This window comes from Planctomycetota bacterium, assembly GCA_018242585.1.
Taxonomy (GTDB): Bacteria; Planctomycetota; Planctomycetia; order Pirellulales; family PNKZ01; genus JAFEBQ01.
This window is the reverse complement of record JAFEBQ010000024.1, coordinates 57,672-115,342: the sequence shown is the minus strand read 5'-3', so window position 1 is coordinate 115,342 and position 57,671 is coordinate 57,672. Positions and strand designations below refer to the sequence as shown.

Here is a 57,671-nt window from a genome sequence, read left to right as displayed (position 1 = left end):
CCGTTCCCCTTGGCCAATACGATGGTCGCGCCGCCGGTGGTTAGTGCGCCGGCTGAGACTGGTCCAAAGCTGATCGCGCCGCAGTTGCCTGCCGAGCAAGAATCGACACCCGCACCTTCCCTTGCGCCAAGCGGCGAAACCGCGACGGCCGCGAAGCCAGCGACGGTGACGTCAAGCGCCGCGGCCACAAATGCGCCGACCAGCGTGGCCGCATTGCCCGCGACCAACGCGCACCATGAAAACGCGTACCTGCCGGGGAGCACGGGGCGGCGCATTCGCCCGACCGATGTCACCGGGGAGCCTGAGCCGGCGCGATTCGATCCGCAGGTCACGCCGGCCAGCGCCCAGATGCCAGCGCCGCCGCTGACGGCCGTTGCATCAGCCGCCGCCAGCAACCCGCCGGCCGTGGAACCGCCGTCACCGTCCGAGTTGAAGATTACCCACACGGCGGCCAAGGCGACGACCGACGAGCCGCGCCCGTGGCTGCCGCTGATGGTGGCTTTGATCGCGTTGTTCGCGTCGCTGGGAGCAAACATCTACCTGGGTTGGATCACCCGCGACCTGCACGCCCGCTACCGCCGCCTAACCGGCTCGCTGCCTTCGTGATTCACCCTTATGTGCCGCGCGCCGTCATTCCCGCGCAGGCGGGAATCTAGAGTGAAGTCTTTCCACTAGATTCCCGCCTGCGCGGGAATGACGGAAGATATGTTGAAAGTCTTCATATAGATCAGCCCGTAGGGTACGCACCCCGTGCGTACCATGCTGTGGCCAAACGAAACTTTAGGTACGCACAGATGCGTACCCTACCAGAGGAATCGCATCATGCCGCGCACGCTTTTGGTTCTTCTCGTTGCCGGCCTGGTTGGGCTTTGCTCGTTACAAAGCTACGCTGCCGACGCGCCGGCCGAGCGGCCGAATATAGTTGTCGTGCTGGTCGATGACATGGGCTGGTCGGACATCGGTTGCTACGGCAGCGAGGTCGCCACGCCGCGGCTCGATGCCCTGGCCGCGAACGGCTTGCGCTTTACTCAGTTCTACAACACGCCGCGCTGCAGCCCGACGCGGGCCGCGTTGCTGACCGGGCTCTACTCGCACCAGGCCGGCCTGGGCTGGCTCGATAACAAAGTTGAACCGGAGTCGAAGGGGTTTCACGGCCGGTTGTTGCCGCGCTGTGTGACCATGGCCGAGGTATTGCGCGAGGCGGGCTACCTGACCGCCATGACCGGCAAGTGGCACTTGGGGCAACAGAATGGCACGCCGCCGTGGCAGCGCGGATTTGACCGTTCGCTCAACGCGCGGTACGGCGAGGTTTATTTCCCCCGCGAGTCCGACCGGCCGGGGACCGAGAACCTGTACCTGAACGGTCGCGAGATTGCGAAAGATTCGCCCGAGCTGGGGCGCGACTGGTACTCGACCGATTTGTTCGTTGACTGGGGGCTGAAGTTCGTCGATGAAGCCCAGGCGGCGAACAAGCCCTTCTTTCTGTACATTGCTCAGGGAGCGGTGCATTTTCCGCTGCGCGCGCCGGCCGACATGATCGCCAAGCAGCGCGGCCGATATGTGCAAGGTTGGGACGCACTCCGCGCGTCGCGGCACGCCAAGCAGATCGAGCTGGGCCTGGTCGATTCAGCCTGGCCGCTCGCGCCGCGCCCGGCCGAGTCGCCGGCTTGGGACACGCGCAATGAAGAGCAGCAGGAACGGTTCCAGCGGATGATGGAGGTCTATGCCGCGATGATCGAGTGCATCGATCGGAGCATGGGGCGGCTGGTCGATGGCCTGACCGAGCGCAAGCTGCTGGACAATACGCTGATCCTGTTCCTCAGCGACAACGGCGGCAATGCCGAGGGTGGCCCGCCGGGCACGACGCGCGGCGAAGGACCGATCGGTGGGCCCGACTCGTACGTGCTGTTGGGCATGAACTGGGCCACGGCCGCCAACACGCCGTTCCGCCGCTACAAGCATTTCACGCACGAAGGGGGCATCAGCTCGCCGCTGGTCGTGCATTGGCCGCGCGGCATTCCCGCCGAGCGGCGCGGCAGCCTGGAGAAGCAGCCGGCGCATTTGATCGATGTGATGGCCACGGCGGTTGACCTGACGGGCGCGAACTATCCGACCGAGTTCAAGGGGGAGAAGATTCTGCCCATGGAAGGGGTGTCGCTGCGGCCGGCGTTCCATGGGCAGTCGCTCGCGCGCTCGCAGCCGATCTTCTGGGAGCATGAAGGGAACAAGGCGGTTCGCGACGGACGGTGGAAGCTGGTGCAAAAGTGGCGCGGCCCGTGGGAGCTGTACGACATCGACGCCGACCGGACCGAGCAGCGCGACCTGATCAAAGAACAGCCCGCGGTGGCCGCGCGGATGGAGCAAGCATGGCAGGCATGGGCGGCGCGATCGTTCGTCGACGACTGGCCCGGCCCGGATCACACCGACTGGGGCGCGGATATCAAAAAGCAGTAGGCGCGCGGCGGGAAGTGCTTCCGCAGAGTCGTGTAGCCCCGGTTGCTTGCCAACCGCGTAGCCGAGCACGGCTAGACAGTCTCAATCGTGAACGACCTGAATGAAAACCCTTCTCCCCCGGGGAGAAGGTGGCGGCGCTAGCCGACGGATGAGGGTCGCGCATCAGTCGCGCGCGGCTCCGAGCGCCGAGTGGACCCTCATCCGGCCTTCGGCCACCTTCTCCCGGCGGGAGAAGGGTTCGCGCGCTCGGTGGTGATTGAGGCCCTCGCGCTGGCGCTCGTGAAACCGAATTGGGTAGCACCGGTTGGCGAGCAACCGGTGCTACCCCGCTGTAGTTGTTTGAAAGGTCAGGTTCACCGTACCTTGGCTCTTTCGTAGTGGCGGACACTTAGCGCTACTTGCTTTTCAATAGCGTAATTGCTCGCACCGACTCGAAGGGGAGCGTGACATCGTGCCGGTCGGCGCGAGTCCATTCGTTCGAGACATGCACGTCGCCGATGATCGGAATCTTGTGAAGCGTCATGGCGCGCGTTCGCTCCACCGTGATCACGACGGTTTTTTTGTCGGCTGACTTGAGAACTCCTTCGTACGACATCGCTGAGTCGTTTTCCATGCGCGTCGAAACCTGACATCTGACGCCCGTGAGATCAAACGCTGGAGTCGGTTGCTCGTCCTCGGCTGTTGCGTTCAGCGTCAGACTGAACAACAGAAGAGTCGCGGACAACGGTAAGCAACGGCCGAGCATAATCGCCTCCAATAAATGAACCACGATATGAGTTGGCATCTTAGCGGCCCAAGTTTTTTGGCAGCTAGGCCAATATGCTCGTCGAGCCGTTGCTAGCAGGCGCAGCGCGCAAGATGACGTGGGGAAAGCTGCGAATTCGCGAACGAGGCGGCGCTTGTACCAATGCCTCTTGTGGCTGTCGCCACACCGGTTGACGAGCAACCGGTGCTACCCGAGGGTCCGATGTGACGCTATCTACCCGAAGTAGCTGACCGCGTTCTGGAAGATCTTTAAACCGTCGCCGGTTTGCGTGGTCTCGGGGCGAGTCCAGCGCGGGTGTTGAGTGCGCTCGATGTGGCGCTCGGGATGGGGCATCAAACCGAACACCCGCCCCGTCACATCGCACACGCCCGCTACGTTGTCCCACGCGCCGTTCGGGTTGTCCGGAAAACCCTTCGCCGGGCTGCCGTCGGCCGCCGTGTAGCGCAGGCAAAGCTGCCCTGCCCCACGCAAGTGCTCGCCGATCGCGGCGCTGCGCGGGACGAACCGGCCTTCGCCGTGGGCCACTGGCAGGTACATCCGCTCGATGCCGCGCAAAAACACGCAACGGTCGCTCGACACGCCCAGGTGGACCCAGCGGTCTTCGTAGCGGTGCGAATCGTTGTTCGTCAGCGTGGCGGCCGGCTCGGGCTCGCCATCGGCGGCCGGGTGTTCCGCCAGCAGCAAGTCGGACTGCATCAGAATTTGAAAGCCGTTGCAGATGCCGATAATCAGCTTCTCGGCCACCTTGAACTCGTGCAGCGCCTCGTTCAGGTGCAACCGGAGCTGGCTCCCCAGGATGCGGCCGGCCGAAATGTCGTCGCCGTAACTGAACCCGCCGGCGAAACAGAGAATCTGGTAATCGCTGAGGACGCGAGGGTTCTCGAGCAGCCGGTTGACGTGCAAGGCGTCGGCCTCGCCGCCGGCGCGCTCGAACGCATAGCACGACTCGAGGTCGCAGTTGGTGCCAGGGGCTCGCAGAACCAAAACGCGAGGACGTGCCATGGAGGTCGCTGTTGCGCTCGTGAGCGGGAAGATAGGAAAGGAGCCGACGCACGCGGCCGACCCTCGACGGCAAAGCCTCGTACGCTGGGTCGAACGTGCCGCCCTATTCTCCGGAAATCAGCCCGATTCCTCAAGGAGCCCGGCGGGGCTTTTTCGCCGCGGCAGTAACCGGCTTGTGCGGCATGACGAACGGGTTGCCCACGGCCGAGAATCGCCAATGCAAATGCTGGGCCTGGGAAATGCCGATCCTGGGGCTGGCTTCGACTTGCCAATCGACGTCGGCGGCCAGAACGCGAATCCGTCGGCCAATCAGCCGGTCGTTATCGCTCAGATCGATGTCGAGCGCCTGGCACAATCGCCCCGGGCCAGTGGTCAAGCGCTTGAGCGAGCTCACGCCACGGCGGGCCATCATCGTCGGAATGCCGCGCGTGGGCTCGATGGCCCGAATCAGAACCGCGCCGGGCCCCGTGGCATCGGCCGTGAAATTCAGGCAGTAGTACATGCCATAGATGAAATAGACGTACACGCGGCCGTAGGTGGTGGCCATGATGACGGCCTGGTTCCGGCGCGTGACGAAGTGGGATGCTGCGTCGTCGACATAGGCTTCGGTCTCGACGATCCGGCCGGCGCAACGTCCCACGGCCAGGGTGGTGCCGATCAGCTCGCGAGCCACGACCAACGTGTCGCGCGCGAAAAAATCGCGATCGAGCGGCGCTGGCAGTGGCATGTTGGGGACTCTTGGTGACAGATGAGCTTTGCTGTGAGAGCAAGAAGTCGGGTGGCCCGGCTGCTTGTCGGCCGGGTCGCGCAGCGACAAGAAAGATGTAAGACGTTCAGGCAGCCCCTTGCTTCAAAGCACCGAGTTCTTCTTGTTGCTTCGCAACCCAGCCGGCTAGCGGCTGGGCCACCCACTATTCACGATGTGCGAAGTGCAGGCTGAATGGATCGCGATGAGCCTGGCGACGCGACTACAGCTTCAGCGCCGCTTGCCAGGCTTGCTTCAACTCGGCCACGCTGGCGGTAACGACCGTCGGGGCCGCCATGTCATCGGGTTCGCTGGCTTCGATGTTGGCGGCCGCTTGTGGCAAGCCGACGATTTCCAGCCGGCCACCGCGGGTCACCTCGCCCACGGCCGCGTGCGGAAGGCCAGCCAGGGCCTGCTCGAACGCGGCGCTCTTGTCCTGGGGCACTTCGCACAGGAACCGGGTGTTCGACTCGCTGAACAACAGCACGGCCGTGCCGCGCGGCGTGTCGGCAATGCCCGCCGCCGCCGGCACGTCGGCCAGGAACAGTTGCGCCCCCAGTCCGCCGGCAAAGGCCATCTCGGCCGCGGCCGCGGCCAGGCCCCCTTCGCTCAAGTCGTGGCACGCGGCGACGAGCCCGCTCTTGATCGCGCCGTGCAGGGCCGCGAACGTGCGCCGCGCCACGTCGGCGTCAACAGTGGGAACTTGTCCGCCTGACAAGTTTTCGACCAGGGCGAAGTGCGAGCCCCCCATTTCGTCCTTGGTCAGGCCGACCTGGTAGAGCAGATTGCCCGACTGCTTCAGGTCCATCGTGACGGCCTGCGAAGCGTCGGCCAGTTGCCCCATCGCGCTGATCAACAGCGAGGGAGGAATGCTGAGCGATTGCTTCTGACCGTTCGCTTCGTAGCGGAACTCGTTGTTCAAGCTGTCCTTGCCGCTGATGAACGGCGTGCCCAGCGCGATCGCCATGTCGTAACAGGCGAGCGCTGATCGGACCAGCGAGCCCAACGTCTCGGCCCGCTCGCAATCGCCCCAGCAGAAGTTGTCGAGCACGGCAATGCGGCTGGGGTCGGCGCCGACCGCGACACAGTTGCGGATCGCTTCGTCGATGGCGCTGGTGGCCATGTGATAGGTGTCGAACTCGCCGAACCGCGGGTTCATGCCACACGAGACGGCGATGGCGCGCCGCGAGCCGAGCACCGGGCGGACCACGGCCGCGTCGCTGGGGCCGTCGTTGGCAATGCCGACCAGCGGCTTGACGACGCTGCCACCTTGGACTTCGTGATCGTACTGCCGGATGATCCACTCTTTGCTACAGACATTCGGCGAGCCGAGAATCTTGAGCAGCTCGCCCGTGTAGTTCCAGTCGTACTTGTTCGGCAGCGGTTGCGCCGTGGTCGGGGCGGGCTGGTAAACCGCCTCGCGCACCACCGGCGGTCGGCCCCCGTGCAGGAACTCCATCGTCAGGTCGGCGACGACTTCGTCGTGGTAGTGCAGCACCAATCGTCCCGTCGCCTTGTACTCGCCAATCACCGTGGCTTCGACGCTTTCGGCCGCGCACAGGTCCGAGAAGTCCTGCCAGTTCGCGGGCGGCACGGCCAGGATCATTCGTTCCTGGGCTTCCGAGATCCACATCTCGGTGTAGGACAAACCTTCGTACTTGAGCGGAATGCGATCGAGCCAGACCTCGGCGCCGATCTCTTCACCCATTTCGCCCACGGCGCTTGAGAAGCCACCAGCGCCGCAGTCGGTGATGGCGCTGAACAGGTTCCGGTCCCGGGCTTGCAGCACGACGTCGACGACCATCTTCTCGGTGATAGCGTTGCCGATCTGCACCGCGCCGCCGGAGAGCGATTCGCTCTCGCTCGTGAGTTCGGCCGAGCTGAACGTCGCGCCGTGGATGCCGTCGCGACCGGTTCGCCCGCCGACGGCGACGATGTAATCGCCCGGCTTGGCTTCCTTGAACGACTTGTCGCGCGGCAACAAGCCGACGTTGCCACAGTAAACCAGCGGGTTCCCCAGGTAGCGGCGGTCGAAGTAGACCGCGCCGTTTACCGTCGGAATGCCCATTCGGTTGCCGTAGTCGCGCACGCCCGAGACCACGCCGCGAATCACGCGCTTGGGGTGCAACACGCCGGCGGGAATCTCGGCGGCCGGCGTTTCGGGCGGTGCAAAGCAGAATATGTCGGTATTGCAGATCGGCTTGGCGCCCAACCCGGTCCCCAGCGGATCGCGGATCACGCCGCCAAGCCCCGTGTTCGCGCCGCCGTAGGGTTCGAGCGCCGACGGGTGATTGTGCGTCTCGACCTTGAACACGATGTTGTATTCATCGTCAAAGCGGACCACGCCGGCGTTGTCGCGAAACACGCTCACGCACCAGTCATCCGCGCCCCATTGCTTGCGCAATTCCTGCGTGGCGGCGAAGATCGTTTCCTTGAGCATGTTCTCGAACCGGCGTTCCCCTTCGGGACCGCGGTAGCGCACACGCCCGGCCAGGGTCTTGTGGCTGCAATGCTCGCTCCAGGTCTGAGCCAGCGTCTCGAGCTCGGCGTCGGTCGGATCGCGGCGCAGCGTGCGGAAGTGCGCCTGAATGGTCTGCATCTCGACCAGGCTCAGGTACAGCTGCCCCTGGCGGCTCAGGCGCACCAATTGATCGTCGTTCATCTCGCGTAAGGGAACGCGGATCAGCTTGAACTGATACGGCGAGCCGATCTCCATCCGCTCCCATTTCAGGGGGCCGACCACCACTTGTTCGATGGCGTCGTTGGCAAGCAGTTTGCTGCACAGCGTTTTCAGCGTGGCGTCGTCGACCGACGACAGCCAGTACTTCTTCAACGTGCGGACGGCTTCGACCGGCACGCCCAAGTCGTTGAGCGCCGACTGCGCGCTTTGAGCCACGGGGTCCATCACGCCCGGCTTGGGCAGCACGTGGACCAGGCAACCCAGCCCCGCCGGCCCCTGGCCCAGCGAGCTTTCCCCCGGGCGGCCGACGACGTAGCGTTCGACGACGGCATCGGCCAGCAACTTTCGCGCGCCGCGTGTGACGAGCGATTGGTCGAGCTGGCCTTGCAGCAGATAGCCGCGAGCGGTGGCGACTTTCAGATTTCCGGCGAGCCCCAAGTTGGTCGCTTCGGCGGCCAACTGGCGACCGAGCAGATCGGCCTGACCTTCGGCCGGGTGGATGTCAACTTCCCAGAGCATCGCGGGTTTGTTTCGCTTTCAACAGCAGTTGTTCGAGCCGGCGGAAATCGCCGCGTTTGAGCGCCTGACGACAGGCTGCCAGTACCTTTTCATAACGCGCCAAGGCCGTCAAGGCTTCGGCCCGATTGCTCTCGAAGATCTGCCGCCACATCGCCACGTCGCCCGACGCAACTCGTGTGGTGTCAAGCCAGCCGCGCGCCGCCAAGGGCAAATACTGCTTGGGGGTCGAGGCAGCCAGCGCAGCCGCCGCGAGATGGGGCAAATGGCTGATCGCGGCCACGGCCCGGTCGTGGGCCTGGGGAGTCATGGTGATGGTCGCCCCCCCCAAGCGACGCCAGAAGGTTTCGACCTCGGCGGTCGCTTCGAGCGGCGTCTTGCGCGTGGGCGTGATGATCACGGTGCGCCCGACCAGCAAGTCGGACATGGCGGCATGGTGGCCGCTCTTCTCGCTGCCGGCTAGCGGATGGCTGCCGACGAAGAGCGCCCCCTTGGGAAGTTTGCGTTCGACGGCCGTGACGATCTCGCGCTTGGTGCTCCCTGCGTCGGTCACCAGCGCGCTGTCGCCGAGCTGTTTGCAGGCGCGGAGCGCGAAGTCGGCAATCTGACCGACCGGAGTGCAAACCACGACCAGGCCTGCGCCGTCGATGCCCGCTTCGAAGTCGGTGGTGCCGCGCGAGATCACGCCGGCGTCGGCCGCGGCAGCCAGCGAGCCGGCGTTGCGACCGATGCCGACCACCTCGCGGGCCAGGCCGCGGCGCAGCAGCGCGACGCCGATCGAGCCGCCGATCATGCCGACGCCGACGACGGCCACACGGTTCCAGAGCGGCTTGGCGGGAGCAGGCATCGGGCATTCTCGGCTGGTAACGCGGGACGGGAACTCATGGCGGATTCTATTTTGCCCGCCGGCGAAAGTCGAATATCCAAGTAAAAAGCCTCAATGACCAAATCCCAATGACCAAAAGGGGGACACAGGCAGCACTGGCCCCCCGGATCACTTGGTCATTGGTACTTGGGCATTGCGGCTTCTCCATTACTACTTACGCAGCTTGGTACTAGAATGAAAACATGTTCTCCGCCCGGATCAGTCTCTTTGATCTTGAACAACTCTGTCGGCGCGTTTCGACGGCGCTGACCAGCGGGATCGAGCTGCGCAAGGCTTTTCAGCGCGAGGCCGAAGGACGCTCGCCGCGCGCCGTGCGCCGCCACATGGACCAGGTCTACCAGGCCGTCGCTCGCGGCGAATCGGTCACCGCGGCCGTGGCCGCCACGGGCAGCTACTTCCCCCGGCTGTTTCACGAGATGGTCTCGCTGGGCGACGCGACCGGGCACCTGGCCGAGACGCTGCGAGCGCTGGCCGAGCATTACGAGCTGCAATTGAAGCTGCGTCGGCAGTTCGTGCAAAGCATCACCTGGCCGCTGGTCCAGTTGTTCGCCGCTCTGGGGGTGGTGGGGCTGTTGATCTGGTTGCTCGGCGTGTTTCAAGACGGGGTTCCCAAGAAGGATCGCCTTGACCCGTTGGGCCTGGGGCTGATGGGAACGCATGGCGTGTTGGTGTACGTCTCGGTGCTGGCCGTGATTGCCGTGGTGTTGGTCGTTGTATATCAGGCGACGCGGCGCGGTGTCTTCTGGGCGCGGCCGCTGCAGCGCGGGCTGTTTCTGGTGCCGGTCATCGGCAACACGTTCGAGACGTTGGCCCTGGCCCGGTTCGCCTGGTCGCTGGAGCTGACGTATGGCTCGGGCATGGATGTATTGAAGGCCATTCCGATGAGTCTGCGCAGCACGCAGAACGCCCATTACACCGATCACATCGACTCGGTCACGCTGCGGGTTCGCAAGGGGCAAGAGATCACCGAGGCGCTGGCGGCGACCGGCGCGTTTCGGACCGACTTTCTCGACGCCGTCGAGGTGGGCGAGAAGAGCGGCCGGCTGAGCGAGACGTTGGCCAATCTTTCCGAGCAGTACAACGATCGAGCCCAGCGAGCGCTGGCGGCGCTGGCCACTGTGGCCGGCTTTGCCGTGTGGGCCGTGGTGGCGGCGTTGATCACGATTGTGATCTTCCGCCTGGCGTCGTTTTACTTCGGCATGCTGGACAAGGTCATGTGACGGCGTGGAGCGGTGAAGGATTTGGTCTGGGTAGCCCCGGTTGCTTGCCAACCGGGGCGGGCGCAGCCCGCAAGAGGCGTCGGGCGACGTCGTCCGTCGGTGGCGAGTTCCCATCTGGGTTTCGCGGCGCTCGATGCCTCCTGTCGCTGCGCGACACCGGTTGACGAGCAACCGGTGCTACCCGATTCGGTTTCACGATCGCCAGTGTGAGGGCTTCCACCATCACCGAGCGCGCGCAAACCCTTCTCCCTTCGGGAGAAGGTGGCCGAAGGCCGGATGAGGGTCCACTCTGCGCTCGGAGCCGCGCCCGACTGATGCGCGACCCTCATCCGTCGGCTAGCGCCGCCACCTTCTCCCGGAGGGAGAAGGGTTGTATTCAGGTCGCTCGCGAGTGAGGCTCGTCGGCGATGCCGCTAATCCTCGGCCGTCGCGTCGTCGTTGTCCGTGTCGTCCGCGTCGGACGCGGCGGACGGCTGGTTCGCGGCCGGCGCATCGTCATCGTCGAACAGGCCCGAGAATAAGTCTCGCTGGCTCCCCAGCGATTTGCGCCAGGCGGCCGGCACGTCCAAGGCCCCGGCGGCCCGCAACTCATCCACGGAAATCAAGTGTCGGTCCTTCACAAATCGCCTCCAGAAGTTTCGCCTGGGCGGGTTCCAGCTCGACCAGCAACGCCAAGACATTCAAGACGTTGAGCAATTCCGTCGTGTACTCGGCCAGCCAGTGGTCGGGCTGGATGTCCCCCAGCTTCGACGGCGGCCGGCGGTCGCCGATGATGGGGCGTTCGCGGTTTTTCTTACGGTAGCTGAACCATTGCGTCAACACCCGCTTGCCCGACACCTCGTATTGCCACACCGCGGCGGGCACGTGTTCGATGTAGCCGCGACCGACGATCAGGCGCTGCTGCGGTTCGTCGTAGTCGATTTCGTCGGGCATGTTGTCTGGGTCGTCGGGAATGGCCCCCTGCTTGGGAATCCGCGGCGCGCGATCCTTGGGCAACCGCGGCGGACCCGCCGGTCGGTCGTCCCCGGCGTCGGCAAAGCGCTCGCCGAACGTGTGCAGCCAGATCACGCGCCGCCCCAACTCGACCGCCGCGGTGAACAGCTTGGGCTGCTCGGTGATAGGGATCCGCAAGCCGGGCTGGGCCAGATCGTCCTGAAACCGCGCCGTGTAGGCCGGGCTGGCGGCCACGCCGGCCAGATAGGCCAGGAAATCCTCGGCGGTCACGAGCCGCTTGTATTTCTTGGTCAGAAAGTCGAGCAGCTTCGGCGGCAGATTGGGGGTCGTCGCGGCCGCATCACGCCAGAGGGGAAACACCCGTCCACCTCGGCCGTTGTAATGGTGGAGATCGGGAACGTAAGCGGAAAAGGTAAATGCAGGCCCAATTGTCGGCGATCGATCTGAAGGGGCCGTCATGTACACTTGCCGTTCGGAGTACGAACTCCAAAGGTCTGCATTGGGTTGCGTAATGACTCTCGGGTCCGGGATTATCCACATCCGGTTAAAGGACCGGAACGCATAACGCACTGGCGTTGCACAATCGCCCTTTTCGTCAATTAGCGGTTTTGTCGCGAGCCTGAAGCCCGGTAAAGGGATTCGAACGATCGATCGAATATGCCGGTCAGCAGGCTTGCCACCACGCAGCGTTGGGTGAAACAGGTCCTCCTTTTTCTCGATCGGGGCCTGAATAAGTTTTATCCAGCGGCGTTCCAGCGATTCCGGATCGGGCGCGAAGACCCAGACTCGCTTGGTTTGCACGCCTGAGCCGTTGTACGCGAATAACTCGTCGAGCGCCGGGTAGCCGGCCCAGTCACCCGTGGCGGCGGGGAGAAACGGCGCGCGCCAGTCGGTCGAGCAATCCTGCCAGATCTTCGCTTCGAGCCGCAGCTTGGCCAGTGCCGCGAACTTCTCCTCGCGCTTCCCCGCGGGGAGGGCGGTGTATTTGACCGTGGCCGGCTGGTCGGCGGCTTTTTGCTTGGACCGCGCGGCCAGCACGATGCAGACCGGTTGCTGGACCGCCTGAAAAATGCGCGTGGGGACGTCGGGCTGGTGCCCCTCGGGGGAACAATCGATGATCCAAATCCGATCGGCCTTGCGGCGCAGATCGTCGCGCATCCGCTGAAAGCCCGGCCCGTTCAGAAAGCCCGCCACCGTGATAAAGCAGACGATGCCGGTGTCGTTCTTGGGATCGTGGTCAAAGACCTTCCAAGTGGCCCAGCGCCAGAAATAGACGTACAGGTTGCGCAGATGCTTGGCGTGGGCTCCCACGCCCCAATCGGCCGGCGGCAGCCATTGGTTGAGCCGTTCTTCTTCGATCCAACCGCCGCGCCCCTTGGCCTTTTCCTTGTAGGGCGGGTTGCCGATCACGACGGTGATCGGTTCCTTGCGTTTGATCTCGTTGGCCTTGAGCCGCGATTCGGAGATGGTCCGGTACAGGGAGCCTAGCTCTTCGACCTCGGCATAGGGGTTGCCCAGCGTGTCGGTGACGAACATCCGCGATGCCGCTCGCGGCGGCTTGCCGATCATGCGGAGCAGCTCGGCGTGGATGCGCAACTGGGCCACGGCGAAGGGACCGAGCTGCATCTCGAACGCGATCAGCCGCGCGATGGCCGACTCGATAGCCTGGGGGACGGCGCCCGCTCCCTGGTCGGCTTCGACGGCGGCTTCGATGCTGCGCAGCACGCCCAGGATAAACGTGCCGGTGCCGACGGCGGGGTCGGCCAACGTGACGTCGGCCGAGGCCAGGCCAGCGCTGCGGCCAAAGTGGCGGCGCAGGGCGTCGTCGACCAGGCGGATCATCGGCTCGACGACTTCGGGGGGCGTGTAATACGAGCCGGTCAGCTTGCGCAGTGCGTTGTCATATTCCGCCAGAAAGTCTTCGTAGAAGTAGAGCCAGGCGTCCGGTTTGCCTTGGCTGATCGCTTGCCAGTCGACAGCGTCGAGCACGCGGACGAGCGTTCGCAGCGAGGTCTTGAGTGTGGCTTCGTTGTCGACTTCGTCGGTCAACAATCGCAAGGCCGCACCGATCAGCGAGTTGGTCTTGCCCAGATGTTTACCGACCAGGTCCAGCCCGTCGGCCAGTTGGATGTTGCTCGAGCGGGCCATCAGCAAGCCGAAGGTGACGGCCTGGGCATAGCCGTCGGCGAATTGCTGGTCGTTGGCTTCGGGAAACAGAAGCTTGCGCCAGTCGGCGGCCAGCGCCGTGAGGGCGGGACTTTTCTCGGCCAATTGCTCGGTGGCTTCGTCGCGCAGCAGTCGGCAGAGCCGAGCGGCGACGTGGGCCAGCTCGGCGGCGGACTTGGGCGGAATGGGTTCCCAGCGGAGGAAGTCGGCAAACCGCGCGAGCAACTCGGGCGGGGCGGCGAGCTTGGCGCCGGAGGTCTCGATGTCCCCCGATAGCTCGACGATCGAGCCGACCAGCTCGCCGTTCTGCCACAGACTGAACGCATTGCCGTCGGTGTACAACAAGTTGGGAAGCGATTGCAGTCGTTCCCATTGGTCTTTGTCGTGCCCCTTGTAGCGGCGCGGGTCGGCTCCTTTGCCGGGGGCTTTGACTTCGACGTAGCCGACCAGCACGTTGCGCAGCGTGATGGCGTAGTCGGGGCGCGTCTTGAGCGCGGAGAGGGATGTTTCGCCGACGGCAGTAACCCACTCGCGCTTGAAGCCACATTGCTCGGCCAGATCGGCGAAGAGCCCTTCGAGCGGGGCGCGGAGCTGATCTTCGGGCTCGCCCGTGGCGCTGGGGTTGGCCAGCTTGGCAGCCGCTTCGGCGCCGAATCGAGCGACGGCCTGTTTCAAATCCTGCATTCAGGGTGACCCGTTGCTGGCCGTGCGGTGGAGCGGAAGCGGACGCAAGAAGCTTCGGCAGATAAGCAAGGCTGGAATCATATCAGGATCGCGCCGAATGGCGGAAGGCTGAGGGGACGCGGCTTCACATCTGGGTAGCCCCGGTTGCTTGCCAACCGGGGCGGGCGCAGCCCGCAAGAGGCGTTGGACGACGTTGTCAGTCGGTGGCGAGTTTCCGCCTGGGTTTGCCAGTGCGCTGTGCCTCTTGTCGCTGCGCGATACCGGTTGACAAGCAACCGGTGCTACCCGATTTGGATTCGGGAGTGCCAGCGTGAGGGCTTCCATCATCACCGAGCGCGCGCAAACCCTTCTCCCTCCGGGAGAAGGTGGCCGAAGGCCGGATGAGGGTCCATATTGCAGCTTGAGTCGCGCCAGATTGACGCGCGACCCTCATCCGTCGGCTAGCGCCGCCACCTTCTCCCGGAGGGAGAAGGGTTGTATTCGGGTCGCTCGCGATTGATGCCGAGGGGGAAGATCGCCGCGTCGCGCGGGGCGGGGCGGGGTTTCCCGTTGCGTAAGCGTTAACGGCCCAATGACTTAACTGCGTCTGCCCACGGCTCGATTAGCGGTTGTTCTCGGGCGGGTCGATAACTATACTCAACGACTTATCCCCGTAGGCCCGTTGAACCTCCGCTAAGCCGCCGCCGGCTGTAACACCGGTAGCCGCAGGCTGTAACACTAGTAGCCTCAGGCTGTGACCCTGGTACATGAGATTCACGCTCGTCGATCGCATTGTTGAGCTGCAGTCCGGCAGCAAGATCGTTGCCACTAAGAACTTGTCGCTGGCCGAGGAATACCTGGCCGACCATTTTCCTGGCTTTCCGGTCATGCCCGGCGTGCTGATGCTCGAAGCGTTGACCCAGGCCAGCGCCTGGCTGATGCGGGCCACCGAGAACTTCGCCCACAGCACGGTCGTGCTGCGCGAGGCGCGGAATGTGAAATACGCCAACTTCGTCGAGCCGGGTCAGACCTTGACTGTGACGTCGGAGCTGATGGACCAGGGGCCGCGGACGGCCAAGTTCAAGGCGCAAGGGATGGTCGGCGCGACGCTGGTCGTGTCGGCCCGCCTGGAACTGGAACGATACAACCTCGGCGATCAAGACCCGACCAAGGGGCTGATCGACGAGATCGTCACGATGAAGATGAAAGAATTGTTTGCGTTGTTGAATCGGACGGAGTTGAACCAGACCGAAGTCGGCGCGGCCAAGTAGCCCTGCCGCCGCACTGCCGATGGAAAGCAGTGCTGATGAACGAGGCAAGCGCTCCGGAGGCAGTGCCGGTAAAGGGCAGTCGAGCGCCGCATGCGGATTGACCCGATGCGAAACACCGAACCGTAAACCTGTGGAAAAGACTTGGGAGTAATGCCAGATGCCGACGCAAGATGAGATTTTCGCCAAGATTCGCACCGCGCTGGTCGACGCCTTGGGCGTGGACGACGACGAAGTGACGCCCGAAGCCACGCTGGTCGGCGACCTGGGGGCCGAGAGCATCGACTTCCTGGACATCGTGTTCCGCCTGGAAAAGGCGTTCAGCATCAAGGTGCCGCGCGGCGAGCTGTTCCCCGAAGATATCTTGGGCAGCACGACCTATGTGCAGAACGGCAAGGTCACGCCCGAAGGCGTGGCCGAGCTGAAGAAGCGGATGCCGTTCGCCGACTTGTCCAAGTTCGAAACGAACCCGGTGGTCAAGGACTTTGCCAACCAGTTGACCGTGCAGGACATGGTCCGGTACGTGCAGAGCAAGGTGGGCTAAACGCAAATGACCAAATCCCAATGACCAATGACCAATAGGGACACTCCCTTGGTCATTGGGACTTGGACATTGGTCAATAGAACACTCGTTTACGAAGCTCCTCAAACGTCGGCATCGCCATGCGTTGGATCTGGATTGATCGCTTTATCGAGTTCGATAGTGGCAAACGCGCCAAGGCGGTCAAGAACGTCTCGCTGGCCGAGGACCACCTGCACGATCACTTCCCCGGCTATCCGGTGATGCCCAACTCGCTGATCACCGAGGGGCTGGCCCAGACGGGCGGCCTGCTGGTGGGCGAAGTAAACGGCTTTAACGAGAAGGTGATTCTGGCCAAGATTCCCAAGGCCACGTTCCACTTTCCGGCCGTGCCGGGGGATCAACTGATCTACACCGCGGTGCTCGATCACATCGACGCCGACGGCGGACGTGTGACGGCCACCAGCCATGTGCGCGACAAGCTGCAGGCCGAGATGGAGATCGTGTTCGTCCACTTGCGCGACGGCACCCGGGCCCGCACGCTGTTCGAGCCCAAGAACTTTGTCTTTACCATGAAACTGCTGGGCGTGTTCGACGTGGGCCGGGCCCCGGACGGGAGCCCCCTGCAAGAACCGCCGGGATTGAAAGAGCTGCGCGGCACGCTGGCCGGTTAGTGCGCAAGGGAGTAGCCGCAAAGCGTTAGAGCCTCACCCAAGCCGGCGGCTCTGCCACCGGCCGAGGCGGCAGAGCCGCCGGCTTGGGTGCGAGGGCGCTACGCCAGCGAGAGCATGGTGCCCGCCGCTCGGATCGTCTGAGTTCACACGAAGCCTTTCTTCACAGGAAGCGTTGGCCATGGTCGAAGCCTCGCGTCGTCGCGTTGTCGTCACCGGCATTGGTTGCGTGACCCCGATGGGGCACGATCCCGAGACCATGTGGCGCCGCTTGCTGGCCGGCGAGTCGGGCGTGGGCTATACCTCGCTGTTCGACGCCGCCCAGTTCCCCACGCGCATCTCGGCCGAGGTCCGCGATTGGAACCTGGCGAAGGTCGGCGAGAACCCTGACGAATGGAAGAAGACCGGCCGGCAGACGCGCTTTGCCGTCGGCGCCGCGTGCCAGGCAATGCAGGACGCCGGCCTGCGCAGCGCGAACCCCGTTGATCCAACCCGGTTTGGCGTCTACCTGGGGGCGGGCGAAGGGCAGCAGGACTTCATTTTGTTCACCGACATGATGGTGGCGGCCATCGACGGCGACCAATTCTGCGCCACCAAGTTCGCCAAGAAGGGGATGGAAATCCTCGATCCGCAGATCGAGTTGGAACAAGAGCCGAACATGCCGGCGGCCCATCTGGCCGCCTTGTTCAACGCGCAAGGGCCGAACTTCAACTGCCTGACCGCTTGTGCGGCCAGCAGCCAGGCCATCGGCGAAGCCGTCGAGATCATCCGCCGCAATGACGCCGATCTGATGCTCTCGGGGGGCGCCCACAGCATGATCCACCCGTTCGGCGTCACGGGATTCAATCTGCTGACGACCCTCTCGATGCGCAACGACGAGCCGGCCCGGGCCTCGCGGCCGTTCGAAATGGACCGCGATGGTTTCGTGCTGGGCGAAGGGGGCTCGATGCTGGTGCTCGAAGAGTTGGAGCACGCTCGCCGCCGCGGCGCGAAGATTTACGGCGAAGTGATCGGCTATGGCTCGACGGCCGACGCCTACCGCATTACGGATACTCATCCCGAAGGGCGCGGCGCGATCAGTTGCCTGAACATGGCGCTGGCCGACGCGCACATCAACCCTGACCAGGTCGACTACATCAACGCCCACGGCACCAGCACGACGGTCAACGACAAGGTCGAGACCCTGGCCATCAAGCAGGTATTCGGCCCGCGGGCCTACAAGCTGCCCGTGTCGAGCACCAAGAGCATGATGGGGCACCTGATCGCGGCGGCCGGGGCAACCGAGTTGATCGTCTGTCTGTTGGCGATGCGCGACGGGGCGCTCCCCCCGACGATCAATTACGACACGCCGGACCCAGAGTGCGACCTGGACTATATTCCCAACGAAGCGCGAAAGGCCAAGTGCGACGTCGCCGCGTCGAACAGCTTTGGTTTCGGCGGGCAGAATATTACGCTGATCGTTTCCAAGCTGAGATAAAAGTTGCTGGTTGCTAGTTGCTAGTGAAATGCTTCGATTGCTTTGTCTTAACTAGCCGCTAGCAACCAGCAACTTGCAACTTCCCCTCCCCCCATGCAATTCGGCAAATTCTTCGCCATTGTCGCCGCCTGTTTGATTGCGTTTGGATTGTTCCAAGCCGCGGGCACGTACTTCATGGCCGGCAACGCCAACTGGTCGCGACCGCTGTTGGTGATGGCCTGCGTGCTGGGCTTTCTGGCCTTTTGGGGCGTGATGCTCGCCGCCCGCCGCGCGCGATTGCGCCGGCAAGGTCCGCGACGACTGGGGCCGAAAGACGCCTGTTAAGCGCCAAGCCTTAATGTCCAAGCACCAATGACCAAGGCTGCTTCTGCTTGGTCATTGGGATTTAGTCATTGGTGCTTTGTTGCCGGCTTGCCCTGTCGCTGCCGTAGCACCGTGAGCGTCGCTTCCAAATCGGCCGGCAGCGGGGCGTTGAATGTCAGCCGGTTTCCCCGCGTCGGATGATCGATCGCGATTGATTGGGCGTGCAGCGCTTGCCTTTCGAGCAGGGGCGACTCGTCGGTCGAGCCGGGCAGCACGTCGCACACGCGTAGCGACGCCCGGCCCCCGTAGTATCGGTCGCACAACACCGGGCAGCCGATGCTGGCCAGGTGGACGCGAATCTGGTGCGTGCGACCCGTCTTGGGCGTCAGCCGGACGGCCGCAAAGCCGTGCAATCGCTCGACGACTTCGTAAAAGGTCTGCGCTGGCCGGCTGGTGGCGTGGTCGTGGCGGACGGCCATCTTTTCGCGCTGGTAAGGGTGAACACCGATCGGCAGGTCGATCCAGTCTCGATCCCGATCGGGCTCGCCGGCGACGATGGCAAAGTACGTCTTGTCGACCGTGCGCTGCTCGAACTGATCGGACAACAGCGAGTGGGCGATGTCGTCCTTGGCAATCAGGATCGCGCCGCTCGTGTCGCGATCGAGCCGATGGACGATGCCTGGCCGCGTCGGCCCGGCAGTCTGGCTGAGTTGCTCGAAGTAGTGCCGCAGGGCGCTCGCCAACGTGCCGTCCCAGTGACCTCGGCCCGGATGCACGACCATGCCGGCCGGCTTGTTGATGACCGCCATCACCTCGTCTTCGTACAGCACGTCGAGCGGAATGTCCTCGGGCAGCGGGCCCAGCCGCGGTACCTCGGGAACGACAATCGAGACTTGCTGCCCGGTGCGAAGGTGGTGGCTGGCCTTCACGCGGCGGCCGTCGAGCTTGACGCCGACCGCGTTGATAGCGCGGCGCAGGTGGGTGCGGCTGTAGCTGGGCAATTGCCGGGCGAGAAAGGCATCGAGCCGCTGGCCGTCCTCGGCTTCGGGAACAACCAGCAACAAGGTCTCGCCAGCGATGGGCTCGGAGGACACGGCTGAGGGCTCGGGAGTAAGGACGTCATGGGCTCCCTCTCCGCTCACGGGAGAGGATTGGATTGAGGGGACGAGTTGTGTACCCGCCTCATTCCCCTCACCCGGTTCGCCGCGCGAACCACCCTCTCCCACAAGGGGCGAGGGTGCGCGGCTTGCGCCGCGACGCGAACCGGTTCCAGCTAACGCCATTCTACTCCGGCGTGGTTGCTGGGGGAGTGACCGGTGCGGTGGTGGCCGGCGGAGTAGATGTCGCCGGTGGAGTCGTTGTGACCGGCGGAATGACTCCGGTCGGCGGGGCGGGGGGGGCCACGGACGTCGGGCCACCGGGGGCGTCGCTGGGCAACGATTGCATGTCGAACGGCGGGCGGAAGCCCGGCGTGCCAGGCTCGCGCGACGGGGGCGTGATCTTCAACGCCCAGAACCATTGATAGAACTCTTTCGAGGCCGGCTTTTCCAGGTCGTCGCGCCGCTCGCGGGCTTCGATCGCAAACTCGGTGCCCGGGTAGTTCTTGATCAGCTCGTCGTATTGCTTGACGGCTTCCTCGGGCTGGGCCAATGATTCGTATGCACGACCCAGGCCGATCAGCGCACGCGATTGCATTTCGCTGATGTGGGTCGTGGCGCGCAGTTGGTTGTATTGCTCGATCGCCGATTCGAGCGAGGTCTTGGCTGCGGTTCGGTCCTGGAACAACTGATCGACGCCGACTTCCAATTGCCGATCGGCCAACGTCAGCCGGGCCCACTGGCCCCCCATGTAATCGCTGTAGTCGTCGGCCACCCGGGTCATGTTCTCCTGAGCGCCCAGTCGCGACTCGCTGGCGACGACGTACTCGCGCCAGGCCGAGCGCTCGGCGTTGGCCGAGCGCGTGGAGATGATCAGATAGACGACGACCAGGACCACGATCGCGCCGATCGTGGCGGCCACTGCCGGGGCGTACTTCTGAACGTCCTTGACCCCGTGCTCGAGCACATCGGCCAGGGAGTTGCGTTGTAACTCGTGACGGCGTTCGGACTTCATGGCAAGGGGGCCTTGTCTGCCGCGGTTCCGTCGTGGGCACGGTTCGGCGGAGCAAAAATGCCGGCCCGATCGCGCGGTCGTCGGACACGTGAAAGCGTCCCGGACCGATGGCGAGCGGCGCGGCGTAAGTTCAATGGGCGAAACGAAAAAATCCTCGCGGCACGAGGATTTGGGGCAATATAGGGGCGGGGCCGAAATGCCGTCAAGGCTGGCAGCCGCTCGCTGGCCGGTCAAACCGGCGGCAGTCGTACCAATTCCCGTCGTCACGCTAGCAGCCCAGCGAGATTTCTCTTGCCGCGCCCCAGGCAGGGCGGTATTTTCCGCCGGCTTTTCAGACCATCGATGGCAAGCTCATGCGTCGCGAGTTGTTGATTCTGTGTTTGTTAGCGGCTGTGTGCGTGGCCGGAGGTTCGGCCGGGGACTTGTTGCCGTCGTTTCTGGGAGGCAAATCGTCCGACCAGGCCGACCTGAACAAGCTCAATGAGAAGAACCGCTATGCCCAGGGGATCAATCCCTGAGGCCGCGACGATTCAGGCAGGTGTGAATCGCGACTGCATGCCAAGCAATGGACCCAGATCTCCTTGGTCCGCCCCGCGCAGTGCCGCCAGGTATTCACGACGCACGTCGTTCTTGCCGCCGAGCACCTCGGGCCAGGCCGTCGGTTCACGGCCCGCTTGCTTGAGCCAGATATTCGCCAACAGCCGTCCCCAGCGACCATTGCCGTTCGGAAACGGATGGATCTGCACGCTACGATGGTGCAGGCGTGTCGCTTGTTCCAAGAGGGGCACGGTCGAGCCGCGATAAAACGCGAGCGTCTGTTCCAATTCGAGCAGCGCTGGCTCGATCTGTGTCCAGGCGACGCCGAGATTCAGCTCGAATCGCCGCGGCTCGCCCGCCCAGCGCCAGACCTTGCCAAACATCTCGCGATGCAGCTTTTTCATCCAGCGCGCGTCAAAGGGGGCGGCGCGCCGACCCGGTCGACTGGCCAGGTATTTGACATGCGCCAGGCGAATATTCTCGGCTTCGGCGACGTCCAACTGGCCGCGCGTGGTGATCGAGCGTACTTTCAGCCCCGAAAGATCGTCGAGCGGAGTGGCGCCATCGAGTGGCGATGCGGGCGTCATGCTTCACCGCGACCAGAGCTGCTTGCGCGAGCCGTTGAGCAATTCCGTCTCGGTGCGTTTGAGCATTTTTGCATAGGCGCGCCGGTCGACCGCTTGTTGCTCGAGGGCCGAGCTGCCTTGCACCAGCGCGACCAGCTTTTGAGCTTTCCGCCGCGCCTGTCGAGTGGTGACGAGTTTGGCGTCCTGGACTCGCGGTTCGAACTCGATACCCAGGGTTGCCGCGACTGCCACGACGTGCCGGAATTCGGTGCGGTCGAACTGGCCGCCGAGCAGGCGGTTGACCGTGGCGGTCGATACTCCGCTGAGTTCAGCAATCGAACGCACGCTCATGCGGAGTAACTTGCGACGGGCGTTGAGCAGTGCTGCAAAGGCGGGACTGTTCATCATGGCACCAAGGCAGCGGGTGTCGCGGGCGGACTCGCTAATAACTATATCATATATAATACATTTATTTGTTAAACGAAACGGCCGGGTGACCACGAATACGAGGCTTTTGCGGGGAGTTGTGGGCGTCTGGGCAAGCTGCCGCGATCGCTGGCTCGACCAGCGGTTGCCAGGATTGCCGTATACCCTTGAAACCGATATATTTACGAATCTTTGTTTGGGCCGAGGAGTCTCCGCGTGGGGACCGGTTCAGACAACTGGCACTTTTGCCTTGTCTCTCTTACTGGCGGCACTTCCGACGCGCCATCGGCCCCGCTGGGCCTTTCGGCCGGCAACTTTCACAAGACTCCTGCCGGCTCGCTGTCGAACGGTTCCGTAACGGCTCTTCACTCCATGGTAAATCGCAACCTCATCCGCGGCCTCGACCTCAACGAACAAGACTGGGAAGCAGAACTCAACGCGGCGCTGACCGGCGTCGGCGCCGACGAAATCGAATGGGGGGGCGAAGACATTTCGCTCAACCAAATTGTCGAAGGCCGCATCCTGCGGATCGAAGACGAGCAGGTGCTGATCGACGTCGGCTACAAGAGTGAAGGGATGATCCCACTGAACGAGTGGGACGAAACCGAAGAGCCGCCGCAACCTGGCCAGACCGTCAAGGTGCTGGTCGAAGATATCGAAGACACCACGCCGGGCATGGAAGACGCCGGCATGATCGTGCTCAGCAAGCGCAAGGCTGAGAAGATCGAAAACTGGCGCAAGGTGATGGAGTCGGTCAAGGAAGGCGACGTCGTCACCGGCGCGGTCACGCGCAAGATCAAGGGTGGTCTGTTGGTCGACGTGCGCGGCGTCAACGTCTTCTTGCCCGCCAGTCAGGTCGACATCCGCCGGCCTTCGGACATTGGCGACTACATTGGCCGCACGATCCAGTGCCTGGTGCTGAAGATCGACGAAGCCCGCCGCAACATCGTCGTCAGCCGCCGCTCGCTGATCGAGACCGAACGGGCCGAAAAGAAGGCCAAGCTGCTGGCCGAGCTCGAGCCAGGGCAGCTGCGCAAGGGTATCGTCAAGAACATCGCCGAGTTCGGCGCGTTCGTCGACCTGGGCGGCATCGACGGCCTGTTGCACATCACCGACATGAGCTGGGGCCGCATCGGTCACCCGAGCGAGATGGTCCACATCGACCAGGAACTCGAAGTGCAAATCCTGCACGTCGATCGCGAAAAGGAAAAGATCGCCCTGGGTCTCAAGCAAAAGACCGCCAGCCCGTGGGAATGCGTGCCGGACAAATATCCGGTGGACACTCGCGTCAAGGGCGAAGTGGTCAACGTGATGAGCTACGGCGCGTTCGTGAAGCTGGAAGAAGGGATCGAAGGGCTGGTCCACATTTCGGAAATGTCGTGGACCAAGCGCATCAATCACCCCAGCGAGCTGGTGCATATCGGCGACGAAGTCGAAGTCGTCGTGCTGGGCATCAACCGCGAGAAGCAGGAAATCTCGCTCGGCATGAAGCAGACCCACGACAACCCGTGGGACAAGGTTGCCGATCGCTATCCGCCGGGCGCGCCGGTCACCGGCACCGTCCGCAACTTGACCAACTACGGCGCGTTCATCGAGATCGAAGAAGGGATCGACGGCTTGCTGCACGTCAGCGATATGTCGTGGACCCGCAAGATCAGCCACCCGAGCGAAATGCTCGAGAAGGGTCAAAAGGTCGAGTGCCGCGTGTTGTCGGTCGACCAGCAGCGTCGCCGCATCGCCCTGGGCCTGAAGCAACTGCAAGAAGACCCTTGGACCACCGACATCCCCAGCAAGTATCAGCCGGGCCAGGTGGTGAAGGGAACCGTCACCAAGCTGACCAACTTCGGCGTGTTCGTCGGGTTGGAGAACGGCCTGGAAGGGTTGCTGCACATCTCGGAGTTGGCTGACCACAAGGTCGAGAACCCCGAAGACGTGGTCAAGGTCGGCCAGGAGATCGAGGTCAAGGTTTTGCGCGTCGACACCGAAGAGCGCAAGATCGGCCTGTCGCGCAAGCGCGTCGATTGGGCCGACGATCAAGGCGAACCGCCGATCGACCACGACGGGTCGGGCGCGGCCCCCAGCAAGCCGGCCATTCCGGCCAGCGAGCTGAAGGGCGGCATCGGCGACGGCGGCCCGTTGATCAAGTAAGCTTGATCGCGCGAGCGTCGCTCATCTGAGCGGCGCGGCTGCAATAGATTGAACAGCAAAGCAGGCCCCGAGAGCCAATCTCGGGGCCTGTTTTTATTGGTGAGTGCGCGAGGTTTTCCTCCCCTCGCCCCTCCGTGGGAGAGGGGCTGGGGGTGAGGGGGTGCTAGGTGAAAAGGGGACGCAAAGTTATCAGGCAGCAGCGGTCGGCATCAGGTTATAATGAGCCCGAGCCTGTGCCCCTGAGCGAATAGTGTCGTGGGAATCTTCAATCGCAAGTGGGAATGCGTCATGGCATCGATCTTTGACCTCACGCCGGCCGAGAAGTTGCAGCTTGTCGAAGACTTGTGGGATGATTTGGCGTCGACGCCCGAGGCCGTGCCGGTGCATGATTGGCAGAAAGAGGAGTTAGCCCGCCGCAAAGCCAATTGGGCGGCGAATCCCGCAGCCACGATTTCCTGGGACGAAATCAAACGCCGAGTGCTTTGCTTGTCGTGATCTCCAAGCCACATCAGCTTCGAAGATTCGGTGTTTGTAGCCTGACCGCTCTCATCACCGGCTGCGTTGATCAGCGGGTTGTCGGCGACACGACGATCTTCTCGTTCGAGTTGTGGGTCAGTTGTCTGCTGTTCGCCTTGGGCGTCGGCGGCTTGTCGGTCGTCGCCATCTATGTGCCGCTCCGCCGACTGGGCAAGTCGATCCTGGTGGCGGTGGCGACGTTTGTGTTCCTGCTGCTGGCCCCCTGCTTTCTCGTCGATCGCGTGACGGTCAACTCGGCCCAGTTCACCTTCCGTGCCGGATTCTGGCTCTGGCCGAACTACCACGAAGTTCACTTTGACGACGTCCAAAGGATCGTGCTGGCCAAGAGCAAAAGCAACCCGAACGATCGCTGGATCGATTGCTACCTCAAATCAGGCAAGCTGGACAGCGTGCCGATCGGCGACCTTATCCGCGGCACGCCGGCCAAGATGATCATCGACGCCGCGATGGAAAACGGTATCCCCGTGACAAACCACTGGGAGGAGGAATAGCGAATCGATGGGCTGCGGTGATTGGTAAATGACGAATGACGAAATCCGAATGACGAAAGAAGTGATGATTGCTGAGTGCTGAATGATGAGTTTCGAGCGGGAGCGCGCGGGCCCTTCCTCAATTCATCAATCATCACTCAGCATTCATCACTTCCCCTTTCCGTGCCCTCTGTGTCTCCGTGGTAAATCCCCCGCTTCGACATTCGGATTTCGTCATTCGGGCTTCCTCTCCCACCCTGCCCCGCCCAGGCGGACACTTATTGCTCCCACTCGCACACGAACGCGAAGTGGTTCGCTCCGTTGATGTCGTCCCAACGAATCGTCGCCTGGCCGGATTGAACGACCGCTTCCAAGAACGCCGCGTCCGAGTCGCCGCCGCCATTGTCCGGCTGATTCGCCGACCAATTCGTGAATGAAGTCGGCAACAGTGGCGTCCCGTCGACCCACCGCCACTCCCCTTCCTTGGCTTCGTCGGTCAGGCCGAGCCAGGTGATGCCGCGTTCCTCTTTCCCCTTGGCGCTGGCCACGATCAATTGCGCGACCCTCTGGTTCTCGTCCGCGTTGTCGATGATCACCAGATTGCCGCCGATCTCTTCGCAGAACTGTGCCGCCTGCTTCCAGGTCACCCCCGAACGGTAGACCTTGTACCAGTGACCGCCGATCGGTACCGCGTCCAGCGGATGCCGCGGCACGAAGGCCAGCGCCGACGCCTTGCGTTGCTGGGCGGCCGCTTGCCGCCGTTGGCCGATCGTGGCCTTGGGCTTGCCGGTCGAAGCGATCAGCGCGCGGCGATACCAACTGGCCGCGCGCTCCATCGCCAGGTACTTCACCGGCACCTCGCCTTTTTCGAACAACCCCCACCAGCGATCTCCCTGGGCCGCCAGCTCGTCGGCCGAGTGCGACTTCGCCGTCTCGCCGTCGGCAATCGCCGCCAGGGTTGCATCTTCACCAGCTTGCAACGCCTTGGCCGCCGCCGACCAGTCATGGCGCGCCAGCGCCAGGTAGCGCCCCACGGCCCGGTTCGCCTCGACGTCTTTCTTGTCCGCGCTCAACTTCTCTTGCGCCGCGCGGTTGGCCGCGGCCAGTTGTTGATAAAGCCGCAATTCAATGCCGCGAGCCTTCAGCTCTTTGGCGATGTCCGACGTCACCGGCTTGGCCATATTCGCCGCCGCCGTCTGAATCTCGACCGCCAAGTCCCATTCTTCCAGTGCTGCGGCCCGATCGATCTGCCGCAGGCTTTCTTCGAGCAATGCCTTCTTTTCGTTGGCGCTTTTGGCCGCTTTGAACGTCTCGCCGATCACGTTGGCGAACACCGTGCGCGAGTCGATGTTGAACGAACGGACCAGATCGGTCACCGCGTGACAGGCCAGGTTCAAATCTCCTGCTTGCGCCGCCGACAGGGCCGCTTGTTCCAGCAGCGCGTACCGCCGCGCCGGTTCGGCGTGAGCTTCAGCCGAGCGCTGCCACAGCAGTTGCGCGACTTGCTGCCGATTCTTGTTGGTGGCCATTTCGCCCACGATCTGCTCGGCTGCCTGAGCCGCGGCTTCGGTCGGTGGCGCAGGCAAGCGCTGCCACCCGCGCGGCGTGACTTCGAGCGCGTGGATGCGGAAGCCGCTGACTTGGGTACACCACAGGGCAAAGCTCCGCGGACTGGTCCCCTCGAACTGCGAGAAGGGGCCATACTCGTACGGCGGGCGCTCCCAGCGGACGATCTCGCGGCCGTCGAGCGACAGGGTCGCCTCGGTCGCGCTGACGGAGCAGACCAGGGTGTGCAAACGCCACGGCGTAAGCGCCCAGGCTTTGGCATACGGCTTGTTGGCCCCGTAAATGTCGGTGGCCCCGCCATGATCTGCCGACACGGCGGCGCGCGAGCTGCCGAACGGCATGCCGAGGAATAGTTCCTGGAAGCTGCCAATCCGTTCGACTACTGCGGTCAGTGTGTATTCCGCCGGATGATTCGTCTCGATGCCAACCAGCGACGTCGTGCGGCCGTCGTTGGGCTCGATCAGCAAATCCCCTTTGTCGCGACGAGCGACGCCGGTCGTGACGTCGCGCTTGGGATCGAACAACGCCAGCAGGTCGAATCGCCCATAGGCGGGTAGTTCCACCTTCGGCGGCGCGATTTCAAGCTTGGCGAAACGGATGTCAGAGGTCGAACCTTGACAACCGAGCACCAAATCTCCCGGCTCGCCGACGGCGATATGCCCAGGCAATTGCAGCGTGTCGGGGTTCCCTTGCCAATCGATGGCCGGCACGCCGTTGGCGGCGACAAAGAAGCGTCCCTTCCGCACCGCGCACGCCAGGACGACCCGCCCCGCGTCGGCCGCGGCCACCGGCACGCTGCGCGCGAACTGGAACGTCGGCTCGGTCGAATCGATCGAGATTGCCGCCTGGGGCGAACGCCTGGTGTAGTTGACGGCAGTCCCTCGCCCCTGCACGTTCAGCCCCACACGCACGAGCGTCTGGGCCAGCGGCCCCTCGATCTCGGCCGTCAGGTCATATTCGTCGGGCGGCGCGTAGGGTACCGCGATTTTGTAATGCCCGTCGGTCGATTTGCGATGGACCAGCACGCTGCCATCCATCGCCCAGTTCCCCTCCACCGGCTTGGCGGCCATCAGCTTGAGCAGGTCGACCGGCTCGGTCAGCGGCGCTGGCTTACGCTTGGCGTCGGTCGTCGTGGGAGTTGGAGGCGCAGACGTGGCCTGTGCGTTTTCTTTCGGCGGCTCAGGCGTGACGGCCGGCGCTGTGCTGGCCACCATCGTCGGCGCCGGTGGTGTCGTAGACGATGGCAAACCCTGCGGCGGGGGCGGCTTGGGCGGACCTTGTTTGCTCGGTGGTTTGCCTTCGTTGTTCGTCGGTGGCGGCGGCGTGGGCTTGTCGGCGGGATTGGCCGCCGGTTCATTCGGTGCCAGTTGCGGAATCACGAACGGCCGGTCGTTCGGGTCGTCGACCTTCGCGGCTTGCTGCTGAGCGTCACCGCGCGGCCAAAGTGCGTACGCGCCGATCGCCAGCAGCAACACCGCAGCCGCCCCGGCACTGGCATAGATCGGTAAACGACTACGTGTCGCCGGCGCAACGACCGCGGCGTTGCTCGGCTCAATCGCCTTGGCCGTGGCCAGCGCGCGCCCGGTCGGCGCATGTGGTGGCGGCGAAGCCGACGCTGTTGGCACGACGCTGGGCGACGAGTTCGACGGCGGCGGCTTGACATTCGACGCCGAGCCGGAGCCAATGCCCGACTTCAAAAAGCTTTGCAGCTCGTCCCCTTCGAGCGCTTCGCTCAGCATAATCACCGACGAAGCTTCGTCGTTCTTGCCGGCTAGCAGTCCTTCGATCGCCTTGGCCACGTCGTTCATCGAGGCGGGACGGTCCTCGGGGCGCTTGGCCAGCATCCGCTGGCACAACTGGTCGAGCCGCTCGGACGCTTCGGGTCGCAGCGTCCGCAGCGACGGAACCGGCTGCTCGCGATGGGCCAGAATCTTCTGCAAGATCGTGTCGGCCTGGTACGGCACCTTGTTCGTAATCAGCCGATAGAGCGTACACCCCAGGCTGTAGATGTCGGAGCGGTGATCGGCCGAGCGGGTGTCGTGCGCTTGCTCGGGAGACATGTAATCGACCGTCCCCATCACCTGGCCGCTCATGGTCAATCCAGCGCCGTCGTCCACGTGCCCCAGCCCGTTTTGCAGCCGAGCCAGCCCCAGGTCCAGAATCTTTACGCCCCCCTTGCGGTCGATCAGGATATTGCCCGGCTTGATGTCCCGGTGGATAATCCCCTGGTCGTGGGCGTATTGCAGGCCGCGGGCCGCCTGCATCACGCAATTCATCGCCTGCTCGATCGACAGGGGGCCATGCTTCGACAGCACCGACGACAGATCACTTCCGTCGACGAACTCCATCACCAGGTAGTGCAGCCCGTGGGCTTCGCTGGCGTCGAACGCGGTGACGATGTTCGGGTGCGAAAGCCGGGCCGCCAGCTCGACTTCCTGGTAGAAACGCTTGACGACGCCGGGCGATTTGGTGGCCTCGGTCGGCAAGATTTTGAGCGCGACGGTGCGCTTCATCCGCCGATGCTGGGCCTTGAACACTTGCCCCATGCCGCCAGCGCCGATTTTGTCGAGGATGACGTACTCGCCAAACACCAGCCCCTTGCCACGCCCGCGATAGACGTTCGAGGCCTGGTACTTGGTCAGCTTGCCCAGGCGGACTAGCTCCTTGGCGATGGGCTCGGCGTCGGCGTTCAACTTGGTCGCGTCGAGCGCGTCGCGAACGGTGCTCAGCTCGGCAGCCGACAAAATGCTGTGCGAGGTCAGGCTGTCAAGAAATTGCTGCGCGTTCATGAACAAAAACCCGTCGGGGTCGAGCGATCGTGCCTGGCAAAATATCCCCACGGCGTGCGCAGTCGAGGCAGGTTAACCTAGACTACTGCCTTACCCAGCGTGGTTCAACCAAATGTCCCACGGCGCGTGTGAAAGCCGCCTGAGCGGCACAGATCGAGTTACGAGAACGCCCAAAAAACGTGCCTCGCGCGTGCAGTGCGTTACGTTTGGAACGACGTGCCGCGAACGATTGCCGCTCATCCGGCACCGTCGTTACACGTGGCCCCGCACCTTCGACACAACCGGCGTGACGCTCGCCGCGGTCGGCTCGGCGCGGCGGGTCGCTACTATTTTCGCTACTAGCCGAGCGTTACGAACATTCGTCGCATGTATCGTGTTAGCCGACTGCTTGCAGAAGGGGCGTTCGGGGGGCCGATAGCCTACTTGTCGCAGTTGATGCGTACAGTTTAACACCCTGGCCGCACGACGCCGTGGATGGTTCGCCGCCCGCGGACGACAAGCGTCACGCACGCCGCTCCCTTTACGACCGACTCACCCAGCGTCACGATCATGCCACGAAAAGCCAGCACGACGTCCGCCCCGCGCACCCGCCGCAAGCCCAGCGCTGCCGTCCAGTCGCCGCTCGAAACTTACTTGCGTGCGATCAATGAGACGGCCCTCTTGACGGCCAAGGACGAGCGCGAGTTGGCGGGCGGCATCGCCCAAGGGGACGCCGCGGCACGCGACCGGATGGTCCGTGCCAACCTGCGACTGGTCGTGAACATCGCCCGCGGCTACACCGGCAAGGGGCTGGGCTTGCAGGACCTGATCGAAGAAGGGAACCTGGGGCTGCTGCGAGCGGTCGAAGGTTTTGACCCGGGCATGGGGACTCGGTTCAGCACCTACGCCAGCTATTGGATCAAGCAATCGATCAAGCGGGCCCTGATCAACACCGGCAAGACGATTCGCATTCCGGCCTACATGGTCGAGTTGCTCAGCAAGTGGCGCCGCGCGAGCAATCGCCTGACCGAAGAGCTGGGCCGCACGCCGACTCCTGAAGAAGTAGCCCGCGTGCTCGGCTTGGCCCGCAAGAAGCTGCCGATCATCAAGAAGGCGATCAGGATTTACAACTCGACGCCGCAAACCGATCAGCCCGAGGCCGGCTGGTCGCTGGGCGAAATGGTGACCGACGAGCGGATGAAGTCGCCCGATGTCGAGATGCTCGACGGTGACAACCTGAGCCAGGTGCTGCGGCTGCTGGAGACGATGGAGCCGCGCGAAGCGACGATCCTGCGGATGCGGTTCGGCCTCGACGACAACGAGCCGCGGACGTTGAAGGAAATCGGCGAGCAATTGGGCCTGACCCGCGAGCGCGTGCGTCAGATCGAAACCGAAGCGTTAGCCCGGCTGGCCGAAGCGCTGGAAGTCTAACGGGCGCATTGGCGGGTATCTCGCACTTGCCTGCCGCCGCGTAGGGTGCTCTGTGAGCACCACATTTTCACGCGCCCCACGTGTCCGGGCCGATGGTGATCGTCGGCGTGCAAATCGCGTTGACGGATGCAGTCGGCTGTCTTCAGGGCCAACGGCCCGGCCCCATACCAGCCCAGGGCAACGCCCTGGGTTAACGTCCACAATTGATCCCAAGGGCTGAAGGCCTGTCCCAATCCTCGCCAACGACAACGCGCGGAAAATGGGACGGGCTTACAGCCCTTAAATGTCGTTGTGAACCGAGACCTGGGGCGATGCCCCAGGCTGGTATGGGGCGCACCTTTGGTGTTTCAGACACGCGATCGCAGAGCGATGCGATTCGGCCCGGAACGCGATGATTTGGTGCTCGCAGAGCACCCTACGAAGAATGAAAAGTCTCTTTCCACAGGCTGGCTTGCGGTGCATAATCAATTGAGGAGTGCCCGCGATGTCAGATCTCTTACAACAAGCTTTCGCCGCAGCCGCTCAGTTGTCACCCGCTGAGCAAGACGTGATCGCTGCGCGCGTGTTGGCCGAAATCGCCGCTGAAAACAGGTTCGATCAGTCGATTGCCGAAACGTCTGATAAGCTAATCGACTTGGCGTCGGAAGCGATTGCCGAACATCGCGCCGGGAAGACCGAGCCACTCGATCCCGAGCGATTATGAAATCGCGCACGACGAGTGAATCTCGGCAGTTGCGAGCCACCATTCGGCGCATCTAAACTGATGCTGGCTATAGGCGTGGCAATTATGCTGCGTGTGCAGCCGAGCGTCTCAAGGGCCAACGGCCCGCTCCATACCAGCCCAGGGCAACGCCCTGGGTAAATGTTTGCGATTGATCCCAAGGGCTGAAAGCCCGACCCAACGCGCAATCGGCAACGCACCAAACATGGGGCGGGCTTACAGCCCTTAATTGATGCTGCGGGCCGAGACCTGGGGCGATGCCCCAGGCTGGTATGGGGCGCACCTTTGGTGCTCGTAGAAGATCAAGGCTACGCTAACCACTCAACGACGACTGTTCCCTTGAACGTCGGAAGCGTAAGAACACCATGATTCGCATCGGCATTGTTGGCTGTGGGCGGATTCTGGCAGCGCATCTGCGCGGGTATCGCTTGCTGCGCGAGGCCGGCGTTGATGACTTCCGCATCACCGCGCTGTGTGCCCGGCGCGAGGAAGACGCGCTCGGCTACGTCCGTCGCGGCCACGGGCCGGCGCAGCGCCCCGCGGTGAGCAACATCCCCGGCGATCCGCTGGCCATCGGCGATGAATACCTGAGCGACTTTCAGCCCGACACGCCGGTCGAGGTCTACACCGATTACCGCCAGATGGTGGCCCGCGCGCCGATCGACGCGGTGAACGACTTCACGACCCACAGCCTGCACCACCAGGTAGCGGCCGCGGCCCTCGACGGCGGCAAGCATCTGTTGTCGCAAAAGCCGCTGGCCGTCAGCATGGCGGCGGCTCGGCAGATGTGCGACCGGGCCGAAGCCGGCGATCGGGTGTTCGGCGTGTTCGAGAACTTTCGCTTCGCGCCGGCCACGCGTCATCTACGCTGGCTGTTCGAGGCCGACCAGGCCGCCGGTTCGTTTTGCGGTGCGCTGCAGATGGTGCTGATGGGCTACGTCGGCGTCTGGTGGGCGCCCCGGCTGATCGTGGCCGAGACTCCCTGGCGGCACGTTCGCGACGAGGGGGGCGGCATCAGCCTGGACCTGGGGGTCCACTTCTTCGACCAGGTCCGCCACGTGGCCGGCGAGATTCGCCACGTCACGGCCCAGACGGCCATCGTCGAACCGCGCCGGGCGATGCTCGACCGGCAAGGGCGCGTGGTCCACGAGATGGATTGCGACGCCGACGACACGGTCTTTGCCTCGTTCGATACCGAGCGGGGCGTCGCGGGCCAGTTGTCGGCCAGTTGGGCCGGCTGCGGCGGCGCGGCGCTGTGGAATATTGACGCGCGGAACACCGACTCAGGGGGCGGCGGGACGATTTATTATGGTTCGCAAGGGCGCGTGACCGGCGATCATGTCGTGTTGGCCGATGGGTCGCACCGCAGCCTGGCCGCGCTCTATCGGCAACATGCCCCCGCCCAGCGGCAAGCCCAAGAATTCCCGTTCGGCCTGGACGACAGTTTCGCCCTGGCCCAGCACGATTGGCTGGACGCGATTCGCCAGCGCCGCGAGCCGTTGACCAGCGGCCGCGAAGGAATGCGCGACCTGGCGGCGGCGTTTGCGTTGATCGAGTCGGCCACGGCCGGCCGCCGCGTGACGCTGGACGAAGTGTTGAGCGGCACGCTACGCGAGTATCAACGCCCGATCGACGCGAGGTTTGGTTTGGCGTGAAATGCTAACCACCGAGGCACGGCGAGGATGTGGGGGCGTTGCGGGGTGGGGGAGTGAAGTTCAAAGACATCTTGCTTTTTGCGAGCCATTCAACTTGATTTGTCTGAGAAAGTCTTCGATTGTCGCGGCAATTTGACTCCCCCACGCCCCCACCCCCCAACACCCCCACCTGACATGCTTCTCAACCATACCGAAATCGAAGATTCCTTTGCCGAAGCGTTTCGGATGCGCTTCACGCGCGTGATCGTTACGGCGCACGACGAGCATTGGCTGACGGCGGCCTTGGCCGCGTTCACCGGCTATGGCACCAGCGTCATCGCTTGTGACGTCGAAGCGGGAGTCGAACGTCGGCTGTCACCGGACGAAACGCCCGACCGGCGACCGGGTGCGGCCGTCTTGATGTTCGGCTTCGCCACCCAGGCGCTGGTCGAAGCCGTGCCGCGCCGCGCGGGGCAATGTCTGATGACCTGCCCGACGACGGCGGTCTACAACGGCCTGCACGACGCCGAAGAACGAATCGCGCTCGGCAAGCACATTCGCTATTTCGGCGATGGTTTTCAGCGCAGTAAGAAGTTGGCTGGCCGCCGCTATTGGCGCGTGCCGGTGATGGACGGCGAGTTCCTAGCCGAGGATTACGTCGGCGTCGGCAAGGGAGTGGCGGGCGGCAATCTGATCATCCAGGCGGCTGCACTTGACGCGGCTTTGTCCTCGGCCCGCCGTGCGGTGGCCTCGCTGGCCGAGATGGCCGGCGTGATCACGCCCTTTCCCGGCGGCGTGGCTCGCAGCGGCAGCAAGGTCGGCTCGCGCTACAAGAAGCTGCGAGCCAGCACGGCCGAGGCCTATTGCCCGACGCTGCGCGGCCAAGTCGAGACGCAGTTGCACCCGGCCGCGAATCACGCCTTGGAAGTGGTGATCGACGGCATCGACGAAGCGGCCGTGGCCCGCGCAATGGCGGCGGCCGTGCGGGCAGCCACGGGGCCGGACGTGGCGAGGATCGGCGCCGGCAACTACGGCGGCAAGCTGGGGAAGTTCCACTTTAAATTGCGCGACGTGCTCGGCGGAGGGGATTAGCCACGGAGACACAGAGGCACGGAGGTTTGCACGGAGGGGAAATGCAGGGAGGCAGAGGAGAGGGGGAATGAGAGAGGAGAGTACAGAAAGTAGAAAGTGGAAGGAGCCACGCTTGTCGGTTTCGTCGCAGGGCCAATGGCCCGCGCGCCACTCCCCATTCATCACTCCTCACTCAGCACTCATCATTTCCTCTTCAAAGTCCCCTCCGTGCAGACCTCCGTGTCTCAGTGCCTCGGTGGCGAAATGACGCCTAGGGCGCCTTCGGCGTGGGGCGTTCAAAGAGTTCGCGGCGGGCGGCGTAGCGGACCAGGAATGAGCCGTCCTTGTCGAAGATTTCGCCGTCGGCGAACGCCCCCTCGGACGTGCGCTGGACTAGGCCCAGCCAGAGCCGATCGGGGAACATGCCCCACAGCGCGCCCTGCGTCGGCGTGAAGCCATCGAATACGGCCGTCCGCCCCAGCGGCGCCACGTGAATCGACGCGGCCGTGAAGCAGAGCATCAGCCAGCCAATCGCCAGCAGCGCCGCGGCATTGCCGAGGCCTTCGACCGGCTTGGAGAATCGGACCCGGACCAGCGACACTCGGTCAGTGATTGCCTTGAGCAGAAACGCCACGCCGGCGAAGATCCCCCACAGGGCCATGAAGTCAGCGTAATAAGCCAGCGACGGCATCATGTCGACCAGGAACCCGGCCGCCCACTCGAAATAGTTCATCGCCAACAGCGCCGCTATCAACAGATTGACCAGCGCGATCAGGTTTCCCCACAGTCCGGCCGGACGCATCAATCCGAACGTGGCAAAGGGGATCAACAGCAGCAGGACGGGATAGATGATGGACATGTTCTTTTCAAAATCCGAATGACGAAACCAGAATGTCGAATACGCAGGGGCGGTCGGTGTTCTAATCCTCAAGTCCCAATGACCAATGACCAAAGCCTTGGTAGCTAATCGAACGACAGATATTTCTCTTCTTGGTCATTGGGATTTAGGCATTGGGGGACTTATCTTAGTCACGTACGGTCTTATTCTTTCTCGGTCAGGGCGCGTTTTAGTTCTGGCAGCGACGTGATGCCTTGGGCCAGCAGCACGATGCCTTCTTCTTGCAGCGTGCGCATGCCGGCTTTCTGTGCCGACTGGCGCAGGTAGTCGACGTGCTTGGCCGGTTCGACCTTGGGCAGATTGGCCAGCGCGGCTCGCATGGCGTCGTTCATGAACAACACCTCGACCAGCCCCGTCACGCCACGGTATCCGGTGCCGCCGCATGATTTGCACTCGGCCTTCTTTTTGCCCGCGGCGTCCGCTTGGGGCGGCCGATAGAATTGGGTCACCTTGTCGGCGGGCAGCCGGAACTGTTGCAGCATCTGCGGCGTGGCGTCGTAGGCCTCGCGGCAATCGGTGCATAGCTTGCGGACCAACCGCTGGTTGACGACCGCGGTCACCGTGCTGCCGACGACCTTGATCGGAATCTTGAGCATCAGCACCTTGAGCAGCGCTTCGCCCACTTCGCGGGCGCGGAGGCCGGCGATGATCATGTGTCCTTCGTTGACCTGCTCGCAGAGCATGCCAAAGACCTTGCCGTCGGTCACCTCGGGAAAGACGATCGCTTCGGGGAACTCGCGGATCGCTTCGACCAGCGCCACGTCGGGCGCGCGACCTTCGGCGGCGTCGTAGGTTTTGGCCTGGACGTTTTCGACTTCCATCTCGCGATTCGAGGCTTCTTCGATGGCCATCACGTTGCGCGTGAAGCGATCGATGGAGGCGGTCGTGGCCGAGATCAACGTGGTCAGTCCGTGCCCCGTGGGGGCCGAGACCAGCACGAGGCCTTGCTTTTCTTGCAGGGCGGCGGTCAGATCCTCGACTTGCTTGGCGGACAGATTCAGGTCGGTGAATCGCGCCTTGCGAGCGGCGCCCGTGTCGATGCGCACAATGGCTCGCTCGCCCGTCTTGGTCCCGCCACTTTGCAGGTTAAGGCGGTACTTGGCCTTTTCATAGACGGCTTCGAACTTGCCGCGCTGCTTGGCCGCCCGTTCCTCCGCCTTCATTCCCGCCACGGACTTGAGCGTGGCCAGCAGCGGGTCAGCCGTTTGCCGGTCGCGCGGGCCGGCGTCGCTCCAGACGCTGTCGATCTGGTAGCGAACCACGGTCCCTTCGCGCGTGAAGTCGAGCATGATCTGGCTGGCACGCTTTTGCAGGGCGTCGATCACCAACAGGCCGGCCTCTTTGAAACCCGGCGAGTCCTTGGCGTTGAGCGACAGTGCCATGTTCTCGGGCTTGGTCGCTTTCGCGGTGGCGTTGAAATCGATCGGCGGCCCGGCGTCCTTGGCCTTCTTGACCGCTTTCTTTTCGACGGTGATCTTGATGCCCAGCCGCTTGAGATGCGGCGCCAGCACAAAGCGGACGTGTTCCGGCGTGAGTACCTTCTCGTGATCGCCGACGGTGGAGTTGCGACGAAACACGTACAAGCCCACAGGCGCGAGCCAGGCCCCCAGCAACACCGGCAGCGTGAGCATGATGCTTGAATCGAGGAGCCAAACGACAACCAGCGCCCCCATGAACGACGCGACCAGGATCGTGTTCCAGCGGTAGTACGCCCCTTCCAACTGCTGGGCGTCGCGATTCACCCAATCGGTCGTGGCGATCCAACCCAGGAAGACCAGCCAGCAGAGCCCCAGGCGAATGGGGCTCAGATAGCCCCCCTTGCCGCGCTGAAACGCGGTCGGCTGTTGCAGATTGGTCAGCCGGTCCAAGTCCTTGGGCCAGCCGTCGCTGGGTGCGTCGGCCGTCGCGCCGGGCGCGGTACTGCCCGGCGTGGCAGGGTTCTGGGCCGTGGCCCACGTAGTGAACAGGGCGCAGAATGCGAGCGCCCCCAACATGGCGATGCACCGACAACGCGACATTTACAGAATTCCCGGTTGCGAAACATTGATGCCCTTGAGCGCCATTTTCAGCGCTTCGACGTTCGGCGCCACTTCAAAGGCGGTGGCCCGATCGATCAGTTGCCGGTCAACCAAATCCTTGAGGCTCATCGTGAAGTCCTGCATGCCTTCCTTCTCGCACATGCGGATCACGTCGGCCAGTTTTTCGTCCTTCTCTTCCAGGATTTGCTTTCGCACCGTGGCGTTGAAGGTCATGATCTCCACGGTCGGCACGCGTCCCACCCCTTCCTTGATCGACGGCAACAGCTTCTGCGCGACGATCGCCTTCATGTTCATGGCAATCGCGCTGCGCAGCGACGAGTGCATCGATTGCGGGAACAAGTCGAGAATACGCCCGATCGTGCTGGGCGCGCTGCTGGCGTGAATGGTTCCGAACACCAGGTGCCCCGTCTCGGCCGCGTGAATGGCGGTGAGGAATGTTTCCTCGTCGCGCATTTCACCCACCAGCATGACGTCCGGGTCTTCGCGGACGGCGTGCTTCATGCCGATGCCAAAGTCCTTCACGTCCAGGCCGATCTCGCGCTGGTTGATCAGACACTTGTCCTCGGTGAACACGAATTCGATCGGGTCTTCGAGGGTGAGGATGTGCTTGCTGTAGTTCTTATTGACCCAGTTGAGCATCGACGCGATCGTCGTGCTTTTGCCCGAGCCGGTCACGCCCGCCAGCAGCACCATCCCTTGGCTGTATTTGCAAAGATCGACCATCACCGGCGGCAGGTTTAGCCCTTCGAAGTCGGGAATCCACTGATTCACGCGGCGAGCCACCATGCCAACGTGACCCAACTGTTGCAGCAAGTTCACGCGGAATCGCCACGGCGTGCCGTCGACTTCGATGCTATAGGCGAAGTCGGCGCCGCCGCTCTCTTCGTAGATTTTGCGATTGCGCTCGCTCAACAGCGGCAGGCACAGGCGGACCATTTCGGCGTCGTCGATCGGGTCGCGGTTCAGCGGCCGCAAGGTGCCATTCACGCGCACGATCGGCTGGCGGCCGACCTTCAGGTGCAAGTCGCTCCCCTTCAGCTTGACCAGCGCGCGGAACAGCTTGTCGATCTCGAGTTCTTCTTTTTTGGCGACGAACTTGGCCGCCAGCGCGTCGATCGAGGGGGCGGCCATCGGATCCTTATTGGTATCAGTCGCGTCTTGTTTCATGATCGATCGTCCTTTGAAAATCCGTTCACCGTCAACCGGCGCTAAATACCTTGACTATCGGCGCAAGTCGGCATGTCGATCGGCGCTAGGCGGCGTGTCCCTCGACGAGCCCGCGAACCGGAATCCCTCGCGCCGCCATGATCTGTTTCGTCTCGCGAATCGTGTATTGTCCAAAATGGAAAATGCCCGCCGCCAGCGCGGCGTCGGCTTTACCCAACAGGATGGCGTCGGCCAGGTGTTCCGGCCGCCCTGCGCCGCCGCTGGCCACGACCGGAATCGACACGGCCGAGCTGACCGCGGCCGTCAGCTCTAGATCGTAGCCGTTCTTGGTGCCGTCGGCATCCACGCTGGTCAGGGCGATTTCCCCGGCTCCCAGCTCCTCGACCCGGCGGGCCCAGGCCACGGCTTCGAGCCCGGTGCCGATCCGCCCCCCGTTAATATGCACTTCACAGATCGTTTGCCCGTCCCGGACCACGCGCTTGGGGTCGATGTTCACCACGGTGGCGCAACTGCCGAACTTCTTGGCCACGGCCGAGATCAGTTCGGGGGTGCGGACGGCGGCGGAGTTGATGCTGACCTTCTCGGCCCCGGCGGTAATTAGGGCGGTGGCGTCTTCGAGGGTGCGGATGCCGCCGCCGACGGTAAACGGCATGAAGATCGTCTCGGAGACCCGGCGGACCACGTCGAGCATGATCGCCCGACCTTCGTGGCTGGCCGTGATGTCCAGAAAGACCAGCTCGTCGGCCCCTTCGGCTTCGTAGCGGGCCGCGACCGCGACCGGGTCTCCGGCGTCGCGCAGCTCGACGAACTTGGTCCCTTTGACCACGCGGCCGGCATTCACGTCCAAGCAGGGGATAATACGTTTGGCCAACATGGCGAGCGGCGCGACTCCCCGAAGAAACGGACGAGAACTTGCGATGACGATGAGAACCTGCGAAGTCGACGAGACGGAGTTGCCCGCTGGCTTGGCGGCGCGACCGAAGCCAGGGACGCAAAGTCCGCGGGAGATTCCACTTTAAGCACGCGGAAACACGGGGTCAACCATGCGGTTTTGAGGGGACGACACGGCGATTTTGCCTGAGAGCGGGTCGTGTATTCGCCTAGGGTGCTCTGCGAACACGCGCCGGGTGTCGATCGATGATGGGCAAGGCGTTTCGTCGGGCCGCGTGAAAATAAGGCGCTCACAGAGCACCCTGCCAAGCCGTCAGCGATCGCGCCAACACAGACTCCCGCGTTGTTCACTTCGCCCGGACGCGCCAATAGATCATCGCGCCGATCAGCGCTGCCGTGACCGCAACGGCGGCGACAATGAGCCAGACAATGCGAACCAAGAAATACAGGCCGTGAATAGGCACATCGCCCCGCGTCATGCTACCGACGGTCAATCGACTGGGCGGCAAAAACTCAAACTGTCGCGGCCCCATTTTCAATCATCCGCGGCGGCTAACTTCGTGACACTTGGCACAAACTCGCCGTACTGTTGGGTACGCTACCGCTGGGTGAGAGCGGGCGCTTCGCCCCATGTCGCATGACACTTCTGTAACGATTACCCCGGCCTTTGCCGTTGCGGCAAGCCGGAAACGCCTGCGGATTTCACCACCTGGGGCGCAACGCGCATTAGATTTTGAATGCGTCGGGAGCCGTGGTGATTGGCGTCGGCCAGGTTCCAGGGGGGGAGATCGCCGGCCTCGCATCGGCAGGTGGCCGAGGTTAATGATCCCGTGAACCAATCTGGCTTGCCAATACCGGACACCTATATAATAAGTAGTGTCTGGCACGCCGACGTCAGTTGCATCGCTCGCCCAAATGTCTAGTGCCCAGTGATGGGCGGAGGAAAGAGACCATGCGTTACATCAGTGCCGCGGTCATTGCGTTGCTCGTGGCCGCTTCGGCCAATGCCGCTCCTTACGGGAACAGCGCCCATGACAAGGTGTTGAACGATCTGAACCAGAACGTGGGTCGTCGTTCGATGCGCGCCTATTCGTACGCTCCTGCTCAGCAGGTTGCTCCGGCCACCAAGGTCGAACGCGCCCCGGCTGTGAAGAACAGCCCGGCTCCGGCAACAAACAACTCGACGTCGGTCGCGCCGCGTAGCACTCGCAGCTACTCGTACATGCCGAGCCGCACGTTAGGCGCTCGCGGCAATGTATCAACGGGCCACCTGCGTGCCGACACCAAGGCGCTGCTCCGCTTCTAAGCGAAACGCTTCGCGACTCACTACGCAGCGCAAGACCGCAAACGCCAAGAGCCGGTCCCGACCAGGGGCCGGCTCTTTTTTTGCGCCGCGCGGATGAACCACGGAGCCAGAGAGAATGACGAATGACGGAGGAAAAACGCCAGCGCCATCAACGATGAACACCCCTCCCTCTCAGGGAGGGGCAAGAGGGAGGGTAAAAGCGCTCAAGACCAACAAGGTTTGCGATCAGTGTGCTTCCGCTTTGCGCGACACCACTCGGCCTACAACGCATTTACCCGCTCACTTCGTTCGCGACCTCTCCCTTAAAGGGAGAGGTGTAAATTGCGTTTCTTCGTCATGCGTGCTTAGGGTTTTGCCGCTTATCGTCCCCGCCGCGGCTGGTTCATCGACAATTGCCGCCCGATGATCGGCATGTTCTTCAGCGGCGCCGTGTCTTCGCTCACCATCGCCGCTTGCGGCGTTTTCAGGTGGGCGATCCAGCCTTGTTCCAACTCGACCAAGCTTGCCAGCCCGTACACTTCGCGGGCCGCGGTGTCATAGCCCGAGCGGCAGGCGACTTCGATGAAGGCCACGAACTTGTCGGCCGAATGACGCTCGACCAGGTAGCGCGCCAGCGACGCGCTCTGGCCATAGAAGGCCGCTTGCCGGTGCGGCTGGGGATACTCTTCCAGGGCGAACAACTCGGCCAGCCGGAACGCGGTCCCGTTGCGGCGCGAGTCGTGCAAGTCCGCGTTGTGCGCTTTCTGCTTCTCGCGCGAGTCGGCCAGCACCGCCATTCCCTCGTCGGCCCAGCGCGGCAACGGCGATTGGATGAACCGATCGGCCACGACCACGTGAGTCATCTCGTGGGCCAGCGCGTCTTGATAGCCTTCGGGATGATCGGCCCGCAGGTCGATCCGCCGCGTGATCAGTTGTCCCTTGTCGAACTCGACCAGCGATGAACCGGCGGTCTGTTGGCCGGGGCCGACTTCGCGCAGATAGCTGGCCGCAGTCGGGTGGACATAGACCAGGCAGCGCGGCGTCCAGCGTTCACGCTCGGCTTGCTGCTCGACGGTCGTCCCCAGCCACTTGGTGTCGAGGTGTTTGCGCAGTTCTTCGCACGAATGGGCCAGTTGACGGACTTCGTCAGCCGTGGCCCGAGCACAGAGCTTGAAGTTCTCGGTCTCCAGGAACTGCCAGCCGGCGTCGCGCCACTCGCGACCAGCGCAGCAAGGGCACTCGGCACCATACGCCAAGGTGGGCCGCTGGAGCGCGGCAGCCTGCAGCATCGCCACACCCAAAACAATCGCCGCGAAAGGCTGAAAGGGCATCATCATCACCATCACCGCCAGGAAAAAGTCGAAGCTCAGCAGGGTTTCGCTCGGCGTGAAAACGACGAGCCAACTTCTCCCTATTCAACTGGCGTGCCGCGGGCGAGGCGACTTGCCGGCGGCGGTTGGCGATCGGGCGCAAGTGCAAAACTTACAACGAGTTGGCCCGCCTAAGATTTTCGCCGACGCGAGGCGCGAAGCCGGCATAATCGGCCCCCGCGGCCGGCCCCTGCCCGGGGTTCAGGCATCGCGTGCCCCATATTTAGGCCGAGTTAGCGTATTTATCGATTCGTTGTACCGTGCCTGTCCGGGCCGTCATTCCCGCGCAGGCGGGAATGACGCCGGGGTGGCACGCCCTCCTGGGGCGTGGGGAGGCAGATACCGACTCCGGGTGTTTATTGGCGCTGCCCCACGCCCTGCGCTGCGCTTGGGACGTGCCACCCAATTGGAACGGCCCCGCGATTGCCACTACCCCTGGTACTCTTCCCGGTCCCGATCCGCGTCGGCCGACTCCCCCACGGCCGAATGGCGTACCACGCGGCAATTGGGCAACGACTCTAGGAACTGTCGCCCGTAGGGGCGCGTGACCATCCGCGAGTCCAGGATCACCACCCGGCCGTGGTCCTGCTTGGTCCGGATCAACCGGCCGAAGCCTTGTTTCAACTTCAGCACCGCCTCGGGCAATTGGTAATCGCGGAACGGGTTGCCGCCACCGGCCCGTAGACGCTCCATCCGCGCCTCGGTCAGCGGCATGTCGGGGACCGCGAACGGCAGCTTGGTGATAATCACCAACTGCAACGCCGAGCCGGGCACGTCGACCCCTTGCCAGAAACTGTCCGTCCCCAGCAGCACGCCCCGCGGGTTCTCCTTGAACCGCTCGATCATCTGCGTGCGTGGAATGCCATCGGCCTGGCTGTAGAGCGCCAGATTCCGCGCGGCCAGCCACGGGGTCAACTCGGTGGCTACCTGGCGCAGCAATTCATAGTTGGTGAACAGCACAAAGGCGTGGCCGTCACTTTCGGCCACGTAGCGCCGCACCATCTCGGGGACCATCCGGTCGTAGGCCAGCCGTTGCTTCACCGGGTCGGGCATGTCGGGCAGCAGCACCAGATCGGCCTGTTGCTGGTAATCGAACGGGCTGCCGAGCGCCAAGGTTTCGGCCTGGGTCAAGCCGATGCGTGATTGCATGAAGTTGAACGACGGCTGCCGGCCGACGCACAACGTGGCGCTGGTCATGATCACCGAAGATACTTTCTCGAACAACTCAGCGCGCAGCGTCGGCCCCACGTCGATCGGCGCGGCTTGCAATCGGAGCCGGCGGCGACGCCCTTCGCTTCGTTCGACCCAATAGACCGCGTCGGCCACTTGCTGCTCGCACCAGGCTTCGACCTCTTCGGCCAGCCCGAGCAGCCGATCGTGCGCCGCCGTGAAGTCCTGCTTCTCTTCCGGCGACGAGACATTATCACCCGACGAGCGCACCACGCGGGCCAGGTTCACCAGCGTCGGCGACAAGCGATTGGCCACCGGCTTGGGTCGCCCCACGCGCCCGTTGGGCAATCGGTCGACCAACTCGTCGATGTCGTCAAAGAATTCGGCCGCGCGCTGCCGACTTTCCGAAACCAGATCGAACGCCTGGCCGAAACGATGGTTGGCAAGCAGCCCCTTGTTCGTCCGATCGTTATAGACGCGATTCAGCAAATGCTCGACGCTCCCCGAGGTGAAGCCCAGCCCCAGGTGGTCGCTGGCGACAGCTTCCAAGGTGTGGGCCTCGTCGAAGACGACGATGTCGTAATCGGGCAGAATACTCGCCCCCGAGCGGCGCAGCGCCAGATCGCTGAAGAACAGGGCGTGGTTCACGACCAGGATTTGCGCGTTCTGAGCCCGGCGGCGCGCCTGGTAGTAAAAGCATTCATTGTTCGTCGGGCACTGCCGCCCCATGCAGTTGCCGTGGTCGCTTTCGACTTCTTCCCAGACCGACGGCAACGGGCGGAAGTCCAAATCGGCCAGCGAACCGTCGCCGGTCGTCTCGGCCCACCGCTGCAAGTAGCGCAACTGGTCGAACTCTTCGGCCGAACCGAGCAGTGAATCGGCCCGCTTCATGGCGTTCTTCAGTCGGCGGCGACTCAGGTAGTTGTGCCGCCCTTTGACCAGCACCGCGGTGAACTCCAACGGGATCACCGCCCGCAGTAGCGGCAGATCCTTGCCGAGCAGTTGTTCCTGCAGGCTAATCGTGTGGGTGCTGATCACCACGCGGCGCGGCTTCTCGCCCGACTCACGCCCTTCTTGCGCGGCCGTCAGAATTGCGGGGACGAGGTAGGCGAAACTTTTGCCGACGCCGGTGCCCGCTTCGACCAGCAGGTGTCGCCGCTCGGCGATCGCCGACGCGACGGCCTCGGCCATGGCCAATTGCTCGTCGCGGCGTTCATAGTTCGACAGCCGCTGAGCGATGCGACCCTGGGGGCCCAAGATTTCGGCGCATGACAACATTTGCTCAACCTATCACGATCGGGCTGGGACGGGTAGCCGAGCGGCGCGACAGCTCGGTGGTGGGGCAGTTTGCTGAAGCGGGGTGGCGGGGTCAGAACGAAGTGATGGCCCCGAACCGTAACCACGGGGCCATCGCTGCGCTCTGACCCCGCCACCCAACGTCGTAGATGCAAACTGTCCCACGACCCGTTGCCTGAGCGCTTTGCAAACTCACGGCGATTCGATCATGCTGATGCCGTCAGGCCACCGCCGAGCGAGCGCCACCCGCGAGTTGCACCATGCCGATCGAGTTTGTCTGTCCGCAATGTCAGAAGCTGCTGCGCGTACCCGATCAGTCGGCCGGTCAGCAGGCCAAGTGCCCGTCGTGTGGTGGGGTCACCACGATTCCCAGCGCGTCCCCCGCGGCGCCCCCTTCGCCGTCGTTCGCGACCACGAACGTCCCGCCGCCGATGCCGAACTTTGGGCCGCCGCCGGCGGGGACGTTCGACCCGGGTAATCCTTACGCCGCGCCGGCCAGCAACGCCGGTACCGCGTCGACCGTCTTGCCTCGCATTGCTCGCGACCGTGTGCAAGCGCCGGCGATCGCCATGATCGTCGTGGCCAGTATTAGTGCCGTGTTGTATGTGATCTTTACGATTGCGGTGCTGGTCGTTGCGCTGGGTGGGATCAATCAGCAGCAGCCCGAAGCGGTCTTCAACTTTGTCGTCGTGGCGCTCTACGGTTGGGGGCTGATCTTGTCGATCGTCGTCATTGTTGGCGCCAACAAGATGCGGAAACTCGAAAGCTACACCATGGCGATGACCGCCACGATTCTGTTGATGATTCCGTGCAACTACCCGTGCTGCGTCCTGGGGCTGCCGTTCGGCATCTGGTCGCTGGTCGTGCTGCTCGATGACAACGTCCGTCGCTCGTTCCAGAGTTGAAGTGCGCACACGGGCCGGGGGCCTTGGTCGAAGGTGGCGAACATGGATCGCGCGAACCCAGTCACATTCGCCCCGGAAAGATCGCCGAACCGACGGCTTGGTCCGATGCTAACTCGCCACGCGCGGCAGTTCGCGATTGTGTTGGCCGCGCTGTTCGGTTTTGTCTCTGCGGCGCGCGCCGGCGGCGGGCCCGAGAATGTCCTGTTGGTCGTCAACACCCGCAGTTGGGCGTCGATCAGTGTGGCGAATCATTTCATCCGCTTGCGCCAGTTGGCGCCGGCGAACGTGCTGTACTTGGATTATGCCGGGCCGATCGATCAGGTTTCGGCCGACCAGTTCCTGACACTGATTCTGCGGCCGGCCATGCGCGCAATCGACGAGCGCCGCCTGGCTGGGCAGATCGACTACCTCGTCTATTCCAGCGATTTTCCCTGGGCTGTTGATTTCAGCGGCCCCCTGGCGGGCGCGAATCTGCCCATCCAGTGGCGTCCCGTCGGCTCATTGACCGGGCTTTCCTATTTCGCGCCGACGTTGAGCGCGGGGGACATCGACTTTCTCTCGCCAGCCGCCAATCAATACTGCCCGCCGGTCAAACAATTCGACGAAGTCCCCGACACGCGCGCCTTTCGCAGTTGGTACGGCTGGGGGCGCGACGGCGCGCGGCTGGAAGCGGGTGGCCGACGATACCTGCTGTCGACCATGCTGGCCGTCACCAGCGGCCGCGGACTATCGGTGACCGAAGCGATCGACAGCTTGCGCCAAAGCGCCGCCGCCGACGGTTCGCACCCGCGGGGAACCGTTTACTTCACGCTCGATGGCGATGTGCGCACGCGCACGCGCCAGCCGACCATGGCGGCGGCCGCGGGTGCGCTTGCCAAGTTGGCCTTGCGCGCCGAGGTGGTCAGCACGCCGTTGCCGCGCGGCAAGCCCGACGTTGTGGGCTTGACCATGGGGGCGGCCGACTTCAACTGGCAGGAGTCAGGCTCGAAGTTCCTGCCCGGCGCTATCGGCGACAACCTGACCAGTTGCGGCGGCATGTTCCGTTATGGCGACGCCCAGACGCCACTGACCAACTTGTTGCGCGGCGGAGCCGCCGGCGCCAGCGGCACCGTCGTCGAGCCTTACGCCCTGCAAGCCAAGTTTCCGTTGCCGTTTGTCCACGTCCACTACGCCCGCGGGTGTTCGCTGGCCGAGGCGTTCTATCAATCGGTCGCGTCGCCGTACCAGTTGCTGGTCGTCGGCGATCCCTTGTGCCAGCCCTGGGCCGATCGTGCGCAACTCGCACTGCAAGAGCCGCTGGCCGCGGAATGGCGCGGTGGCGTGCGCCTGACGCCGGCCATCGTCGCCCAAGGACGCGCGCCGATCGACCGCTTTGAGTGGTACCTCGATGGTCAACACCTGGCCACGTCGGCCGGCTTTGAAACGGTCACGGTCAACACGGCCGCGATGTCCGACGGCTATCACGAGCTGCGCCTGGCGGCGAGCGAACTGAGCCCGCTCGAAACGCAGGCGCAAATTGTCATTCCCGGCTGGTTCAACAATCGAGGGCAATCGGTCACGTTGCGTCGCACCGACGTCGGCACGGTGCGCTGGGGCGAGTCGTTACGTCTGGCGCTGGCGTCGCCCGGCGCGGCGCAAATCGTCCTGGTCCATCAATCGCGCCCGATCGCGCGCGTGGCGGGCGAAGCGGGTGAGTTGAACCTTGACCCGTTGGTGTTCGGCATGGGGCCGGTGCGGTTGCAGGCCGTGGCGATCGGACACCTGGCCCCCGATGTGCAGATCGTGTCGAAGCCGCTGGACCTCTATGTCGAACCGATGCCGCCGATTCACGGCCAGGGGATCGACGCCGACGAGCCGCTGTTGCCGGGCTTTGTTCTCGAAACCTCCGACGGGCGGAAGCAGATCATTCATCAAGTGGCGAACGAGCATTGGCTGCGCGAGGCCGGCGCCAAGCCAGGCGAGACGTACACCATCGTGGGATTGATCGAGACGCCCGCGGCCGACGTTCATCAGTTCCAGTTGCGCCACGGGGGCCGGCTGGCCATTTCCGTCGATGGGCAAACGGTCTACGATGCGGAGAGCGAGCCGGACGCGTTGCGGATGGCGCCGGTCAACCTGGCACGCGGCCGGCACCAGGTGCGCCTGGTCGGCAAGGCCGGCGCGCCGGCGCGGCTGGAGCTAGCCTTTGGCGCGGCGGGCATCCGACCGTTGAACGGCCTGTGGCTGCGCCACTTCGCCTCGGCCGAACCTCCCAAGCCAGCAACCGTTCCTCAAGCAGAAACCAAAACGAAGTGACACTCCACCCTCAGCCCCCGGTCAATGACCGGGGGCACGGTGCGCCGCCGCGTAACACGAATTGATATGTCGACAAACGACGCCAACGACTACGAAGACCTCCCGATTCGCCACGAAGACTTCATGGCCCAGGCCATTGCGCAAGCCAAGCGCGCCGCGACCGAGCAAGAGGTGCCGGTCGGCGCGGTGATTGTCCACGGCGGACAAGTGATCGCGGCCGCCTATAACCAGCGCGAGACGTTGCGCGATCCGACGGCCCACGCCGAGATGATCGCGATCACGCAAGCGGCCAGCGGCCTGAACGATTGGCGCTTGGAAGATTGTCTGTTGTACGTCACGCTCGAACCCTGCCCCATGTGCGCCGGCGCGATCATCCAGGCCCGCATCCCTTGGGTCATTTACGGCGCGACCGATCCCAAGGCCGGCGCGGTCCAGTCGCTGTACAAGCTGCTGAACGACCCGCGACTCAATCACCGTTGCCAGGTGGTCGGGGGCGTGATGGCCGAAGCCTGCGGCGAGCTGCTGACCCAGTTCTTCCGCCAGCAACGAGCGATGGGGAAGAAGTGAGGTGGCTGTATTCCCAGTTGTGCTTCCTATCTGAAAGCGGCGAGTATCAGCCTTCTCCCCTTGCGGGAGAAGGTGGCCCGAAGGGCCGGATGAGGGGTAATGAAGTTGCCTGTCGCGCAAGCCTGAGGCGCACCCCTCACCCGGTTCGCTACGCGAACCACCCTCTCCCACAAGGGGCGAGGGTTGAAGAGGTTCGCTACGCTCACGAGGCAGAAGTCGCCGTCGAGCGCGCCGTGCGTTGTCCGAGCGATTCGCTCGGCGACAAGGCTTGATTCCCCAGCGCCGACGTGCGAGTTTGCAGGTCGATCAACTCCTCGCGCCACACGCGCACCGCGCGCAAGCGCTCTTCTAGGTCGGCGAACAGCCCGGCGGTCAGTTCTGGTCGAGCCCAGCGGCGCTCGGCTTGTTTCAACTCGGCCGACAAGCCGCGCCGCAGCCGGCCCGTGAACAGCCAGAGCAACAACCCACACCAGATCAACAGCGCGAACGCGGTTCCCCAGTAGAAGTCGGTCCCCAGCAGCGGCGCTGCCTGCTCCGAGCGGCCGAACTCGACGGCCAGCCAGGAATCGTAAAAGAAGTTCCGCCCCCAGCGAAAGAAAAGCCCGCCTAGGACGACCAGCAGCAACAGTTCGTATCTGAGCCGCGTGAACCAGCCGGTGTGCCGTTGTGCCAGCCCAGCGACCAACTCCTGCACGTCGTTGGCCACGCGCGCGGCGAAGCGCCCGACCATCTGCGATGTCTGCCCGCTGATCACCGTGCCGTGCGTGCCAGTGCGCGGCAGTTGCGCCTCGGCCGCGTAGCCATCGACAATCACGGCGCCGGTTCGCAAGGTTTCTTCATCGACCAGTGTCAGCGCCGCATCCCCCATTGGCAACTCGGCCTCGCCCGCCGACCAGCGGTTGCGCAGCCGTCGGGCCCCTTCCATCGCTCCCCAGATCGCCACCTGGGCGGTCGAGCGCATCTTTAGCAGCATCAGGCTGCTCAACAACCCGCCCAGGCCGAGATAAAGACGCAGCAATCCCGAGAACGGGCTCAGTCCCCACGCGCCGGTCACTTCGGCCAGAATGCGATTCTCCCAAGCGCGTCGATGCCGCGTTAAACCAGCGGCCGAGCGCTCGGCCAGTTGCGTCGCCACACGCGTGCGCTGTTCGACGATGGCCGATTCAAGCTGTTCAAGCTGCGGCAAACCAGCGTCAACGCGCGCGCGGCACGCGGCCAGCGACTCGTCGAGCAAGTCCAACAGATTGGCCCGGCGAATCCTCAGCCGTGCCGTGCCCGCCAGTTGCCGCGCCAGCCATTGGACCAGCCGGCCAAACTCGCCGCGCGGCGCGAGCCCTTGTTGCTGATCGCGCAAGGCCGCGGGACCGTCGACAAGGAACATCTCGCCCGCGGCGAACTCGTCGCCCAGCGCGCGCCGCCAGTCGTCGCGAATGTCGCTGTCGGTGTCGGCGTGCGTCTGCACAAACACCAGCCGGACGCCGCTGGCCGCTTCGGCCAGTTCGTCGGCCACACGCGCGCTGCGATATTTCTGCTGCGTGGTGGTAACCAACAGCACGTCGCATTGAGGGATCAACCGGCGCAACTGCGCCAAGTTGCTCGACGCCGATGCGGGATCTTCGCTGGTATCGGGGTCGGGACAATCGAGCAGCACATAGTCGGCCAGCGTCGGGCTGTCGGCTTCGACATGACGCACGCTCGTGGGATCGATGCCCAGCCACTCGGGCTTGAACCCCGGCCGAGTAACGAGCACCGGTTGGCGCGTGGTCGGTCGTTCGCGCCCCGCGGTCGTCACCTCGGCGCCGACCAGCGCGTTGACGAGCGTGCTCTTGCCGGTGCCCGTGCCGCCGAGCGTGGCCACGACCAGCGGCGCTTCGATCCTCAGTCGCACTTGCTCGGCGCGCGCTTGCAGCCGATCGACTAGTGCTGCCGCCGCGCGCGCCGGCGGCCAATCGGGGGCGCGGTCGCTCCAGGCGCGCAGCTGGGCCAGCAAAGCGTCGATTTCGGCCAACAATTGCAGGCGGCTTAGTTCGTGGCTGGGCATCGCCAGGGCTCGTGACAGCAGGGGAAACCGGCGTAAAAGCGTTTAAGCGGCCGGTTCCCGCCAGTATAATGGGACCACGCCCGACGAGATACGTGCCGCGTGCCCGATACGCGGCAAGGTCACGCGGGCCCCACCCCAGGCGGCCGCCGGCGCGTGCGACGCCGATCGCTGCTCCTGCCCCGGCCGGTAGTTTCCCTGCTTGCCTTTGAGGTCTGCTCGGCATGAATCGTTGTCGAATCATTGTGACCGTGGCGGCCTTGCTCATGGCGCTGGGCGCACGACCGACCGGCGCGGCCACGCCCGACCAGCCCGACGCCGCCGGTGTCGCTTACTTCGAGCAGCATGTGCGGCCGATCTTGGTGGCGCATTGCTACGAGTGCCACTCGGCTTCGTCCAAGATCGTGCAAGGAGGCCTGCTGCTCGACAGTCGCCCCGGTTGGGAAAAAGGTGGCGACTCGGGCGCGGTGCTGGTGCGTGGCAAGCCGGAGCAGAGCTTGCTGGTCCGCGCGGTCGAGTATCACGAGAACCAAGACGTGCAGATGCCGCCGAAGGGGAAGCTGGCCGAGCGCGAGATCGCGGCCATCGCTGAATGGGTGCGGCTTGGCGCGCCGGACCCGCGCGCGACGGCCGCCAAGTCGCCGTCAAAGCGGGTGATCGACATCGAAGCCGACCGGAAGCACTGGGCGTTTCAACCCCTGGCGCCGGTCAAACCGCCGGAGCCGAAAGACGCCAGCTGGTGCCGCACGCCGATCGACCGGTTCATTGTGGCGGCTTACGAAGCCAACGGGCTGCGCGGCAATCCGGCGGCCGATCGCCTGACGCTGGTGCGCCGCGCGTATTTCGATTTGCTTGGCCTGCCGCCGTCGCCCGACGCGGTCGAAGCGTTCCTGGCCGACAAGGATCCGCAAGCGTACGAGAAGCTGATTGATCGCTTGCTGGCCGACGAGCATCACGGCGAGCGGTGGGGGCGGCACTGGCTCGACCTGGCCCGCTGGGGTGAAAGCCACGGCTTCGAGCAGGACTACGACCGGCCGTACGCATACAGCTATCGCGACTTTGTGATTCGCGCGCTGAACTCGGACATGCCGTACGATCAGTTCGTGCGCTGGCAGATCGCCGGCGACGAATTGGCGGGGGACGACCCCCAGGCCCTGGCGGCGACGGGCTTCCTTGGCGCCGGCGTCCACGCCACACAGATCACGGCGAACCAGGCCGAGAAAGAGCGCTACGACGAGCTAGACGACGTGGTCCGCACGATCGGCACCTCGATGTTAGGGCTGACCATTGGTTGCGCGCGATGCCACGACCACAAGTACGACCCGATTCCAGTCGGCGATTACTACCGCATGGTGGCCACCTTCGCGACGACGGTGCGATCGAATCAGGATGTGGAAGCCATTAATGAAGAATATGAGGCGGGACGACGCCCGTTCTATTTTCAGGCGAAAGCAACGCACGAGGCCAACGCGGCCTGGCGAAGCCAGCAAGCCTCCCAGCAGCTTGAACAGCTCGCACGTGGGCAAGCCCCTCCCTTCGCCGAGCCGCGCTGGCTGGTGGTCGATCCAGTCGTTGACGACAAGAGTGGCCGATTCAAGAAAGAACCTGATGGCTCGGTGCTGGCCAAGGTTTCGAATACTTTAGGAAACGACACGCGGACGCTGAATGCGACGGTGGATCACGACGGGCTGAGGGCGATTCGGCTCGAGGCGCTATTCGATCCCAGGTTGCCTCGGGGGGGGCCGGGGCTCGGCGTCGATGGCGACTTCCAATTGAATGGACTCAAATTGCAGGTGATCAGCGCCGACGGTAAGCAACGCCGCGATATCAAATTCCAGCATGCGTGGGCCACACAAGAAGAAACTCAATCGCGGGCTTCCGACGCCATTGACGACAAGCCGAATACAGGCTGGCGCGTGAAGAATCGGCCCGGGGTTTCACAGGTGGCGGTGTTCGTCGCCGACGAGCCGTTCGGGTTCGGGCCGGGCACCAAGCTGCAACTGACGCTCACGTTCAATGGCACGGAACCATCGATCGGGCGCGTACGACTGTCAGTCAGCGCCCAAGCCGAGCCCTTGGCCGCCGGCGAAGATGAAATCACTTTGGCCCAGGCGACGGTTTTGCATCAATTCAAAGCCAACGGATTTGACTCGTTGACGCCTACTCAGCGAACGACTCTGGCTGATCTTTACCTCGACATGAGCTCCGAGGGGCAACGACGCTTGGCCGATGTTCGAAGTCTGTTGGCAAGTGCACCGGTTGTACCATCAGAGCGGATGATGATTTGCAGCGAGGGCGTGCCCGCCATTCGCCTGCACACACAGGGGCCCGATTACTACGAAAAGATGCACCTGCTCAAGCGAGGGGAACCGAATCAGAAAGTCGAAGAAAGCCGGTCGGGCTACCTGCAAGTGCTTGTGCGCGCCAGCGATGGCGCTGCCCATTGGCAGCAAGCGCCTCCGGCCGGCAGCAAACTTTCCTACCGCCGCCGCGCCTTGGCCGCCTGGATGACCGATACCGAATATGGCGCTGGCCAGTTGTTGGCCCGAGTGATCGTCAATCGGCTTTGGTATTACCACATGGGCCGCGGGCTGGTCTCGACGCCGAGCGACTTCGGCTTCAACGGCGAACGGCCTTCGCACCCCGAGCTGCTCGACTATCTGGCCAATGAATTGATTCGCAATGGCTGGCGGTTGAAGCCGATCCACCGGTTGATCATGACCAGCAGCGTCTACATGCAGAATGGCGCGACCGATGCCGCGCGATTGAAGGCCGACGTCGATAACCGCTGGTGCTGGTATCGACCGATGCAGCGGTTGGAAGCCGAGTCGATTCGCGACGCCATGCTGGTGGCCAGCGGCCGCTGGGACGCGACCATGTTCGGCCCCAGCGAGCGCGACCCCCTGCAACGCCGCCGCAGCATCTACTTCTTCGTCAAGCGAAGCAAGTTGGTGCCGATGATGGTCCTGTTCGATGGCCCCGACACGTTGCAAGACCTGGCCGTGCGGGGCGAGACCACGATCGCGCCGCAATCGCTGATGTTGTTGAACAGCCCGGCCGTGCGCGGCTTTGCCGAAGGGCTGGCCGATCGGGTGATAAAACCTGCTGGCGAAGATCAGGTGGCCGGCATCGCCAGCGCGTACCAGATCGCCCTTGGCCGGCGTCCCACAGCCGACGAGCAGCAAACGGCGAAAATGTTCCTGGCCGAGCAACTGGCCGACTATCGCGAACAGAAACTCGACAAGGCCGAGCGCGCCGCCTGGGCCGATTTCTGCCAGGCGTTGTTTTGTCTGAACGAGTTTGTATTTGTGAAGTAGCGAGCGCGAAGTTCTGACACCTCTCACTTTAAGGGAGAGGTCGCGAAGCGTAGCGCAGGGGGTGAGGGTAAACGCATTGAGGGCCGATCGACATCGCGCTTAGGTTTGAATGCGCTAAGCGCTGTGCCGTTTGGCCGGCGACGTCTTTACCCTCCCCCCTGCCCCTCCCTGAAAGGGAGGGGTGTTGACGTTTGATTGCGATGAACTTTGTACCGAGGATCAACCTGAGGATCACATGGCGATGAACTTTGCCCAGCCGGCTGGCGATCGTCGGGCCTTCTTGCGCCGCGGCGGCGGCGGGTTCGGCTTGTTGGCGTTGGCCGGCTTGTTGGAAAGCCAGGGATTGTTGAGCCAAGGCGCATTCGCCGCTCGGCCCGACGCGCGGCGGCTGCACCCACTGGCACCCCAGCCGCCCCACTTTCCCGTTAAGGCCAAGAACGTGATCTGGCTGTTCATGAACGGCGGGCCCAGCCAGGTCGACACCTGGGACTACAAACCCGAACTCGACAAACGCGACGGAACCGAACTGGCCGGTTTTGACAACAGCACGGGCTTCTTCACCAACCAGGTTGGCCCGCTAATGAAGTCGCCGTTCAAATTCGAGCGGCGCGGCGAGAGCGGCGCGTGGGTCTCGGAGATCTTTCCGAACCTGGGAGCGCACGTCGACGATATGGCGTTCATCCATTCGTGCTTCACTCAGACGAACAACCACTCGCCGGCTCTGTTCGAGATCAACACCGGCTTCAGCCGCATGGGCTTCCCGTGCGTCGGCTCGTGGGTGACCTACGGCTTGGGGACCGAGAATCAGGACTTGCCCGCGTTCGTGGCCATGTACGACACACTGGGGCGAGGACTTCCCAAAGGGCACGCGCAAAACTGGGGCGCTGGCTTCCTACCGGGCATCTATCAAGGGACGGCGCTCAACGCCCAAGGCGAGCCGATCGACAATCTGACGCGCATGGCGCACATGAACGATGCCGAGCAACGCCGCCAGCTCGACCTGATTGGCAAGCTAAACCGGCAGCACCAGAAAGAAAATGTCGACGAAGCGGCGCTGGCCGCGCGGATCGAGAGCTTTGAACTCGCCTACCGGATGCAGGTCTCGGCGCCGGAAGTATTCGACGTCGAGCGCGAGCCCGAGGCGATTCAAAAGCTGTACGGGCTGGACGACGACAAGTGCAAACACTTTGCCCGCCAGGCGCTGATGGCTCGACGATTGATCGAGCGCGGAGTGCGGTTCGTGCAAATCTATAGCGGCGGCATGGAGAACGAACGAAGCTGGGACGGCCACGTCGACATCGCCGGCAACCACCGCCAGTTCGCCGGCGAGACCGACAAGCCGATCGCGGCCTTGCTCACCGACTTGAAGCAGCGCGGACTGCTCGATTCGACACTGGTGATTTGCTGTGGCGAGTTCGGGCGCTTGCCCGTTTCGCAAAAGTCGGCTAAGCCCGGTCGCGATCACAACCCGCACGCGTTTACCACTTGGTTCGCTGGCGGCGGCGTGAAGCGCGGCATGCACTATGGCGAGACCGACGAGCTAGGTCTGCGGGCGGTCCAGGGGCGCGTCAGCGTCAACGATCTGCACGCCACGATCTTGCATCTGCTGGGGATGGATCACACCCGGCTGACCTACCGGTTCAACGGACGCGACTTCCGGCTGACCGACGTGGCGGGCGAGGTGGTGCGCGAGATTGTCGCGTGAACCGGCCAGTTGTCAGTGGTCCATTGTCCGTTGTAAGCGATTGGCTGGTAATGGGTTCTGGGGGTTGGGTTCGGCGGGCGGTTCGCTGGCGATTTAGCCGCTTTATTACGGAACTTTCGCCGGCTGGCCGACATCTAACCTAGGACCGAGGGGAGGGGGATGCCTCGCCAAACGGCCGAAATGCCGGTAATGGCGCTACTTTTGTCGCTTGCCCGGTGTTTCGACGGGGCGAAATACGTTGCTTTCCTCAGGTTCGTAGTTAGGCTAAGAGGGATGGGCGCTACCGCCCAGGGCGAAGGACTTTGCGCCTTGTTGTGCAGTCGCTGCGCGATCCTTATCGGAACAGATTTCTCAGGCTCTGGTTCGCTGGAGATTGTCACTATGACGTGGCGCGTTCATCGCATGCTGTTGGCCGGTCTGGTCATCGCCGTGGGCTTCGTGGTTTCCGCCAGCGCCGCCGAGCCGGCCGCGCGCAACCTCAAGCGCGGACAATACAATCCGTCGCAAAAGACGGTCGACATGTTCGATGCCATCCGCGACGACAAGGTCTCGGTCAAGGTCATCATGAAGGATGACTCGGAAGGCAAGCTAGTTATCAACAACAAGACCGACGAGCCGCTCAATGTGCGGCTCCCCAATGCGTTTGCCGCGGTGCCGATCCTCGCTCAAATGGGTGGCATGGGTGGTGGTATGGGCGGCGGCATGGGTGGTGGCATGGGTCAGCAGATGGGCATGGGTGGCGGCGGCATGGGTGGCGGCGGCATGGGCGGCGGTGGCATGGGCGGCGGCGGTGGCGGCATGTTCAGCGTGCCTCCAGAGAACGTCGATGGCATTGGCATCGTCAACGTGGCGGCCGAGAAGTCGAGCGACATTCGCCTGCCCGCGATTTGCCTGGAACACGGCAAACCTGATCCGCGTCCGTCGATGAACTATGAAGTCCGCCCGATCGAAGCCGTCACGACCAAGCCGGGCGTGGCGGAGATCATCACATTGATGGCGGCGGGCAAGCTGGAACGTCGCTCGGCGCAAGCGGCCGCGTGGCATCTGAACAACGGTCTAAGCTGGGAAAAGCTGGCGGCCAAGGAATTAAAGCAGTTGATCGGCGACCCGCTGCCGTACTTCCAACCGGCCGAGTTGCGCGTGGCGATGGCGGCCGCGGACTATGCCGTCAAGGAAGCGACCAAGCGTCCGGCCCCGGCCAGCCCCGGCGAAGCCGCCGCGAGCGAATCGAAAGCGACTGAAACCAAGCCGGCCAAGTAAGCGGCGGTTGCTGAATCAATCCAAGCCCTCGCTTGAGTCCTTCGAGCGAGGGTTTTTCTTGCGCTATGGATGCTCATTTCGCCTGGCTGCTTCGTTTCCATTGCGCGGCGAGTGCGATGAACACCCCGCCCTTTCAGGGCGGGGCAGGGGGGAGGGTAAAGACGTCGCAGGCCAAACGGCACAGCGTTCAGAAGTTTTAAACTGAGCGCGATTTCGATCGGCCCTCAACGCATTTACCCTCACCCGCTGCGCTACGCTCCGCGACCTCTCCCTTAAAGGGAGCGGTGTAAAATACGGAACTTCTCGCGCCGCCGCGCATCGAAAGTGGTGACGACACGTTCGTCATTCACACGGATCACAAATCATCTCTCGGCGGAGGAGCGGCACATGCGTTGGCGGATTTCCCAGTTGGCGGTGTTGATCGGCGCGTGCTGGCTCGCGGCGCTGCCGGAACTTGAAGCCGCCGCAGCCAAGCCGCGCGCGCGGCGCGTGAACGATTACGATCCGGCGGCCACGACGGTCGAGATGTTCGCCGCCATGCGCGACGATAAGATCAGCGTCCGGCTGGTGGCCAAGGATTCGACCGAGGCCAAGCTGAGAATCACGAATCACACCGCCGCGCCGCTGAACGTGCGGATTCCCGAATCGTTCGCCGCGGTTCATGTGCTGGCCCAGTTGGGCGGACCTGGCGGAGGCATCTTCGGCGGCCCGATGGGCCAGGGGCGCGGCGCGATGCTCGGCGGTTCGCAATCGCTCGGCATGGGACCGAACATGCAGAACGGGGCCGCCAATCAGAATCCCGGCGGCAACCCGGGCAATATCTTTTGCATTCCACCGGAGCGCGTCGGCGAAATGCCGGTCAAGGCCGTCTGCCTGGACTACGGCAAGCCCGACCCGCGTTCGGCATTGACCTATGACGTGCGCCCCTTCGATCAGGTGACCAGCGTGTCGGGCGTGGCGGAATTGTGCGCGATGATGGCCGCGGGCAAGATTCCGCGCCGCGTGGCGCAGGCGGCAGCCTGGCACCTGAACAATCACATGACCTGGGACGAGGTGGCCAAGATCAAGATCAATCCGATCCTGGCGGATCCTTACTCGTACTTCGACCCAGCCGAGATTCGCGCCGGCAAGCAAGCGGCTGAAGCGGCCCAGCGCGCGGCGGCCGAGAAACAAACGAAGACAATCAGCCC

43 protein-coding genes (2 of these 43 cut by a window edge) are annotated in these 57,671 nt (G+C 63.7%); 24 read left to right on the top strand and 19 right to left on the bottom strand.

Annotated features, from left to right (window positions below; translation table 11 throughout):
• Both JSS27_12315 and JSS27_12310 read left to right on the top strand, forming a co-directional pair.
• Positions 1–606, top strand: partial view of a hypothetical protein gene (locus tag JSS27_12315; protein MBS0209725.1) — the 3' portion only. Its footprint begins 120 nt before the window's first position; the window shows 606 of its 726 coding nt (coding positions 121–726); its start codon lies beyond the left edge, outside the window; its stop codon occupies positions 604–606.
• 216 nt (positions 607–822) lie between these two features.
• Positions 823–2,454, top strand: coding sequence for an arylsulfatase (locus JSS27_12310; GenBank protein MBS0209724.1), 1,632 nt, complete (start codon positions 823–825; stop codon positions 2,452–2,454).
• A 394-nt stretch (positions 2,455–2,848) separates the two neighbouring features.
• On the opposite strand, the gene JSS27_12305 is transcribed toward JSS27_12310, so the two are convergent.
• The 5 genes from JSS27_12305 to JSS27_12285 form a co-directional block, all read right to left on the bottom strand.
• Positions 2,849–3,067 (bottom strand): hypothetical protein, encoded by a 219-nt coding sequence (locus tag JSS27_12305; GenBank protein MBS0209723.1) that lies wholly within the window; start codon positions 3,065–3,067, stop codon positions 2,849–2,851.
• Between the two features lie 366 nt (positions 3,068–3,433).
• Positions 3,434–4,222 carry a phosphoribosylformylglycinamidine synthase subunit PurQ gene (locus JSS27_12300; protein ID MBS0209722.1) on the bottom strand — a complete coding sequence of 263 codons (789 nt, stop codon included), beginning with the start codon at positions 4,220–4,222 and terminating at the stop codon, positions 3,434–3,436.
• A 130-nt stretch (positions 4,223–4,352) separates the two neighbouring features.
• Entirely contained in the window at positions 4,353–4,949 is a 597-nt protein-coding gene (locus tag JSS27_12295) for a DNA-3-methyladenine glycosylase (protein MBS0209721.1), read from the bottom strand.
• Positions 4,950–5,190: 241 nt separating this feature from the next.
• On the bottom strand, positions 5,191–8,166 hold the full coding sequence (gene purL, locus JSS27_12290) for a phosphoribosylformylglycinamidine synthase subunit PurL (GenBank protein MBS0209720.1): 2,976 nt from the start codon (positions 8,164–8,166) through the stop codon (positions 5,191–5,193).
• Positions 8,150–9,010, bottom strand: a complete 861-nt coding sequence (locus JSS27_12285) for a prephenate dehydrogenase (GenBank protein MBS0209719.1) — start codon at positions 9,008–9,010, stop codon at positions 8,150–8,152. Before JSS27_12285 ends, purL begins: the two co-directional genes overlap by 17 nt.
• Before the next feature lie 221 nt (positions 9,011–9,231).
• On the opposite strand from JSS27_12285, the gene JSS27_12280 reads away from it, so the two are divergent.
• Positions 9,232–10,269: a type II secretion system F family protein gene (locus tag JSS27_12280; GenBank protein ID MBS0209718.1), complete on the top strand. Its 1,038-nt coding sequence runs from the start codon at positions 9,232–9,234 to the stop codon at positions 10,267–10,269.
• A gap of 413 nt (positions 10,270–10,682) precedes the next feature.
• On the opposite strand, the gene JSS27_12275 is transcribed toward JSS27_12280, so the two are convergent.
• Both JSS27_12275 and JSS27_12270 read right to left on the bottom strand, forming a co-directional pair.
• The gene (locus JSS27_12275) at positions 10,683–10,874 is read right to left on the bottom strand and encodes a hypothetical protein (GenBank protein ID MBS0209717.1); all 192 of its coding nucleotides are present in this window, start codon (positions 10,872–10,874) and stop codon (positions 10,683–10,685) included.
• Positions 10,858–14,073 carry an N-6 DNA methylase gene (locus JSS27_12270; protein MBS0209716.1) on the bottom strand — a complete coding sequence of 1,072 codons (3,216 nt, stop codon included), beginning with the start codon at positions 14,071–14,073 and terminating at the stop codon, positions 10,858–10,860. The genes JSS27_12275 and JSS27_12270 overlap by 17 nt, the downstream gene beginning before the upstream one ends.
• A gap of 746 nt (positions 14,074–14,819) precedes the next feature.
• Here JSS27_12270 and JSS27_12265 point away from each other — a divergent pair.
• The 5 genes from JSS27_12265 to JSS27_12245 all read left to right on the top strand — a co-directional run bounded on the left by JSS27_12265 (position 14,820) and on the right by JSS27_12245 (position 18,312).
• A complete protein-coding gene (locus tag JSS27_12265; protein MBS0209715.1) occupies positions 14,820–15,323 on the top strand; it encodes a beta-hydroxyacyl-ACP dehydratase in 504 nt (167 codons plus the stop codon).
• Positions 15,324–15,480: 157 nt separating this feature from the next.
• Entirely contained in the window at positions 15,481–15,864 is a 384-nt protein-coding gene (locus tag JSS27_12260) for an acyl carrier protein (GenBank protein MBS0209714.1), read from the top strand.
• A gap of 119 nt (positions 15,865–15,983) precedes the next feature.
• Positions 15,984–16,514 carry a beta-hydroxyacyl-ACP dehydratase gene (locus JSS27_12255; GenBank protein ID MBS0209713.1) on the top strand — a complete coding sequence of 177 codons (531 nt, stop codon included), beginning with the start codon at positions 15,984–15,986 and terminating at the stop codon, positions 16,512–16,514.
• Positions 16,515–16,692: 178 nt separating this feature from the next.
• Positions 16,693–17,988 carry a beta-ketoacyl-[acyl-carrier-protein] synthase family protein gene (locus JSS27_12250; GenBank protein ID MBS0209712.1) on the top strand — a complete coding sequence of 432 codons (1,296 nt, stop codon included), beginning with the start codon at positions 16,693–16,695 and terminating at the stop codon, positions 17,986–17,988.
• Positions 17,989–18,081: 93 nt separating this feature from the next.
• The gene (locus JSS27_12245) at positions 18,082–18,312 is read left to right on the top strand and encodes a hypothetical protein (protein ID MBS0209711.1); all 231 of its coding nucleotides are present in this window, start codon (positions 18,082–18,084) and stop codon (positions 18,310–18,312) included.
• A 65-nt stretch (positions 18,313–18,377) separates the two neighbouring features.
• On the opposite strand, the gene JSS27_12240 is transcribed toward JSS27_12245, so the two are convergent.
• Both JSS27_12240 and JSS27_12235 read right to left on the bottom strand, forming a co-directional pair.
• Positions 18,378–19,574: an RluA family pseudouridine synthase gene (locus JSS27_12240; protein ID MBS0209710.1), complete on the bottom strand. Its 1,197-nt coding sequence runs from the start codon at positions 19,572–19,574 to the stop codon at positions 18,378–18,380.
• A gap of 1 nt (position 19,575) precedes the next feature.
• Positions 19,576–20,403 carry a tetratricopeptide repeat protein gene (locus tag JSS27_12235; protein MBS0209709.1) on the bottom strand — a complete coding sequence of 276 codons (828 nt, stop codon included), beginning with the start codon at positions 20,401–20,403 and terminating at the stop codon, positions 19,576–19,578.
• A 353-nt stretch (positions 20,404–20,756) separates the two neighbouring features.
• Here JSS27_12235 and JSS27_12230 point away from each other — a divergent pair, with 353 nt between their 5' ends.
• Positions 20,757–20,921 carry a hypothetical protein gene (locus JSS27_12230; GenBank protein MBS0209708.1) on the top strand — a complete coding sequence of 55 codons (165 nt, stop codon included), beginning with the start codon at positions 20,757–20,759 and terminating at the stop codon, positions 20,919–20,921.
• Positions 20,922–20,933: 12 nt separating this feature from the next.
• On the opposite strand, the gene JSS27_12225 is transcribed toward JSS27_12230, so the two are convergent.
• Both JSS27_12225 and JSS27_12220 read right to left on the bottom strand, forming a co-directional pair.
• A complete protein-coding gene (locus JSS27_12225; protein MBS0209707.1) occupies positions 20,934–21,527 on the bottom strand; it encodes a mobile mystery protein B in 594 nt (197 codons plus the stop codon).
• A 3-nt stretch (positions 21,528–21,530) separates the two neighbouring features.
• Positions 21,531–22,007 (bottom strand): hypothetical protein, encoded by a 477-nt coding sequence (locus JSS27_12220; GenBank protein MBS0209706.1) that lies wholly within the window; start codon positions 22,005–22,007, stop codon positions 21,531–21,533.
• Positions 22,008–22,304: 297 nt separating this feature from the next.
• Here JSS27_12220 and JSS27_12215 point away from each other — a divergent pair, with 297 nt between their 5' ends.
• The 3 genes from JSS27_12215 (at position 22,305) to JSS27_12205 (ending at position 25,108) form a co-directional block, all read left to right on the top strand.
• Positions 22,305–24,080 (top strand): 30S ribosomal protein S1, encoded by a 1,776-nt coding sequence (locus JSS27_12215; GenBank protein ID MBS0209705.1) that lies wholly within the window; start codon positions 22,305–22,307, stop codon positions 24,078–24,080.
• A 288-nt stretch (positions 24,081–24,368) separates the two neighbouring features.
• Positions 24,369–24,575 carry an addiction module protein gene (locus JSS27_12210; GenBank protein ID MBS0209704.1) on the top strand — a complete coding sequence of 69 codons (207 nt, stop codon included), beginning with the start codon at positions 24,369–24,371 and terminating at the stop codon, positions 24,573–24,575.
• On the top strand, positions 24,572–25,108 hold the full coding sequence (locus tag JSS27_12205) for a hypothetical protein (protein ID MBS0209703.1): 537 nt from the start codon (positions 24,572–24,574) through the stop codon (positions 25,106–25,108). The genes JSS27_12210 and JSS27_12205 overlap by 4 nt, the downstream gene beginning before the upstream one ends.
• A gap of 257 nt (positions 25,109–25,365) precedes the next feature.
• Here the strand turns inward: JSS27_12205 and JSS27_12200 are convergent, their stop codons facing one another.
• Complete coding sequence (locus JSS27_12200) at positions 25,366–29,442, bottom strand: protein kinase (protein MBS0209702.1); 4,077 nt, start codon at positions 29,440–29,442, stop codon at positions 25,366–25,368.
• A 549-nt stretch (positions 29,443–29,991) separates the two neighbouring features.
• Here JSS27_12200 and JSS27_12195 point away from each other — a divergent pair.
• The 4 genes from JSS27_12195 (at position 29,992) to fhcD (ending at position 34,299) form a co-directional block, all read left to right on the top strand.
• Positions 29,992–30,852, top strand: a complete 861-nt coding sequence (locus tag JSS27_12195) for an RNA polymerase sigma factor RpoD/SigA (protein MBS0209701.1) — start codon at positions 29,992–29,994, stop codon at positions 30,850–30,852.
• Between the two features lie 484 nt (positions 30,853–31,336).
• Positions 31,337–31,555 (top strand): hypothetical protein, encoded by a 219-nt coding sequence (locus JSS27_12190; protein MBS0209700.1) that lies wholly within the window; start codon positions 31,337–31,339, stop codon positions 31,553–31,555.
• A 383-nt stretch (positions 31,556–31,938) separates the two neighbouring features.
• A complete protein-coding gene (locus tag JSS27_12185; protein ID MBS0209699.1) occupies positions 31,939–33,228 on the top strand; it encodes a Gfo/Idh/MocA family oxidoreductase in 1,290 nt (429 codons plus the stop codon).
• A gap of 174 nt (positions 33,229–33,402) precedes the next feature.
• Positions 33,403–34,299 carry a formylmethanofuran--tetrahydromethanopterin N-formyltransferase gene (gene fhcD / locus JSS27_12180; protein ID MBS0209698.1) on the top strand — a complete coding sequence of 299 codons (897 nt, stop codon included), beginning with the start codon at positions 33,403–33,405 and terminating at the stop codon, positions 34,297–34,299.
• Positions 34,300–34,549: 250 nt separating this feature from the next.
• Here fhcD and JSS27_12175 read toward each other — a convergent pair whose 3' ends face one another.
• The 4 genes from JSS27_12175 to hisF form a co-directional block, all read right to left on the bottom strand.
• Positions 34,550–35,137 carry a hypothetical protein gene (locus JSS27_12175; protein ID MBS0209697.1) on the bottom strand — a complete coding sequence of 196 codons (588 nt, stop codon included), beginning with the start codon at positions 35,135–35,137 and terminating at the stop codon, positions 34,550–34,552.
• A gap of 182 nt (positions 35,138–35,319) precedes the next feature.
• On the bottom strand, positions 35,320–37,194 hold the full coding sequence (tadA, locus tag JSS27_12170) for a Flp pilus assembly complex ATPase component TadA (GenBank protein ID MBS0209696.1): 1,875 nt from the start codon (positions 37,192–37,194) through the stop codon (positions 35,320–35,322).
• Complete coding sequence (locus tag JSS27_12165; protein MBS0209695.1) at positions 37,195–38,346, bottom strand: PilT/PilU family type 4a pilus ATPase; 1,152 nt, start codon at positions 38,344–38,346, stop codon at positions 37,195–37,197.
• Positions 38,347–38,467: 121 nt separating this feature from the next.
• Positions 38,468–39,256, bottom strand: coding sequence for an imidazole glycerol phosphate synthase subunit HisF (gene hisF / locus JSS27_12160; GenBank protein MBS0209694.1), 789 nt, complete (start codon positions 39,254–39,256; stop codon positions 38,468–38,470).
• A 969-nt stretch (positions 39,257–40,225) separates the two neighbouring features.
• Between hisF and JSS27_12155 the strand changes: the two genes are divergently transcribed.
• Entirely contained in the window at positions 40,226–40,579 is a 354-nt protein-coding gene (locus JSS27_12155; GenBank protein ID MBS0209693.1) for a hypothetical protein, read from the top strand.
• A gap of 359 nt (positions 40,580–40,938) precedes the next feature.
• Here JSS27_12155 and JSS27_12150 read toward each other — a convergent pair whose 3' ends face one another.
• Positions 40,939–41,889 (bottom strand): hypothetical protein, encoded by a 951-nt coding sequence (locus JSS27_12150; protein ID MBS0209692.1) that lies wholly within the window; start codon positions 41,887–41,889, stop codon positions 40,939–40,941.
• A gap of 468 nt (positions 41,890–42,357) precedes the next feature.
• Positions 42,358–44,376, bottom strand: coding sequence for a DEAD/DEAH box helicase (locus JSS27_12145; protein MBS0209691.1), 2,019 nt, complete (start codon positions 44,374–44,376; stop codon positions 42,358–42,360).
• A gap of 278 nt (positions 44,377–44,654) precedes the next feature.
• On the opposite strand from JSS27_12145, the gene JSS27_12140 reads away from it, so the two are divergent.
• The 3 genes from JSS27_12140 (at position 44,655) to JSS27_12130 (ending at position 48,161) form a co-directional block, all read left to right on the top strand.
• Positions 44,655–45,299: a hypothetical protein gene (locus JSS27_12140; GenBank protein ID MBS0209690.1), complete on the top strand. Its 645-nt coding sequence runs from the start codon at positions 44,655–44,657 to the stop codon at positions 45,297–45,299.
• Between the two features lie 105 nt (positions 45,300–45,404).
• A complete protein-coding gene (locus JSS27_12135; protein MBS0209689.1) occupies positions 45,405–47,594 on the top strand; it encodes a hypothetical protein in 2,190 nt (729 codons plus the stop codon).
• Positions 47,595–47,660: 66 nt separating this feature from the next.
• Positions 47,661–48,161 carry a nucleoside deaminase gene (locus JSS27_12130; GenBank protein ID MBS0209688.1) on the top strand — a complete coding sequence of 167 codons (501 nt, stop codon included), beginning with the start codon at positions 47,661–47,663 and terminating at the stop codon, positions 48,159–48,161.
• Between the two features lie 202 nt (positions 48,162–48,363).
• Here JSS27_12130 and JSS27_12125 read toward each other — a convergent pair whose 3' ends face one another.
• Positions 48,364–50,202, bottom strand: a complete 1,839-nt coding sequence (locus JSS27_12125) for a 50S ribosome-binding GTPase (protein MBS0209687.1) — start codon at positions 50,200–50,202, stop codon at positions 48,364–48,366.
• 221 nt (positions 50,203–50,423) lie between these two features.
• Between JSS27_12125 and JSS27_12120 the strand changes: the two genes are divergently transcribed.
• The 4 genes from JSS27_12120 to JSS27_12105 form a co-directional block, all read left to right on the top strand.
• Positions 50,424–53,516: a PSD1 domain-containing protein gene (locus JSS27_12120; protein MBS0209686.1), complete on the top strand. Its 3,093-nt coding sequence runs from the start codon at positions 50,424–50,426 to the stop codon at positions 53,514–53,516.
• A 241-nt stretch (positions 53,517–53,757) separates the two neighbouring features.
• Complete coding sequence (locus JSS27_12115; protein ID MBS0209685.1) at positions 53,758–55,221, top strand: DUF1501 domain-containing protein; 1,464 nt, start codon at positions 53,758–53,760, stop codon at positions 55,219–55,221.
• A 381-nt stretch (positions 55,222–55,602) separates the two neighbouring features.
• Positions 55,603–56,481 carry a hypothetical protein gene (locus JSS27_12110; GenBank protein MBS0209684.1) on the top strand — a complete coding sequence of 293 codons (879 nt, stop codon included), beginning with the start codon at positions 55,603–55,605 and terminating at the stop codon, positions 56,479–56,481.
• A gap of 387 nt (positions 56,482–56,868) precedes the next feature.
• Positions 56,869–57,671, top strand: the 5' portion of a protein-coding gene (locus tag JSS27_12105; protein ID MBS0209683.1) for a hypothetical protein. It continues 61 nt past the right edge of the window; only the first 803 of its 864 coding nucleotides appear in the window; the start codon lies at positions 56,869–56,871; the stop codon falls past the right edge of the window.

What these genes read in the sequence shown, in the direction of transcription:
- JSS27_12310 (MBS0209724.1), top strand. Translation starts at nt 823, where the DNA reads ATGCCGCGCACGCTTTTGGTTCTTCTCGTTGCCGGCCTGGTTGGGCTT.
- JSS27_12305 (MBS0209723.1), bottom strand. Translation starts at nt 3,067, where the DNA reads ATGGAAAACGACTCAGCGATGTCGTACGAAGGAGTTCTCAAGTCAGCC.
- JSS27_12300 (MBS0209722.1), bottom strand. Translation starts at nt 4,222, where the DNA reads ATGGCACGTCCTCGCGTTTTGGTTCTGCGAGCCCCTGGCACCAACTGC.
- JSS27_12295 (MBS0209721.1), bottom strand. Translation starts at nt 4,949, where the DNA reads ATGCCACTGCCAGCGCCGCTCGATCGCGATTTTTTCGCGCGCGACACG.
- purL (MBS0209720.1), bottom strand. Translation starts at nt 8,166, where the DNA reads ATGCTCTGGGAAGTTGACATCCACCCGGCCGAAGGTCAGGCCGATCTG.
- JSS27_12285 (MBS0209719.1), bottom strand. Translation starts at nt 9,010, where the DNA reads ATGCCTGCTCCCGCCAAGCCGCTCTGGAACCGTGTGGCCGTCGTCGGC.
- JSS27_12280 (MBS0209718.1), top strand. Translation starts at nt 9,232, where the DNA reads ATGTTCTCCGCCCGGATCAGTCTCTTTGATCTTGAACAACTCTGTCGG.
- JSS27_12270 (MBS0209716.1), bottom strand. Translation starts at nt 14,073, where the DNA reads ATGCAGGATTTGAAACAGGCCGTCGCTCGATTCGGCGCCGAAGCGGCT.
- JSS27_12265 (MBS0209715.1), top strand. Translation starts at nt 14,820, where the DNA reads ATGAGATTCACGCTCGTCGATCGCATTGTTGAGCTGCAGTCCGGCAGC.
- JSS27_12260 (MBS0209714.1), top strand. Translation starts at nt 15,481, where the DNA reads ATGCCGACGCAAGATGAGATTTTCGCCAAGATTCGCACCGCGCTGGTC.
- JSS27_12255 (MBS0209713.1), top strand. Translation starts at nt 15,984, where the DNA reads ATGCGTTGGATCTGGATTGATCGCTTTATCGAGTTCGATAGTGGCAAA.
- JSS27_12250 (MBS0209712.1), top strand. Translation starts at nt 16,693, where the DNA reads ATGGTCGAAGCCTCGCGTCGTCGCGTTGTCGTCACCGGCATTGGTTGC.
- JSS27_12245 (MBS0209711.1), top strand. Translation starts at nt 18,082, where the DNA reads ATGCAATTCGGCAAATTCTTCGCCATTGTCGCCGCCTGTTTGATTGCG.
- JSS27_12240 (MBS0209710.1), bottom strand. Translation starts at nt 19,574, where the DNA reads ATGGCGTTAGCTGGAACCGGTTCGCGTCGCGGCGCAAGCCGCGCACCC.
- JSS27_12235 (MBS0209709.1), bottom strand. Translation starts at nt 20,403, where the DNA reads ATGAAGTCCGAACGCCGTCACGAGTTACAACGCAACTCCCTGGCCGAT.
- JSS27_12230 (MBS0209708.1), top strand. Translation starts at nt 20,757, where the DNA reads ATGCGTCGCGAGTTGTTGATTCTGTGTTTGTTAGCGGCTGTGTGCGTG.
- JSS27_12225 (MBS0209707.1), bottom strand. Translation starts at nt 21,527, where the DNA reads ATGACGCCCGCATCGCCACTCGATGGCGCCACTCCGCTCGACGATCTT.
- JSS27_12215 (MBS0209705.1), top strand. Translation starts at nt 22,305, where the DNA reads ATGGTAAATCGCAACCTCATCCGCGGCCTCGACCTCAACGAACAAGAC.
- JSS27_12210 (MBS0209704.1), top strand. Translation starts at nt 24,369, where the DNA reads ATGGCATCGATCTTTGACCTCACGCCGGCCGAGAAGTTGCAGCTTGTC.
- JSS27_12200 (MBS0209702.1), bottom strand. Translation starts at nt 29,442, where the DNA reads ATGAACGCGCAGCAATTTCTTGACAGCCTGACCTCGCACAGCATTTTG.
- JSS27_12195 (MBS0209701.1), top strand. Translation starts at nt 29,992, where the DNA reads ATGCCACGAAAAGCCAGCACGACGTCCGCCCCGCGCACCCGCCGCAAG.
- JSS27_12190 (MBS0209700.1), top strand. Translation starts at nt 31,337, where the DNA reads ATGTCAGATCTCTTACAACAAGCTTTCGCCGCAGCCGCTCAGTTGTCA.
- JSS27_12185 (MBS0209699.1), top strand. Translation starts at nt 31,939, where the DNA reads ATGATTCGCATCGGCATTGTTGGCTGTGGGCGGATTCTGGCAGCGCAT.
- fhcD (MBS0209698.1), top strand. Translation starts at nt 33,403, where the DNA reads ATGCTTCTCAACCATACCGAAATCGAAGATTCCTTTGCCGAAGCGTTT.
- JSS27_12175 (MBS0209697.1), bottom strand. Translation starts at nt 35,137, where the DNA reads ATGTCCATCATCTATCCCGTCCTGCTGCTGTTGATCCCCTTTGCCACG.
- tadA (MBS0209696.1), bottom strand. Translation starts at nt 37,194, where the DNA reads ATGTCGCGTTGTCGGTGCATCGCCATGTTGGGGGCGCTCGCATTCTGC.
- JSS27_12165 (MBS0209695.1), bottom strand. Translation starts at nt 38,346, where the DNA reads ATGGCCGCCCCCTCGATCGACGCGCTGGCGGCCAAGTTCGTCGCCAAA.
- hisF (MBS0209694.1), bottom strand. Translation starts at nt 39,256, where the DNA reads ATGTTGGCCAAACGTATTATCCCCTGCTTGGACGTGAATGCCGGCCGC.
- JSS27_12155 (MBS0209693.1), top strand. Translation starts at nt 40,226, where the DNA reads ATGCGTTACATCAGTGCCGCGGTCATTGCGTTGCTCGTGGCCGCTTCG.
- JSS27_12150 (MBS0209692.1), bottom strand. Translation starts at nt 41,889, where the DNA reads ATGCCCTTTCAGCCTTTCGCGGCGATTGTTTTGGGTGTGGCGATGCTG.
- JSS27_12145 (MBS0209691.1), bottom strand. Translation starts at nt 44,376, where the DNA reads ATGTTGTCATGCGCCGAAATCTTGGGCCCCCAGGGTCGCATCGCTCAG.
- JSS27_12140 (MBS0209690.1), top strand. Translation starts at nt 44,655, where the DNA reads ATGCCGATCGAGTTTGTCTGTCCGCAATGTCAGAAGCTGCTGCGCGTA.
- JSS27_12135 (MBS0209689.1), top strand. Translation starts at nt 45,405, where the DNA reads ATGCTAACTCGCCACGCGCGGCAGTTCGCGATTGTGTTGGCCGCGCTG.
- JSS27_12130 (MBS0209688.1), top strand. Translation starts at nt 47,661, where the DNA reads ATGTCGACAAACGACGCCAACGACTACGAAGACCTCCCGATTCGCCAC.
- JSS27_12125 (MBS0209687.1), bottom strand. Translation starts at nt 50,202, where the DNA reads ATGCCCAGCCACGAACTAAGCCGCCTGCAATTGTTGGCCGAAATCGAC.
- JSS27_12120 (MBS0209686.1), top strand. Translation starts at nt 50,424, where the DNA reads ATGAATCGTTGTCGAATCATTGTGACCGTGGCGGCCTTGCTCATGGCG.
- JSS27_12115 (MBS0209685.1), top strand. Translation starts at nt 53,758, where the DNA reads ATGAACTTTGCCCAGCCGGCTGGCGATCGTCGGGCCTTCTTGCGCCGC.
- JSS27_12110 (MBS0209684.1), top strand. Translation starts at nt 55,603, where the DNA reads ATGACGTGGCGCGTTCATCGCATGCTGTTGGCCGGTCTGGTCATCGCC.